This is a genomic window from Kitasatospora sp. NPDC051984 (assembly GCF_044593455.1).
In the GTDB taxonomy this organism is placed as follows: domain Bacteria; phylum Actinomycetota; class Actinomycetes; order Streptomycetales; family Streptomycetaceae; genus Kitasatospora.
Genome location: NZ_JBIUCB010000003.1, coordinates 504,123 through 559,441, shown reverse-complemented (window position 1 = coordinate 559,441; position 55,319 = coordinate 504,123). Strand labels below are relative to the sequence as shown.

At 73.5% G+C, this 55,319-nt stretch carries 54 protein-coding genes, 1 tRNA gene and 1 riboswitch (1 of these 56 only partly in view); of the genes, 34 read left to right on the top strand and 21 right to left on the bottom strand.

Going from position 1 to position 55,319, the window contains the following annotated elements; all coding sequences use genetic code 11:
* Window positions 1-32: 32 nt before the first annotated feature.
* Both ACIHEI_RS09220 and ACIHEI_RS09215 read right to left on the bottom strand, forming a co-directional pair.
* A complete protein-coding gene (locus tag ACIHEI_RS09220) occupies window positions 33-521 on the bottom strand; it encodes a universal stress protein (RefSeq protein ID WP_396606181.1) in 489 nt (162 codons plus the stop codon).
* A gap of 132 nt (window positions 522-653) precedes the next feature.
* A complete protein-coding gene (locus ACIHEI_RS09215) occupies window positions 654-2,735 on the bottom strand; it encodes an asparagine synthase-related protein (RefSeq protein ID WP_396606180.1) in 2,082 nt (693 codons plus the stop codon).
* Window positions 2,736-3,390: 655 nt separating this feature from the next.
* On the opposite strand from ACIHEI_RS09215, the gene ACIHEI_RS09210 reads away from it, so the two are divergent.
* The 5 genes from ACIHEI_RS09210 to ACIHEI_RS09190 all read left to right on the top strand — a co-directional run bounded on the left by ACIHEI_RS09210 (window position 3,391) and on the right by ACIHEI_RS09190 (window position 8,672).
* Window positions 3,391-4,806, top strand: a complete 1,416-nt coding sequence (locus tag ACIHEI_RS09210; protein ID WP_387640655.1) for an MFS transporter — start codon at window positions 3,391-3,393, stop codon at window positions 4,804-4,806.
* Window positions 4,807-4,817: 11 nt separating this feature from the next.
* A complete protein-coding gene (gene lhgO / locus ACIHEI_RS09205) occupies window positions 4,818-6,014 on the top strand; it encodes an L-2-hydroxyglutarate oxidase (protein WP_396606179.1) in 1,197 nt (398 codons plus the stop codon).
* Window positions 6,015-6,271: 257 nt separating this feature from the next.
* Window positions 6,272-7,102, top strand: a complete 831-nt coding sequence (gene trmB, locus ACIHEI_RS09200; protein ID WP_396606178.1) for a tRNA (guanosine(46)-N7)-methyltransferase TrmB — start codon at window positions 6,272-6,274, stop codon at window positions 7,100-7,102.
* Between the two features lie 197 nt (window positions 7,103-7,299).
* Window positions 7,300-8,529 carry a PrsW family intramembrane metalloprotease gene (locus ACIHEI_RS09195; protein WP_392955244.1) on the top strand — a complete coding sequence of 410 codons (1,230 nt, stop codon included), beginning with the start codon at window positions 7,300-7,302 and terminating at the stop codon, window positions 8,527-8,529.
* A 69-nt stretch (window positions 8,530-8,598) separates the two neighbouring features.
* A tRNA-Met gene (locus ACIHEI_RS09190) sits at window positions 8,599-8,672 on the top strand.
* Window positions 8,673-9,141: 469 nt separating this feature from the next.
* Here the strand turns inward: ACIHEI_RS09190 and ACIHEI_RS09185 are convergent.
* Window positions 9,142-10,341, bottom strand: a complete 1,200-nt coding sequence (locus ACIHEI_RS09185) for an MFS transporter (protein ID WP_396606177.1) — start codon at window positions 10,339-10,341, stop codon at window positions 9,142-9,144.
* Window positions 10,342-10,407: 66 nt separating this feature from the next.
* On the opposite strand from ACIHEI_RS09185, the gene ACIHEI_RS09180 reads away from it, so the two are divergent.
* Window positions 10,408-10,794, top strand: coding sequence for a MerR family transcriptional regulator (locus ACIHEI_RS09180; RefSeq protein ID WP_396606176.1), 387 nt, complete (start codon window positions 10,408-10,410; stop codon window positions 10,792-10,794).
* A gap of 7 nt (window positions 10,795-10,801) precedes the next feature.
* Here ACIHEI_RS09180 and ACIHEI_RS09175 read toward each other — a convergent pair whose 3' ends face one another.
* From ACIHEI_RS09175 to ACIHEI_RS09165, 3 genes are all read right to left on the bottom strand, one after another.
* Window positions 10,802-11,542 carry a class I SAM-dependent methyltransferase gene (locus tag ACIHEI_RS09175; RefSeq protein ID WP_396606175.1) on the bottom strand — a complete coding sequence of 247 codons (741 nt, stop codon included), beginning with the start codon at window positions 11,540-11,542 and terminating at the stop codon, window positions 10,802-10,804.
* 107 nt (window positions 11,543-11,649) lie between these two features.
* Window positions 11,650-12,342: a sensor domain-containing protein gene (locus ACIHEI_RS09170; protein ID WP_396606174.1), complete on the bottom strand. Its 693-nt coding sequence runs from the start codon at window positions 12,340-12,342 to the stop codon at window positions 11,650-11,652.
* 117 nt (window positions 12,343-12,459) lie between these two features.
* Complete coding sequence (locus tag ACIHEI_RS09165) at window positions 12,460-13,038, bottom strand: GNAT family N-acetyltransferase (RefSeq protein ID WP_387866899.1); 579 nt, start codon at window positions 13,036-13,038, stop codon at window positions 12,460-12,462.
* A gap of 50 nt (window positions 13,039-13,088) precedes the next feature.
* On the opposite strand from ACIHEI_RS09165, the gene ACIHEI_RS09160 reads away from it, so the two are divergent.
* Window positions 13,089-13,901, top strand: coding sequence for a hypothetical protein (locus tag ACIHEI_RS09160; protein WP_396606173.1), 813 nt, complete (start codon window positions 13,089-13,091; stop codon window positions 13,899-13,901).
* Window positions 13,902-14,016: 115 nt separating this feature from the next.
* Complete coding sequence (locus ACIHEI_RS09155) at window positions 14,017-14,523, top strand: DUF3995 domain-containing protein (protein WP_396606172.1); 507 nt, start codon at window positions 14,017-14,019, stop codon at window positions 14,521-14,523.
* 9 nt (window positions 14,524-14,532) lie between these two features.
* Here the strand turns inward: ACIHEI_RS09155 and ACIHEI_RS09150 are convergent, their stop codons facing one another.
* Window positions 14,533-15,300, bottom strand: coding sequence for a M23 family metallopeptidase (locus ACIHEI_RS09150; protein WP_387640620.1), 768 nt, complete (start codon window positions 15,298-15,300; stop codon window positions 14,533-14,535).
* Window positions 15,301-15,310: 10 nt separating this feature from the next.
* Window positions 15,311-15,475: riboswitch (cyclic di-AMP (ydaO/yuaA leader) on the bottom strand.
* Window positions 15,476-15,691: 216 nt separating this feature from the next.
* Between ACIHEI_RS09150 and ACIHEI_RS09145 the strand changes: the two genes are divergently transcribed.
* The 14 genes from ACIHEI_RS09145 (at window position 15,692) to ACIHEI_RS09080 (ending at window position 26,516) form a co-directional block, all read left to right on the top strand.
* Window positions 15,692-15,982 carry a YiaA/YiaB family inner membrane protein gene (locus ACIHEI_RS09145; RefSeq protein ID WP_387640617.1) on the top strand — a complete coding sequence of 97 codons (291 nt, stop codon included), beginning with the start codon at window positions 15,692-15,694 and terminating at the stop codon, window positions 15,980-15,982.
* 121 nt (window positions 15,983-16,103) lie between these two features.
* Window positions 16,104-16,934 carry an alpha/beta fold hydrolase gene (locus ACIHEI_RS09140; RefSeq protein ID WP_387640614.1) on the top strand — a complete coding sequence of 277 codons (831 nt, stop codon included), beginning with the start codon at window positions 16,104-16,106 and terminating at the stop codon, window positions 16,932-16,934.
* Window positions 16,934-17,512 (top strand): TetR-like C-terminal domain-containing protein, encoded by a 579-nt coding sequence (locus tag ACIHEI_RS09135; RefSeq protein WP_396606171.1) that lies wholly within the window; start codon window positions 16,934-16,936, stop codon window positions 17,510-17,512. Before ACIHEI_RS09140 ends, ACIHEI_RS09135 begins: the two co-directional genes overlap by 1 nt.
* 31 nt (window positions 17,513-17,543) lie before the next feature.
* A complete protein-coding gene (locus ACIHEI_RS09130) occupies window positions 17,544-17,726 on the top strand; it encodes a hypothetical protein (RefSeq protein WP_387640609.1) in 183 nt (60 codons plus the stop codon).
* Between the two features lie 166 nt (window positions 17,727-17,892).
* The gene (locus ACIHEI_RS09125) at window positions 17,893-18,117 is read left to right on the top strand and encodes a hypothetical protein (protein ID WP_387640606.1); all 225 of its coding nucleotides are present in this window, start codon (window positions 17,893-17,895) and stop codon (window positions 18,115-18,117) included.
* 188 nt (window positions 18,118-18,305) lie between these two features.
* A complete protein-coding gene (locus ACIHEI_RS09120) occupies window positions 18,306-19,565 on the top strand; it encodes an ATP-binding protein (protein WP_396606170.1) in 1,260 nt (419 codons plus the stop codon).
* Window positions 19,549-19,959: a roadblock/LC7 domain-containing protein gene (locus ACIHEI_RS09115; RefSeq protein WP_387640602.1), complete on the top strand. Its 411-nt coding sequence runs from the start codon at window positions 19,549-19,551 to the stop codon at window positions 19,957-19,959. The genes ACIHEI_RS09120 and ACIHEI_RS09115 overlap by 17 nt, the downstream gene beginning before the upstream one ends.
* A gap of 23 nt (window positions 19,960-19,982) precedes the next feature.
* On the top strand, window positions 19,983-20,300 hold the full coding sequence (locus tag ACIHEI_RS09110) for a DUF742 domain-containing protein (RefSeq protein ID WP_392955225.1): 318 nt from the start codon (window positions 19,983-19,985) through the stop codon (window positions 20,298-20,300).
* Complete coding sequence (locus ACIHEI_RS09105; RefSeq protein ID WP_387640596.1) at window positions 20,278-20,874, top strand: ATP/GTP-binding protein; 597 nt, start codon at window positions 20,278-20,280, stop codon at window positions 20,872-20,874. Before ACIHEI_RS09110 ends, ACIHEI_RS09105 begins: the two co-directional genes overlap by 23 nt.
* Window positions 20,875-22,135: 1,261 nt before the next feature.
* Window positions 22,136-23,347 carry a cytochrome P450 gene (locus ACIHEI_RS09100; protein ID WP_396606169.1) on the top strand — a complete coding sequence of 404 codons (1,212 nt, stop codon included), beginning with the start codon at window positions 22,136-22,138 and terminating at the stop codon, window positions 23,345-23,347.
* 71 nt (window positions 23,348-23,418) lie between these two features.
* Window positions 23,419-23,688 carry a hypothetical protein gene (locus ACIHEI_RS09095; RefSeq protein WP_396606168.1) on the top strand — a complete coding sequence of 90 codons (270 nt, stop codon included), beginning with the start codon at window positions 23,419-23,421 and terminating at the stop codon, window positions 23,686-23,688.
* A 186-nt stretch (window positions 23,689-23,874) separates the two neighbouring features.
* Window positions 23,875-25,587 (top strand): pyruvate dehydrogenase, encoded by a 1,713-nt coding sequence (locus tag ACIHEI_RS09090; RefSeq protein WP_396606199.1) that lies wholly within the window; start codon window positions 23,875-23,877, stop codon window positions 25,585-25,587.
* 117 nt (window positions 25,588-25,704) lie between these two features.
* A complete protein-coding gene (locus ACIHEI_RS09085; RefSeq protein WP_387866912.1) occupies window positions 25,705-26,310 on the top strand; it encodes a helix-turn-helix domain-containing protein in 606 nt (201 codons plus the stop codon).
* 41 nt (window positions 26,311-26,351) lie between these two features.
* On the top strand, window positions 26,352-26,516 hold the full coding sequence (locus ACIHEI_RS09080; protein ID WP_157815763.1) for a DUF6126 family protein: 165 nt from the start codon (window positions 26,352-26,354) through the stop codon (window positions 26,514-26,516).
* A gap of 8 nt (window positions 26,517-26,524) precedes the next feature.
* On the opposite strand, the gene ACIHEI_RS09075 is transcribed toward ACIHEI_RS09080, so the two are convergent.
* Window positions 26,525-27,949: a PLP-dependent aminotransferase family protein gene (locus ACIHEI_RS09075; RefSeq protein WP_396606167.1), complete on the bottom strand. Its 1,425-nt coding sequence runs from the start codon at window positions 27,947-27,949 to the stop codon at window positions 26,525-26,527.
* Window positions 27,950-27,999: 50 nt separating this feature from the next.
* On the opposite strand from ACIHEI_RS09075, the gene ACIHEI_RS09070 reads away from it, so the two are divergent.
* The 7 genes from ACIHEI_RS09070 to ACIHEI_RS09040 all read left to right on the top strand — a co-directional run bounded on the left by ACIHEI_RS09070 (window position 28,000) and on the right by ACIHEI_RS09040 (window position 35,724).
* On the top strand, window positions 28,000-28,470 hold the full coding sequence (locus ACIHEI_RS09070) for a carboxymuconolactone decarboxylase family protein (RefSeq protein WP_396606166.1): 471 nt from the start codon (window positions 28,000-28,002) through the stop codon (window positions 28,468-28,470).
* 228 nt (window positions 28,471-28,698) lie between these two features.
* Window positions 28,699-29,166 carry an SRPBCC domain-containing protein gene (locus ACIHEI_RS09065; protein ID WP_387640579.1) on the top strand — a complete coding sequence of 156 codons (468 nt, stop codon included), beginning with the start codon at window positions 28,699-28,701 and terminating at the stop codon, window positions 29,164-29,166.
* A gap of 63 nt (window positions 29,167-29,229) precedes the next feature.
* On the top strand, window positions 29,230-29,976 hold the full coding sequence (locus ACIHEI_RS09060; protein WP_387866914.1) for an HAD family hydrolase: 747 nt from the start codon (window positions 29,230-29,232) through the stop codon (window positions 29,974-29,976).
* On the top strand, window positions 29,973-32,372 hold the full coding sequence (locus ACIHEI_RS09055) for a glycoside hydrolase family 65 protein (RefSeq protein WP_396606165.1): 2,400 nt from the start codon (window positions 29,973-29,975) through the stop codon (window positions 32,370-32,372). The genes ACIHEI_RS09060 and ACIHEI_RS09055 overlap by 4 nt, the downstream gene beginning before the upstream one ends.
* Window positions 32,373-32,484: 112 nt before the next feature.
* The gene (locus ACIHEI_RS09050) at window positions 32,485-33,651 is read left to right on the top strand and encodes a S8 family serine peptidase (protein ID WP_396606164.1); all 1,167 of its coding nucleotides are present in this window, start codon (window positions 32,485-32,487) and stop codon (window positions 33,649-33,651) included.
* Window positions 33,652-33,943: 292 nt separating this feature from the next.
* Window positions 33,944-34,483 (top strand): SigE family RNA polymerase sigma factor, encoded by a 540-nt coding sequence (locus ACIHEI_RS09045; protein WP_387640569.1) that lies wholly within the window; start codon window positions 33,944-33,946, stop codon window positions 34,481-34,483.
* Window positions 34,484-34,512: 29 nt separating this feature from the next.
* A complete protein-coding gene (locus ACIHEI_RS09040; protein WP_396606163.1) occupies window positions 34,513-35,724 on the top strand; it encodes an LCP family protein in 1,212 nt (403 codons plus the stop codon).
* Window positions 35,725-35,731: 7 nt separating this feature from the next.
* Here ACIHEI_RS09040 and ACIHEI_RS09035 read toward each other — a convergent pair whose 3' ends face one another.
* A complete protein-coding gene (locus ACIHEI_RS09035) occupies window positions 35,732-36,616 on the bottom strand; it encodes a phosphotransferase enzyme family protein (protein WP_396606162.1) in 885 nt (294 codons plus the stop codon).
* A gap of 343 nt (window positions 36,617-36,959) precedes the next feature.
* On the opposite strand from ACIHEI_RS09035, the gene ACIHEI_RS09030 reads away from it, so the two are divergent.
* The 5 genes from ACIHEI_RS09030 to ACIHEI_RS09010 all read left to right on the top strand — a co-directional run bounded on the left by ACIHEI_RS09030 (window position 36,960) and on the right by ACIHEI_RS09010 (window position 42,544).
* The gene (locus tag ACIHEI_RS09030) at window positions 36,960-38,615 is read left to right on the top strand and encodes a carbohydrate binding domain-containing protein (RefSeq protein ID WP_396606161.1); all 1,656 of its coding nucleotides are present in this window, start codon (window positions 36,960-36,962) and stop codon (window positions 38,613-38,615) included.
* Between the two features lie 304 nt (window positions 38,616-38,919).
* Window positions 38,920-39,114: a hypothetical protein gene (locus tag ACIHEI_RS09025; RefSeq protein ID WP_396606160.1), complete on the top strand. Its 195-nt coding sequence runs from the start codon at window positions 38,920-38,922 to the stop codon at window positions 39,112-39,114.
* Window positions 39,115-39,279: 165 nt separating this feature from the next.
* Window positions 39,280-39,474 (top strand): hypothetical protein, encoded by a 195-nt coding sequence (locus ACIHEI_RS09020; protein WP_387866926.1) that lies wholly within the window; start codon window positions 39,280-39,282, stop codon window positions 39,472-39,474.
* Window positions 39,475-39,531: 57 nt separating this feature from the next.
* Window positions 39,532-41,388 (top strand): BTAD domain-containing putative transcriptional regulator, encoded by a 1,857-nt coding sequence (locus tag ACIHEI_RS09015; RefSeq protein WP_387867048.1) that lies wholly within the window; start codon window positions 39,532-39,534, stop codon window positions 41,386-41,388.
* A 160-nt stretch (window positions 41,389-41,548) separates the two neighbouring features.
* Window positions 41,549-42,544, top strand: a complete 996-nt coding sequence (locus ACIHEI_RS09010) for a LuxR C-terminal-related transcriptional regulator (protein WP_396606159.1) — start codon at window positions 41,549-41,551, stop codon at window positions 42,542-42,544.
* 81 nt (window positions 42,545-42,625) lie between these two features.
* On the opposite strand, the gene ACIHEI_RS09005 is transcribed toward ACIHEI_RS09010, so the two are convergent.
* The 12 genes from ACIHEI_RS09005 to sbnB all read right to left on the bottom strand — a co-directional run.
* Entirely contained in the window at window positions 42,626-44,314 is a 1,689-nt protein-coding gene (locus tag ACIHEI_RS09005; protein ID WP_396606158.1) for a DHA2 family efflux MFS transporter permease subunit, read from the bottom strand.
* Window positions 44,315-44,357: 43 nt separating this feature from the next.
* Window positions 44,358-45,530, bottom strand: coding sequence for a hypothetical protein (locus ACIHEI_RS09000; protein ID WP_396606157.1), 1,173 nt, complete (start codon window positions 45,528-45,530; stop codon window positions 44,358-44,360).
* Entirely contained in the window at window positions 45,527-46,822 is a 1,296-nt protein-coding gene (locus ACIHEI_RS08995) for a hypothetical protein (protein ID WP_396606156.1), read from the bottom strand. The genes ACIHEI_RS09000 and ACIHEI_RS08995 overlap by 4 nt, the downstream gene beginning before the upstream one ends.
* Complete coding sequence (locus tag ACIHEI_RS08990) at window positions 46,819-47,076, bottom strand: hypothetical protein (protein ID WP_396606155.1); 258 nt, start codon at window positions 47,074-47,076, stop codon at window positions 46,819-46,821. Before ACIHEI_RS08990 ends, ACIHEI_RS08995 begins: the two co-directional genes overlap by 4 nt.
* Window positions 47,073-48,056 carry a hypothetical protein gene (locus ACIHEI_RS08985; RefSeq protein WP_387866933.1) on the bottom strand — a complete coding sequence of 328 codons (984 nt, stop codon included), beginning with the start codon at window positions 48,054-48,056 and terminating at the stop codon, window positions 47,073-47,075. Before ACIHEI_RS08985 ends, ACIHEI_RS08990 begins: the two co-directional genes overlap by 4 nt.
* A gap of 8 nt (window positions 48,057-48,064) precedes the next feature.
* Window positions 48,065-50,386, bottom strand: a complete 2,322-nt coding sequence (locus ACIHEI_RS08980; protein WP_396606154.1) for a beta-ketoacyl synthase N-terminal-like domain-containing protein — start codon at window positions 50,384-50,386, stop codon at window positions 48,065-48,067.
* The gene (locus ACIHEI_RS08975) at window positions 50,386-51,423 is read right to left on the bottom strand and encodes an aminomethyl transferase family protein (protein ID WP_387640542.1); all 1,038 of its coding nucleotides are present in this window, start codon (window positions 51,421-51,423) and stop codon (window positions 50,386-50,388) included. Before ACIHEI_RS08975 ends, ACIHEI_RS08980 begins: the two co-directional genes overlap by 1 nt.
* 36 nt (window positions 51,424-51,459) lie before the next feature.
* Window positions 51,460-53,490 carry a GNAT family N-acetyltransferase gene (locus ACIHEI_RS08970; RefSeq protein ID WP_396606153.1) on the bottom strand — a complete coding sequence of 677 codons (2,031 nt, stop codon included), beginning with the start codon at window positions 53,488-53,490 and terminating at the stop codon, window positions 51,460-51,462.
* A gap of 33 nt (window positions 53,491-53,523) precedes the next feature.
* On the bottom strand, window positions 53,524-54,042 hold the full coding sequence (fabZ, locus tag ACIHEI_RS08965) for a 3-hydroxyacyl-ACP dehydratase FabZ (RefSeq protein ID WP_387640537.1): 519 nt from the start codon (window positions 54,040-54,042) through the stop codon (window positions 53,524-53,526).
* Between the two features lie 2 nt (window positions 54,043-54,044).
* On the bottom strand, window positions 54,045-54,335 hold the full coding sequence (locus tag ACIHEI_RS08960; protein ID WP_035864774.1) for an acyl carrier protein: 291 nt from the start codon (window positions 54,333-54,335) through the stop codon (window positions 54,045-54,047).
* Between the two features lie 61 nt (window positions 54,336-54,396).
* A complete protein-coding gene (gene fabG, locus ACIHEI_RS08955; RefSeq protein ID WP_387640534.1) occupies window positions 54,397-55,149 on the bottom strand; it encodes a 3-oxoacyl-ACP reductase FabG in 753 nt (250 codons plus the stop codon).
* A protein-coding gene (sbnB, locus tag ACIHEI_RS08950) for a 2,3-diaminopropionate biosynthesis protein SbnB (protein ID WP_396606152.1) crosses the window boundary here: on the bottom strand, window positions 55,146-55,319 show its 3' portion. It continues 855 nt past the right edge of the window; the window shows 174 of its 1,029 coding nt (coding positions 856-1,029); its start codon lies beyond the right edge, outside the window; it ends in the stop codon at window positions 55,146-55,148. The genes fabG and sbnB overlap by 4 nt, the downstream gene beginning before the upstream one ends.

The window sequence follows — 55,319 nt, the reverse complement described above, 5'->3', positions numbered from 1 at the left end:
ATGAACGCTCAACCACCGGCGGTCATTCCTGGTCAGGCGTCCTCGGCGGGCGCCGGGACCACCAGCACGGGGCAGCCGGCGTGGTGCACGGCGGCGGTGCTGACCGAACCGAGCAGCAGCCGGGAGAAGCCGCCGTTGCCGCGGGTGCCGAGCACCAGGGTGTGCCGCCCGTCCGCGGCCCGGAGCAGCACGTCCACCACGTTGCCGAGCAGCACGTGCAGGGTGAGCGGCCCGGCGTACGGGCGGGGGCGGGCGGCCTGGACGGTGTCGACGGCGCGGCGCAGGCCGTCCGACATGCTCGCGGTGAGGCGCTGGACGCTCTCCTGGACCAGGTCGGCCATGCCCGGCGCCCAGCCGGTGGGCGAGGGGTTGACCACGGCGAGCACGTGCAGCGGCAGGTGGTGCGCCTCGGCCTCGGTCATCGCCCGGTCGAGCGCCCAGAGCGAGGCGTCGGAGCCGTCGCAGGCGTTGAGGATCGCGGCGCCGGGCGGCGGGGCCTCGGTGCTGACGGGGAGGGTCATGGCCCCGAAGCTATCCGGCGGACCGGCGCGGGCCGGGCAGGCACGCTCAGCGCTCCAGGGCGGTGCGGCGCGGGCCGGGCAGGCCGGTCCAGGCGGAGCCGGGGCGGTGCGGCGCGGGCCGGGCAGGCACGCTCAGCGCTCCAGGGCGGTGCGGCGCGGGCCGGGCAGGCCGGTCCAGGCGGAGCCGGGGCGGCGGGCGGCGAGGCGGCGCAGCCAGAGTTCGACGGCGATCAGCTCGCCGAGCGCGGCGAGGGTGGCGGGCGGGGCGTCCTGCGCGGGGTCGGTGGCGGTGGCGAGGGTCTTGCGGACGGCGGGGGTGTCGATCAGTCCGGCCTCGCCGAGCAGCGGGCGGTCGAGCAGTTCGGCGAGCGCGGGGGCGGCGGTCCGGATGCCGTTCCGGGCGGCGGTGTGCGGGTCGGGTCCGGTGGTGCGGCCCCAGTCGGCGGGCAGGTCGGTGCGGCCGGCGCCGGCCAGCACGGCGGCCAGCAGGGCGGGCCGGGCGCCGGGTTGCAGCCGGATCTCGTCGGGGAGCAGGCGGGCGGCGCGGACCACCTGGTTGTCGAGGAACGGCGCGTGCAGGCGCTGGCCGTGCTGTTCGGTGGCGTGCACCAGGGTGCGGTAGTGGGCGGCCTGCCGGTGCAGGGCGAGCCGGGCGCGGCGGGCGCCGGGCGGTTCGGTGGGGGCGCCGTCGCGGGCGGCGGTGCGCAGGTGCTGGGCGAGCGCGGCGAGGGGTTCGTCGGCCAGCAGGTGGGCGGCCGGGCCGGTCCGGTGCCAGGTCAGTTCGGCGGCCATCGCGCGGCCCATGGTGCCTGCCTCGCCCGGTTCGTGCCGGAGTCGCAGGCGCAGTGCGAGGTCGTCGAGGGCGTCGGCGTAGCGGGTGCGGGCGAGGCGGCGGGCGGCGCGCAGCACGGTGACGGGGGTGTGCAGGGTGGCGGTGAGGGTGCCGGCGGTGGCGCGGTCGGCGCCGGCCAGGGCGGCGATCGGGGGGAGCAGGTGGAGCGGGCGGCCGGCCCGGATCAGGTCGGCGAGTCGGGCGGGGTGGCCGTCGAGGACCTGCCGGGCGCCGTGGCCGGTGAGGTGGTCGGCGCCGCCGGCCCGGTGCGCGGCGGTGTGCCGGGCGGCGACCAGCAGTGCGGGGCCGGGTTCGTCGGTGAGCGGGCCGCCGGGCCCGTCCAGTCCGGCGTACGGGAGGACGGGCGGGACGACGAGGTGGCGCAGTCGGGGTGCGTGCACGGCGAGCGCGAGGCCGTCGGCGTCGCCGAGGGTGACGGCCGGGAGCGTCTCGGGTTCGGGCCGTTCGCCGGCGCCGCCGCGGGCCCAGGAGCCCCGGACGGCGCCGGTGCGGGCGGCGGGCCGTTCGAGCGCGGCGCCGGGGTGCGGGCAGGTGGTCAGCGGGACGGCGGCGGCGAGCAGCGCGACGGTGGCGGACGCGGTGCCGTAGGACAGGTCGACGCCGAGCCGGGGCCGGTCGCCGGGGGCGGTGGCGCGGACCCGGCAGCGGACGGCTTCCAGCAGGGCGCGGGTGAGTTCGCGGACGGCGGGCGCCTCGGCCCGGGCCTCGGCGGGCTCGTCGGGGTGCGCGGTGTGGTGGGCGCGGCCGCCGCGGATGCCGAGGGCGTGGCCGGGCGGCACCCGGCGGACGCCCCGGAAGGGGGTGCGGTCGCCGAGCGCCTCGGGTGTCTCGGGGGTGGCGAGGCGGGCGGCCAGGTGGCCGGCGTCCAGGGGTGCGCCCACCAAGTCGGCCAGCGGCAGTGCGGCGGTGGCGTAGGCGGTGCCGCCGGCGAACGGGGTGTGGAAGACCGGCTGGACGCCGGCCAGGTCGGTGAGCAGCACGGTGGAGCGGGTGCCGGCCCGCAGCACGACGGTGTAGCTGCCGGGCCAGTGGGTGAGGTGGCGCAGCGCGCCGCCGCGGGCGGCGGCCAGGCCGTCGGCGAGTTCGCGGTCGGTGGCGCCGCAGCGGCCGGCGACGGCGAGGCGCAGGGTGGCGGGGGTGTCCTGGTCGGCGCGGTCGGTGGGGTCGCGCGGGTCGAGTCCGCCGCGGACCGTGGCGGGGGCGCCGGGGCGGAGCACGGCGAGGCGCAGTTCGTCGGGGCGCCAGTCGCCGACGGCCCAGAGCGGGTCGGGGCCGCTCCAGAGCAGGGTGCCGGCGATCGGCCGGACCGCGGCGAGCGCCGGGTCGGCGGTCGGGCCGCTCCAGCCGGTGAGCCACCGCATCGCGCCTCCGTGGTGCCTCGGCGCGCGGCGAACATCCGATGATGTGTGGGGAATTGGCGCACCGTCAGGAGTAATCGTGCCACTGGCGCGACGAAATCGGGCCAGGCTTGCGCGGCGGGGCGCACGGACCGGGCCACCCCCTCCGGGGCCCGGGCCGTGCGGGTCCTCGAACTCCCGCCCGGGGAACGGCCGGTGGCCGGACAGCACGGCGCGAAAGTGGTCCGTGGACGCTGCGAAAGCGGCCGAGTTTGGCCGAAAGGCATCGCACGAGCCGGGAGGGCATCCGCATGCCCTCCCGGACGCGCCGCTGCCCGCGGGGATTGAGGCAGCGTTTCCCCCGGCCCGCCGGGTCCTCGACGGCGGGCCGATCCACAGGCACCAGCGAATCGCCCACCTGCCGATGCGGCCAGGGAGCACGGATGGCGCACACGGGCACGGGACGGGAGCACGGTTGTGCGGCAGGTACCGGCCCCTCGCTCCGGGGGCGTCAGGTCGGCGAGCGTGGCATCAGCGCGTTCCCGCCAACCGGAATGCGACCTCTTAACCGTGGGAACGCGGGCGACTACGCTAGGTGCAAGCAGTCCGGTGGCGTGCTGCTGCCGTCGCGACTCGCCGCCATCCGCGCACGACGTCGCCAGGGGGTGCCACCGCCACCATGACCGTCAGCTCACGAGGGCCGAACGACCGGCTCGGCGCCCTCCTCGCGCTCGCCCAGATCAGCAACGCCGGGCTCGCCCGCCGGGTCAACGACCTCGGCGCGCAGCGCGGCCTGACCCTGCGCTACGACAAGACCTCGGTGGCCCGCTGGGTGACCAAGGGAATGGTGCCGCAGCGCCCGGTGCCGCACCTGATCGCCACTGCGCTCGGCAACAAGCTCGGCCGCCCGGTGCCGCTGGAGGAGATCGGCCTCGCCGACTCGCACCCCACGCCCGAACTCGGCCTGGAATTCCCGCGCGAAGTCCCCGAGGCGGTCCGCTCCGCCACCGAGCTCTGGCGCGTCGACCTGGACCTGCGGCGCGGCCCCGGCGGCGGCCGGTGGAGCGACAGCCTGGCCGGCACCTTCTCGGTCGCCGCGTACGCCACCCCCGTCTCCCGCTGGCTGATCACGCCCGCCGACGGTTCGGTGGCCCGGGAGTCCGCCCCCGACCTGTCCGGCTACCGGGCCGGGCACGCGGACGCCACCAAACTCCGCGAGGCCGCCCAGGAGGCCCGCCGCTGGGACTCCAAGTACGGCGGCGGCGACTGGCGTTCCTCGATGGTCCCGGAGTGCCTGCGGGTGGAGGCCGCCCCACTGCTGCTCGCCTCGTACAGCGACGCGGTGGGCCGGGCGCTGTTCGGCGCCACCGCCGAACTGACCAGGCTGGCCGGGTGGATGGCCTTCGACACCGGCCAGCACGAGGCCGCCCAGCGCTACTACATCCAGGCGCTGCGCCTGGCCCGGGCCGCCGGCGACGTGCCGCTCGGCGGGTACGTGCTGGCCTCGATGAGCCTGCAGGCGTCCTACCGTTCCTTCCCCGACGAGGCCGTCGACCTCGCCCAGGCCGCCCTGGAACGCAACCGGGGCCTGGCCACGGCGCGCACCATGAGCTTCTTCCACCTGGTCGAGGCCCGCGCCCACGCCAAAGCCGGCAACGCCCCCGCCTGCAGCACCGCGCTGTCCGCCGCCGAAGCCGCCCTGGACCGGGCCCGCCCCGGCGACCACGACCCGACCTGGATCGACTTCTACGCCTACGACCGCCTCGCCGCCGACGCCGCCGAGTGCTTCCGCGACCTCGGAGTGCCGTCCAAGGTCCGGCACTTCACCCGCGAGGCGCTGGCCCGCCCGACCGAGGGCTTCGTCCGCTCGCACGGCCTGCGGCTGATCGTCTCCGCGATGGCCGAGGCCGAGGCCGGCGACCTGGACGCCGCCGTCGCCGCCGGCGAACGCGCCGTCGAGGTCGCCGGGCGGATCTCCTCGCACCGCAGCCGCGAGTACGTCGTCGAGCTGCTGCGGCGCCTGGAGCCCTACCAGAACGAGCAGCGGGTCAAGGAGCTCACCGAACGCGCCCGTCTGGTCCTCACCAGCGGCTGAAGGGCACGGGTTTGAAGCACGACGTCCAGGTCCTGGTGGTCGGCGGCGGCATCGTCGGCCTGTCCACCGCGTACGCGCTCACCCGGGCCGGCACCTCCGTCATGGTGCTGGAGAAGGAGAGCGCCCTCGCCACCCACCAGACCGGACGCAACAGCGGCGTCATCCACAGCGGCGTCTACTACCGGCCCGGCTCGCTGAAGGCCCGCTACGCCACCGAAGGCGCCCGCGAGATGGTCGAGTTCTGCCGCGAGCAGGGCGTCGCCCACGAAGTCACCGGCAAACTCGTCGTCGCCACCGACCCGTCCGAACTCCCCCGCCTCGCCGCCCTCGCCGAACGCGGCCGGGCCAACGGCATCCCGCTGCGAGAACTCGACCCGGCCGGCATCCGCGAACACGAACCCGAGGTCACCGGCATCGCCGGCCTGCACCTCGCCACCACCGGCATCTGCGACTTCACCGCCGTGGCCCGCCGGTACGCCGCCCTCGCCGGCGAACGCGGCGCCGAACTGCGGCTCGCCACCCCCGTCCTGGACATCGCCCGGCGCGCCGACGGGGTCACCGTCACCACGCCCACCGGCGAAATCCGCTGCGCGGTGCTGGTCAACTGCGCCGGACTGCACAGCGACCGGATCGCCCGGCTGGCCGGCGACGACCCCGGCCTGCGGATCGTCCCGTTCCGCGGCGAGTACTACGAACTCACGCCCGCCCGCCGGTCGTTGGTCCGCGGCCTGGTCTACCCCGTCCCCGACCCGGCGTTCCCGTTCCTCGGCGTCCACCTCACCCGAGGCATCCACGGCGACGTCCACGTCGGCCCGAACGCCGTCCCCGCGCTGGCCCGGGAAGGCTACGACTGGCACACCATCAGCCTCCGCGACCTGGCCGGGACGGTCCGCTTCCCCGGCGCCTGGACGATCGCCCGCCGGCACTGGCGCTACGAACTCGGCGAACTCCACCGCTCCCTCTCCAAACGCGCCTTCACCACCGCCGTCCGCCGCCTCCTCCCCACCATCACCGAATCCGACCTCCGCCCCGCCCCCGCCGGCGTCCGCGCCCAGGCCGTCGCCCGCGACGGCACCCTCCTCGACGACTTCGCCTTCGCCGGCACCGGCCGCCTCGTCCACGTCCTCAACGCACCCTCGCCGGCGGCGACGGCGTCACTGGCGATCGGGCGGGAGGTGGCCCGCCGGGCCATGGCCGCACTGGGGTGAGAGAAGCAGGCGGGTGAACGCGAGCTGGCGGGCGCGAAACCAGGGGCGCTGGGAATGCGCGACAAGCGCAAACCCGTCCGTAAGGTCGCGAACACGTGCAAGTGATGGTCCTGCGTCGCGATCTTGAGGTTGGGCGCCTTCCGCTGCGCGCAGTTCCGCCCCCTCGGCTTCGCCTGGGGGTACCCCCAGCGCCCCCGGGTTCGCACCCGCACGTGCCCGATCACCCGATTTTCGAGCTCCCGTAGACTCGTGTGATTGTGACTTCCTCCGCCCCCAGCCCCCAGTTGCCCGCGTCGGCCCGGCTGTCCGCCGCCCCGGCGGCGTACCCCGCGCCGATGTACCCGCACAAGGCCACCGAGGCCCAGCACCGTGAGCAGCGGATCCGCAGTTTCCAGCCGCGTCGTGGTCGGATGACCAAGGCGCAGGCGGGTGCGCTGGACCGTGGCTGGGAGCGTTTCGGCCACGCCATCGACGGCACCCCGATGGACCTGCCGGCGATGTTCGACGGCCGTCCGGTGACGCTGGAGATCGGCTTCGGGATGGGCGACACCACGGCCGCGATGGCGGCGGCCGACCCCACGTCCGGGATCCTCGCGGCGGACGTCCACACCCCGGGCCACGGCAACCTGCTGCAGTTCCTGGAGCGCGACGGTTCGGAGAACGTCCGCCTCGCGGCGGGCGACGCGGTCATCCTGCTGCGCGACATGCTGCCGGACGCGTCGCTGGCGGGCCTGCGGGTGTACTTCCCGGACCCGTGGCCGAAGCCGAAGCACCACAAGCGCCGACTGATCCAGGAGTCGTTCCTGGAGCTGGTGCTGCCCCGCCTCGCCCCGGGCGCGCTGGTGCACTGCGCGACCGACTGGGAGCCGTACGCCGAGCAGATGCTGGCCGTACTGGAGGCCTCGCCGGAGCTGGAGAACCTGCACCCGGAGGGCGACGGTTCGCCGTGGCTGGAGCCGGACGAGCACCCCGCGGGCACCGTCCCGGGCTACGCGCCGCGCCCCGACTGGCGTCCGGTGACCAAGTTCGAACGGGCCGGCCTGGCCAAGGGCCACGCGGTGCACGACATCCTGTTCCGCCGCCGCTGATTCGCTGCGCCGCACGCCGAATCGTCCCTGCGCGGGACAGCGACGGGCGGCGCGCGCGTTCTCGCGGGGGACGTTCCGGGTAGAACAACGCCGAAGCGGCGTCCGCCGCTTCGCCTTGCTGACGGTCTGTCACCCCGGCCGTACGGATTGTGCTCCCCACTCCCGCCGGAGTGGAGGATTCGCCTACGCTTCTGCAGGTGAGCAGTCCGCCCGGCGGCAAGGCCTCCCCCAGCCTGCCTGTAGGGGTCGCCGCCATGGCCGCCGATCTGCCGCCTTCCCGGGACGGCGCTCGGGCGTTCCCGGAGTCGGGGGCGCACCGGGTGCGGGTGTACCTGTCGGCGGTGGGGCGGATCCCGGGGCAGCGTGGTGGCCGGGTGATCCGGGTCGCGCCGTCGGTGGTGCGCCGGTTGTGGCCGATGCGGCGGCCGGCCGCGTCCTCGGCGGTGGCGGCGCTGGCGCTGGCCGGGTCCGGGGTGCTGATCCTGCATCTGGTGCAGCGTCAGACGGGGACGGCCGGGTTGCTGGTGGGTCTCGGGCTGGCGTTGCTGCCGTTGCCGTTCGTACTGGGGGCGCTGGCGTGGCTGAACCAGACCGCGCGGGTGCCGATCCGGCACACCCTGTTCTGCCTGGCCTGGGGGGCCTGCGCGGCGACCACGGTGGCGATCATGGCGAACGGCTGGGCGAGCGACTTCCTGATCGCCCACCGGGGCGCGCGCGGGGAGACCTGGGGCGCGGAGTTCGCGACGCCGCTGATCGAAGAGGTGGCGAAGAGCTCGGCGCTGCTGATGCTGCTGCTGCCGTTGCGGCGGCGGCACCACTGCGAACCGGGCCGCCCGTGCGGACGGCTGCGACGCCTGCTGCGGCACCGGCACGACGACCCCGAGCGGGCGGTGGCACTGTTCCGGCCCGCGCCGGCCTGGCGACTGCGGGCCCGCTCGCACCCGCGCACCCTGGCGGCGGGGGCGGTCCTGGGCGGGGTCACGGCGTCCGGCTTCGCGTTCACCGAGAACGCGCTCTACCTGGGGCGGGCGTTCACTGCGGACCGGCAGGCCCGGCTGGACGCGATCGGCCTGGGCCGCCCACCGAGCCTGCGGGACTTCGACGGGACGGTGCACACCTTCGTCCTGCGGGCCCTGCTGTCACCGTTCGCGCATCCGCTGTTCACCGCGCTGGCCGGCATAGGCCTCGCGGTGACGCTGACCACCGGCCGCCGCTGGGCGGCCCGGCTCGGCGCCCCTGCGGGCCTGCTGCTGGCGATGGGCCTGCACGGGGTGTGGAACGCGGCGGCCGGACTGGGCACCGACGGCTTCCTGCTGGTGTACGGCCTGGTGATGGTGCCGTGCTTCGCGGCGCTGGTCTGCTTCGCGGTGTGGGCGCAGACCCGCCGCACCCGCCAGCCGGCCGGTCCCGGCCGACCAGCGCGGTGACCTGCGCGGGTGCCTGCGGAGAACGGATTTCCTTTTCTCGCAGGAGTCACGTAGAGTCGTGTTCACCGACGCGGGGTGGAGCAGCTCGGTAGCTCGCTGGGCTCATAACCCAGAGGTCGCAGGTTCAAATCCTGTCCCCGCTACTCAGTAGCAAACGAAGGCCCGGAGGCATCGCCTCCGGGCCTTCGTCGTGCCTGCCGTGAATTGCCCGGCAAATTAATCCGTTGCCCGCCCCGACAGTGGTGCCTACGCTGGCGGCACACTGAAAGGAGGTGATCCTGAGTTGAGTTCCTTCAGGATGCGTGAGGTGGCTGCTCGCTAGAGCCGCCCCTGCCTGCGCAGCGGTGAGGCCCCACTGGCCTCCGGCTCAGGCTAATTCCCAGCAGTCACCCGGCCCGTGGGCTCACCGGTACATCCCCGGTGCCTCGACCGCCGCCCCCGCCCAGCGGGGCCCGGCCCGAGGAGCAGCCCACGGGCCGTCTGCGTTCTCCGGGCCGGCCGCTGTGGCAACCACGGTGAGTACAAGGCCGACATGGCCCACGGTTCACCGTCCACGGCACAGCCGGTCACCGTGGCGACGACCCGCCTGCGTTCCCCGGCCGTTCGGGTCTCTCATGGGCGCTTCGCCGGGAAGCCGTGGCGGCGGGCCAGGGTGGTGACGGCGAGGACGGGGAGGAGGAGGGCGAGGGCGAACCAGGGGAAGGCGTTGGGGCCGGAGAGGGTGAGGAGGAGGCCGCCGACGGCGCCGCCGAGGCCCATGGCGGTGTTCCAGGTGGCGACCAGGAGGGTTTGGGCGCGGTCGCCGCCCGCGTCGGCGGCGGCGGTCTGGAAGAGCGGGGGGACGGCGCCCCAGCCGAGGCCCCAGAGGGCGGCGGCGAGCAGGACGAGGGGGGCGGCGGGTGTGGGCAGCAGCAGGAGTCCGAGGGCGGCGAGGACGGCGGCGGTGGCGGCGAGGGTGAGGTGGCGCAGTCGGCGGTCGACGAGGGCGCCGGTGATGGCGAGTCCGGCGACCGAGGTGATGCCGAGGACCAGCAGGACCAGGTCGCGGCGGTCGGCCATGCCGTAGTGGTCGAGGAGTGCGGCGATGTAGGTGTAGAGCACGTTGTGGGCGAGGACGAACGCGGCGACCACGAACAGCACGGGCCGGACGCCGGGCAGGCGCAGCGCCGCGAGGAGGGGTTCGGCCCGTCCGGTGCGCCGGCCGGGGGCGTCGGGGACGGCGGCGGCAAGCCAGAGCAGCAGGGCGGCGGCCAGTACGGCGACGAGTCCGAAGGTGGGGCGCCAGCCGATCAGTCGGCCGGACCAGGTGCCGAGCGGGATGCCGAGGGAGAGTGCGAGCGGGACGCCGATGCCGGTGACGGCGATCGCCCGTCCGTGCAGGTGCGGTGGGCTCAGGCGGCGGGCGTAGCCGACGAGTTCGGACCAGATCGCGGCGACGGCGACGCCGGCGGCGATCCGGGCGGCCATGGTGAGGGGGTAGGACGGGGAGAGCGCGGTGACGGCGTTGGCGATCAGCAGGACGGCGACGGCGGCGAGTACCAGGCGTTTGCGGGACCAGCGGGCGGTGGCCCGGGCGAGCGGGATCGCGGAGAGTCCGGTGGCGAGGGCGTAGCCGGTGAGCGACTGGCCCATCGCGGATTCGCCGACCCGCAGGTCGTGGGCCATTTCGGGGAGGACGCCGGCGGGCAGCGCCTCGGTGACGATGCCCAGGAAGGCGGCGGTGGCGAGGGCCAGCAGCGGGGACCAGCGCAGGCCTTGGCGCGGGGTCAAAGTGGTTGTGCCGATGGGCAGTTCGGTGTGGGTCGCGGTCATGCCGCTATCCTCGAACCCTCACATCGGTGTGAAGGTCAAGTCCTTTCCGGCGGACGGGAGACGCGGATGCGGATCGGCGAACTGGCGGGCCGGGCGGGGGCCTCGCCCCGGCTGCTGCGCTACTACGAGGAGCAGGGCCTGTTGAAGCCGGAGCGTTCGGCGAACGGCTACCGGGAGTACGACGAGGCGCTGGTGGAACGCGTCCGGCAGATCCGTTCGCTGCTGGACTCGGGGCTGTCCACCCGCACCATCCGGGACGTGCTGCCCTGCCTGACCAGCGGCCAGTACCACGTCCGGGGCGCCACCCCGGAGACGCTGGCGGCGCTGGAGCACGAGCACCGGCAGCTCACCGAGCGGGTGGAGTGCCTGTCCCGCAGCCGGGACGCGGTGGGCGCCTACCTGCGGGCGGTGCGCTCGCTGCGGGACGCGCCCGCCCCGGCCGACTCCTGCTGAGGGGCGGTCACCGGGCCGGGGTCAGGGCCAGGATGCGGTGGGGCGGGGTGGTGGTCAGGACGCGGCTGGCGATCCGGTGGTGGCGGAGGGCGGCGCGGAGCTCGGTGAGGTGCGGGCTGAGGCTGCCGGTGTGGTCGTAGAGCGGGAAGATCCGGACTTCGCCGTCGGGGGCGGTGACCCGGGCGAGTTCGCGCAGGGCGCGGAACTGGTCGGCGGGGGTGAACAGCGCCGGGTAGGCGAACAGCAGGTAGGAGCTGAGGGTGAGGGCGAAGCTGCCGTCGGCGAACGGGAGTCGGGGCAGCGCCGCGGCCACGTAGTGCCCGGGGTGGGCGGCGGCGTCGGCGGCGAACAGGCGGCGGGCCCGCTCCCAGCTGCGCAGGTACTTGTCGGGGCGGCGCCGGCCGTGCCGGCCGCGGGGAAGGTGGTGGGCCGGGTCGCGGCGGATGGCGCCGGCCATGGTGTCGTGGCCGACGGCGGCCAGTTCGGCGAGCCGGCGGGTGCCGAGCGCGTAGCCGGGGTCGACGGCGACCACCTCGCAGCCCAGCGTCCGGGCCTCGGCGGCGAACGCGGCGGCGCCGCCTGGGCAGTCCAGCAGCGGGCCGGGCAGGCGGCTCAGGTCGGCGCGGGTGAGGCCGAGGTAGGCGCAGTACTCGTCGAGCGGCCGGGAGGTGATCAGCACGGTCCCGGCGGCCGGCGCGCGGCGGTGCCCGGGGCGGTCTACGGGGCGGGCGCTGCTGACCGGGCACATCGGCGGTCCTCCGTCCCTCCGGACGTTCGACGGACCCGGGGTGCGGCCCGGGCCCGCAGTCATCCGACCACGGGCCCGGGGGGTGGTGCATGTTCAGCGGCGCACGGTCAGCGGTCGGCCAGCAGGCCGCGGGCGGCGAGCCGGTTGGCGCCGTTGAGGGCGCGGACCAGCTGCGGGGTGATCAGGACGAACAGCAGGCCGAGCAGGCTGACGGCGCCGATCTGGTACGGCGAGACGAGCTCGTAGGTGTGCTGGACGCCGTTCGAATCCGTCCAGTCGGCGACCCGGTAGCCGTTCCAGTCGGTGTAGTGGGGCCACACCCACTGGTAGGCGGGGAACAGCAGCAGCGCCCAGCCGACGACGAAGAAGACCAGCGAGACCGTGAAGCTGAAGACCGCCCAGGGGAACATGACGAACTGGTACAGCGCGCCCCGCCAGCCCGCCCCGTCGCCGAGCCGGGCGGTGATCAGGCCCCAGACGCCCTCCCGCTGGACCTTCACCGGGGCCGGGGCGGGCAGGTCGAGGCCGAGCAGAGTGCGTATCCGGTGGCGTTCGAGGGCGCCGAAGCCGCGGCCGGTGATGGTCACCAGGGCGAGCACGGGCAGGCCGAGCGCGGTGACGGCGAGCCCGATACCGGAGCTGAACAGCGCGATGACGAGGGAGAAGCCGAGTACGGCGATCGGGAGGCCGCTGAGCGCGAAGCCGAGCTCCCGGAAGGCGGCCCGGGAGAACGGGGCGCGCCAGAACCCGGGCCGGGTGGAGTGGTCGCCGGTGGAGGCACGGTACGCAGCGGTGGACATCCGCGGTCCTTCGGGTGGTCGGGGCGGTGCCGCCGGTCGGCGGCGTGGGCACTACTCCAAGGTGCCGTACCGGGCCGGGGTTCCGGAATGAGGTCTGCTTCCCGATCGATGGTGGGGTTAACCCCCGGGTCGCAGGGCGGGGGCGGCGAGTTGGACGGCCCGCCACTCGGGGGCGAGCAGCGAGTACTGGAGTGCGTCGTGCCAGCTGCCGTCCCAGTGCGACTCGGCGCGGATCCGGCCCTCGTACCGGAAGCCGGCCCTGGTCAGCACCCGGGCGGCGGCCGGGTTGTCGGGGTCGGTGCGGGCGAACAGCCGGTGCAGGCCGAGGGTGTCGAAGCCGAGCGCGCACAGCAGCGCGGTGACCTCCCCCGCGTAGCCGCGGCCCCAGGTGTCGTGACGCAGTACGCAGCCGAGCTGGGCGGCGTGTTCGCCGTCGCGGGTGAGGGCGCCCTGGCCAATCGGTTCGCCCGCCGGGTCGTCGACGGCCAGCCGGTAGTGCTGCCGCGGCTCGGCCTCGGCCTCGTCGAGGTAGAGCTCGATCTGGTCGGCGCATTCCTCGAAGTCGGCCGCGTCGAACGGGAGATGCCGGATCACCCGGGGGTCGCCGTGGAGGGCGTGCAGCGCGGCGACTTCCTCCGGGGTGTGGTGGTACTCCCGCAGCGTGAGCCGGGGGCCGGTCAACCGGACGGTCTGCATGGGACTCGACCCTACCGGTCGGCCCCGCGCGGACCGGTTAACGTACCGGGGTGGACGACGAAGACCTGCACCTGCTCCCCCGTACCCGTGCCGCCGACCTGCTGGACTGGGCGGCCGAGGAGGGTTTGGAGGCGGTACCCGAACCGGCGGTGCGGACCGTACTGACCCTGCTGGAGCTGGGCGGCGCCCGGCTGCACGACGGTTTCCCGGAGCTGTCCTCGCCGGTGCTGGAGCACCTGCTGTACGAGCAGCTGCACCTGTACGTCCAGCCGGACGGCGACGCCTGGGCGTACCCGGCGGCGGTGCGGCTGCTGATCGAACGTCAGCGGGCGGCGCGGCGGCTGAACGCCAAGCGGCTGGAGAAGCTGCGCGAGGAGGCCGACTGGCAGGGCCAGGTGCTGGTGGACTCGCTGCTGCGCCGGTCCGACCTGCTGACCTGGCCGCGCCTGTACACGCTGCTGCTGCGCGCGGACGGCGTGCCGGTGGACGACCTCGACCAAGTGCGGGGCTGGCTGGAGGACTTCCGGGCGCTGGACGTCGAGGAGCGCTTCGCCGCGTACGAGCGGGTGCCGGGGGTGGATCCGGACGGTGGCTGGGGCCCGGAGCGGGCGCTGCTGGTCGGGGTGTCCACGGACGGGGCGCGCCGGCTGCTGGAGCACGGGCTGATGCAGCGCAGCTACCGCAACCTGGCCGAGCTGAACGCCCGGGGCCTGCCGATGCCGGACGAGCTCTCCGGGGAGTTCGAGGACTTCGAGGAGGCGGTGGCGCAGGCCGCGATCGACCTGTGCGGCGAGTGGACGGTGCCCGGGCTGGCCCGGCTGCTGCTGGAGGAGTACCCGGAGCTGGCCCCCGAGGTGTACTGAGGGTTTCGGCCCGCCGGGTCCACCGATCGGAGGACCCCGGAATCGTCCTGATGATCCATCGGTCCTGGCCGTCCGGACGATCCGCGGGGCGGGGCCGCCGGGCCAGGGTGGAGCCATGGACATCGTGACTCCGGCCGGCGCCACCTCCGTCGGCCTGCGCCCGTCGTTCCGTCGGATCGCCGCGCAGGCCGCCGCGCTCTGGTCGGCCGTCTTCGCCCTGGTGCACCTGTACTGGCTGCTGGGCGGCCGGGCCGGTCTGCCGGGCGGGCTGTCGGTGCTGGACAACACGCCGCTGCTGGTGATCGACATCATCGCGATACCGCTGTGCGCGGTGGCCGCGGCGCTGGCCCTGGCGCTGATACGGCCCTGGGGCGAGCGGCTGCCGGCCCGCGGGCTGCTGTGGGCAGCCCGGGGCACGGCGGTGCTGCTGATCGTGCACGCCGCGCCCTCCGTGCCGGACTGGCTGGCGCTGGCGGCGGGTCACCGCTCGGTGGCGGAGCTGGACGCGATGGCCCGCTTCGCGACCGTGCTGTACGAGCCGTTCTTCCTAGCCGGCGGGCTGCTGTTCGGCTGCGCGGTGTTCGGCCGTCGGCTCCTGCCCGAGCGCGGCGGCCGTCGATGAGCGGAAGAACTACGGCTGCAGGCCGCGCTGCTGGAGCCAGGGCAGCGGGTCGATCGGGGCGCCGCCGCCGGGGCGGACCTCCAGGTGGAGGTGCGGGCCGGTGACGTTGCCGGTGGCGCCGACCGCGCCGAGCACGGTGCCGGGGGCGACCTGGCCGGAGGCGGTGGCGATCCGGGAGAGGTGGCAGTACCAGAGTTCGGTGCCGTCGGGCAGGGTCTGGATGACCCGGTAGCCGTAGGGGCCGGACCAGCCCGCCGAGGTGACGGTGCCTCCGGCGACGGCGGCGACGGGGGTGCCGGTGCGGGCGGCGAAGTCCAGGCCGGTGTGCAGGTGCGCCCAGTGCGCGCCGGACTGGGCGAAGTGCGCGGTCAGCTGGTAGCCGGCCACCGGCAGGGTGTGCGCGGCCTGCTCGGCCTCGGCCTGCTGGGCGGCCCGCTTGGCCTCGGCCTCCTGCGCGGCGGCCAGCCGGGCGGATTCGTCGGCGGCGGTGCGCTGGCCGTCGGCCTGCTGCTGGATGCGGGCGGCGAGGGCGAGCCCGGGGTCGCCTGCGAGGAGGCCGTCGGAGGCTTCGTCCGCGGCTGTGACGGGCACCGGGGCGGCGGCCTGCGCGGGGGCGGCGCCGAGTGCGGTGGCGCCGAGCGCGGCGGTCATCGCGGTGACGCCCAGCAGGGGCGCGCCGGCGCGGGACTGACGGGGCAGCCGGTGCCGGGCGGCTTCCGGCTCGACCGGGTGGTCGAGCAACTGGGTGCCGGTGCTCTCGGTGTAGGTCGACGCCACGGGGGCGTGCTCCTTCCTTCCCTGCCGCCGACCGGGTTAGCTGACGGGTTCGGAGGTGGAAGGTCTCCTACGGTCGGGCCCAGGGCCGTCCCGATTCACCCCGGTGGAAACGTGGTTCCCCGGCTCCTGGGACGCCCCGAAGGGTGTGCCCAAGTGGATTAGGCGTGGCGCACGGTGCCGCATGGTTACGGCGTTGCCGACCGCGCTGCGTTATCAAACGTTAATCCTATGGACCCCATGATTCCAAGCCGCTACCACGAGACAGCGAAGATTTCCTGACGCCCTATGGGTGATTTGTGACGGTTCACCAGAGCCAACCTGACGGATTGTGACCGAGCGGTTGAGTATCCGTACTCACGCCACGCCTCCGGGCCGGCGCGACCCTGATGCCATGACCGCAACCGTGCCGCACCGGACCACCGCCGCCTACTTCGCCCAGGCCGCCGTCTCCTTCGGACTGGCCACCGCCGCGCTCTCGCTCGGGATCGCCTACCTGCCGGTGAGCGCCTGGATGCGCGCCTTCCTCGCCGTCGGGCTGCTGTACGAGATCACTTCCGCGTTCACGCTGGCCAAGGTGATCCGGGACCGCCAGGACGAGGGCGCGATCACCAGCCGGGTGGACCAGGCCCGGCTGGACAAGCTGCTCGCCGAGCACGACCCGTTCAAGGTGGAGGGGATCTGACCGATCCGGCCGGCCTCCACGGCTTGACGGCTAAGGCTATTAGCCTTAGCTTTATGGCTATCGGCAGTCGGCCGGGCCTCCAGCGCCCGGCGCACCGCAACGCCCGCCCAGGAGGCCCGCGATGAACAGCACCCTCGGCACCACCCGGTACGTCGACGTCCCCGGCGGCCGGATCGCCTACGACGACACCCCCGGCACCGGCGTCCCGGTCGTCCTGCTGCCCGGCATGCTCGACAAGCGCGCCACCTACCGGCACCTCGCACCGCTGCTGACCGCCGCCGGGCACCGGGTGATCACCATGGACCTGCGCGGCCTCGGCGAGTCCTCCACCGGGTTCACCGACTACTCCCCCGCCGCGATCGCCGACGACCTGGTCGCCCTGCTCGACCACCTCGACCTGCGCGGCGCCGTCCTGGCCGGCAACTCCTACACCGGCGCCACCGTGGTCCGCGCGGCCGAGCTCGCCCCCGGGCGGACCGCCGGGGTGGTGCTGATCGACGCCTTCATCGAGAACCTCCCGCTGAACGCCTTCCAGAAGGCCCTGTTCGGCCTGGCCGCCCCGCTGGTCACCGCGTTCCCCGGCCTGTGGAGCTCGATGCAGAAGTTCTACTACCCGACCGCGCGGCCCGCCGACTTCGACGCCTACCGGGCCGGCCTCGCCGAGATGCTGCGCGAGCCCGCCCGGAAGGCCGCGCTGCGCGGCTACCTCACGGGAGACTCCGCGCCGGTCGGCTGGTGCGAGGCCGTCGACGTGCCCGCGCTGGTGCTGATGGGCAGCAAGGACCCCGATTTCCCGAACCCCGAGCTGATCGCCGACCGGCAGGCCGCCGCGCTGCGCGGCCGTAAGGTGATGATCGAGAACGGCGGCCACTACCCGATGGCCGGCTACCCCCAGGCCGTCGCCGACGCCCTGCTCCCTTTCCTGAACGAGCTGAACGAGGTCGCCCGCTGATGGCCCGCGCCGGACTCTCCCCCACCGCGGTGGTGGACCACGCCCTCGACCTGATCGACGCCCAGGGCGCCGAGACGCTCACCCTGGCCGCCGTCGCCGCCAAGGCGGGGGTCGCCACCCCGTCGCTGTACAAGCACGTCCCCGGGGGCCTGGCCGAGCTGCGGCGCCTGGTCGCCGTCCGCACCCTCGACGACCTGACCGACCACCTGGCCGCCGCCGTCCTCGGCCACTCCCGCGACGAGGCGGTCGCCGCCCTGCTCGCCGCGTACGCCGGGTACGCCACCCGGTTCCCCCGTCGCTACGCCGCGCTGCCGCAGGCGCCCGAGCCCGACCCGGAGCTCATGGCGGCGGGCGAGCGGCTGGTGAACGTGCTGTTCGCCGTCCTGCGCGGGTACGGCCTGGAGGGCTCCGAGGCGGTGCACGCCGCGCGCACCCTGCGGGCCATGGCCCACGGGTACGCCTCGTTGACCACGGCGGGGGCGTTCCAGCTCGCCGAGGGGCCGGACGTGACGCTGGAGCGGCTGACCGACGTGCTGGTCGACGGCCTCGGCCACTGGCCGGGCGGACGCGGCGCGTGACCTGACGGGGGCCTGGCGCGTTCTACCCGATATGAAGAAGCGCAGCCTGCTCGCCTTTGCCTCGCTCGCCGTCGGCGTGGTCGCCTCGCTCACCGCGCCCAGCGCGCACGCCGGCCCCGAGCACACGGGCGGCACCACCCCGCACACCGACACCCTCTCCGCCCCGGACCGGCCGATCGCCGAGGAGGTCCAGGAGGACGGTTCACCGGCCTGACGGCGCCTCCCGCCTGCGCGTGGGCCCCCGCGCGCCCCTCCACACCATTTCGCAACCGGTTCCCCACGGATCCGACACCACTGGTGCGTAACACTGTCCTTCGGTCGGGAAGTCATACCGCGTGAAGACCTTCACGGGTGACCGACAAGCACGGAGGACAGCACACATGCCGCAGGTGACTCAGCGCATCGAGCACGGCACGGGACTGATCCCCGCCCCCCGCGCCACCTCTGACGGGTCGGCGGCCGGGACGCGGTCCGACGCGCTGCCGCAGCCGGAGGGCTGGGGCGCGACGCTCGCCCGCTGCTTCGCGGTGGCCCGGTCGCTGCGCTCGCTGCGGCCGGTGACGGCGAAGGACCCGCAGCCGTACGGCGAGGTCGACGGCCAGTAGCAGCGGCTCGCGCCGAATGTGACGGAGCGTGAGCCCGGGCCCGGCCGTCCGGCGTTGCCGCCGGTCCACCGGGACGCCACCTGACGGACGTCCGACGCTGTCGGTTCTGTCCGACATTGACGCGCTCTGAACAGCAATGCTTCGATCAGTTCATACGCCAGTAGGAAGTCCACCCTAGAATTCGGCGGGTGACGACCACTCAATGGTGCTTGGCAGCAGCCGCATTGCTCGCCCTTCTCGCTCTCGCGGCCTCCGCTCGGTCCCGCGCCGTCACCCGAAACCTGCGCGGCCGGCTGGCCGCCACCGAGGACGAACTCGCCGCCACCCGCGACCGGCTGGCCGCCGAACTGGCGGACCGTCAGGCGGGTGTCGAGACGGCGCTGCGCGAGCAGGAGATGAACGCGGCCACCCGCCGCGCCTTCCTCAGCGTGGCCCGCCGCATCCTGGTGATGGCACACGACCAGCAGGCCGGCCTGGACGAGATGGAGCGCACCCACGACGACCCGGTGCTGCTCGAAGGCCTGCTGCGCGCCGACCACGCGGCCGCCCAGCAGGCCCGGCTCGCCCAGACCCTGGCAGTACTGTGCGGCTCCCGCGCGGGTCGCCACTGGCCGGAGCCGGTCTCGCTGGAGGACGTGGTGCGCGGCGCCCAGTCGCGCATCCTGCCGTTCCAGCGGGTGGTGGTGCACAGCCGGGTCGACACCGCCGTGCTCGGTGCCGCCGCGGAGGCGCTGATCCACGCGGTGGCCGAACTGCTGGACAACGCGACCCGCTACTCGCCGCCCAGCTCCCAGGTCTACGTCACGCTGATGCCGGTCCACAACGGCGCGGTGATCGAGATCGACGACTGCGGCGTCGGCATGACCGAGGTGACGGTGGCCAAGGCGGGCGCGGCACTGTCCGGCGGCGGCTCGCTGGAGGTGTCGCGGATCGGCGAGGTCCCGCAGCTGGGCCTGGCCGCGGTCGGCCGGCTCGCCGAGCAGTACGGCTTCCGGGTCACCATCAACTCCGCGCCCTCGCCGTACGGCGGTGTGCGGGTGGTGGTGCTGCTGCCGTCCGCGCTGCTCACCGATCCGCTGTCGGTGCCCGCGAGCAGCATCCCGCGCACCGAACCGGCGGCGGCCGCGCTGCCGACCCGTCGCCCGGCCGTCGCCGCGGACGACGACCGGCCGTCCGTTCCCACGCAGGGCGGCACCCTGCCGCGGCGGGTCAACCGCCGTGGCAGCGCCCCGCAGCAGCAGACCGGGTCCCGGGCCGAGGAGCAGCCCGCGCCGCCGCCGCGCTGTGCGCGCGAGGCGCAGACATTCATGTCGATGTTCCAGGCCGGGACCGCCAGCGGCCGTTCCGCCGCACAGCAGGACCGGCGGCCCGAGCAGGACCGCCACGACGAATTCCCCGCCCCCCAACTTCCCCAGCGCTCGGGAGACTCCCATGACCACAACCCCTGATCTCGGCTGGCTGCTGACCGACATCGTCGCCGTCCCAGAGGTCCAGCACGCCGTCGTGGTGTCCAACGACGGCCTGGAGATGGGCCGCAGCCCGAAGATCGGCCGGGACGACGCCGAGCGGCTGGCCGCCGCCTGCTCCGGACTGCAGTCGCTGTCCCGGGGCGTGGCGCAGGGCTTCGGCGACGGGCCGACCCGGCAGATCATCATCGAGTTCGGCGGTGGTTACCTGTTCGTGGTCGCCGCCGGCGCCGGGACCCACCTCGCGGTGCTGGCCTCCGAGTCGGTGGACGCCGGCCTGGTGGCCTACCAGATGCAGACGCTGGTCGAGCGGATCGGCAGCCACCTGACCGCCGCACCGCGGCAGGAGCACGCCACCGCCGGGGACCTGCGGTGAGGCGGGGGCCGGTTCGGCCTTACGTGATCACCGGTGGCCGCAGCCGGGCCAGCCGCAACGTGCTGGAGTTCGAGAGCCTGGTGCGGACCCTGCCGGGGGCCGCGGTCGACCGTACGGCCTTGAACCGCGAACAGCAGGCGATCCTCGGGCTCTGCCGGGAACTGCTGTCGATAGCCGAGGTGGCCGCCCACCTCGGCCTGCCGGTCAGTGTCCTGAAGGTGCTGGTCGGCGATCTCTTGGACCTCGGGGCCGTGCAGGTCCTGCCGCCGGTGCGGCAGGCCGAACAGGTCCCGCTCTCACTGCTCGAGGAGGTGCTGGTTGGCCTCCGTCAGCTCCGTTGAGCCGACCTATCTGCCGTCCACTGTCCAGGGGGCGGTCAAGATCCTGGTCACCGGCCCGTTCGGGGTCGGCAAGACCACCCTGGTCGCCGCGCTGAGCGAGATCGCTCCGCTGCGCACCGAGGAGACCATGACCGCGGCCGGCGCCGGGGTGGACGACCTGACCGGGCGTCCGCACAAGACCACCACCACGGTGGCGCTGGACTTCGGCCGGATCACCCTGAACAAGCACCTGGCGCTGTACCTGTTCGGTACGCCCGGCCAGCAGCGGTTCTGGCCGCTGTGGGAGGACCTGTCGCGCGGCGCGCTGGGCGCGATCGCGCTGGTGGACTCCCGCCGGATCGAGGAGTCCTTCGACGTCCTCGGCCTGCTGGAGGAGCACCGCATCCCGTTCGCGGTGGCGGTCAACGTCTTCCCCGACACCCCGGCCTACCCGGACGAGGAACTGCGCGCCGCCCTCGACCTGCTGCCCGACGTCCCGATCCTGGCCTGCGACGTCCGCGACCCGGACGCCGCGCACAAGCTGCTGATCGACTTCGTGGACCACCTGCGGGCCGCCGCCGAGGAGCTGCCGTGACCGTCCCCGACCACCGGGCGGCCACCGGCTGCCCGTACACCCGCGCCCAGGGCTCCCCGCTGTACGGGTCGGCGGTCGCCGAGAACCCGCACAGCCTGTACGCCCGGCTGCGCGCCCAGCACGGCCCGGTCGCACCCATCGAACTGGAGCCCGGCGTCGAGGCCTGGCTGGTCCTCGGCTACCCGGAACTGCTCGAACTGACCCGCAACGAGCAGCTGTTCTCCAAGGACTCGCGGCGCTGGCGGGTCCAGCAGGAGGGCCGGCTGCGGGCCGACTCGCACCTGATCCCGATGACCATGTGGCGGCCCACCCTGCAGAGCATGGACGGCGCCGCCCACCACCGGCTGTCCTCCGCGATCGCCGACACGCTGGCGAAGATCGACCACCAGCAGCTGCGGCAGACCACCGAGGAGGCCGCGCTCGCGCTGATCGAGAGCTGGGGCCCGGACGGCACCGCCGACCTGGTCACCCAGTTCACCCGGCGGCTGCCACTGCTGGTGTTCACCCGGCTGCTCGGCCTGCCCCCCGAGGACGGTCCGCGCCTGGTCGGGCTGATCACCGACCTGGTCGACAGCAGCAAGGACTCGCAGCGCGCCGCCGCCGAGTTCTTCGGCCTGCTGATGGACCTGGCGGTCAGCCGTCGCGCGCGGCCCGGCGCCGACCTGGTGTCCTGGCTGATCGCCCACCCCGCCGCGCTCAGCGACGAGGAGATGGCGCACAACCTGATGGTCATGCTGGTGGCCGGCAACGAGTCGTCCATCAACTGGATCGGCAACACGGTGCGGCTGCTGCTCACCGACCGCCGCTTCCGCACCACCCTGACCGGCGGCCGGGCGACCGTCGCGGACGCCCTCGACGAGGTGCTGTGGCGCGACCCGCCGGTGCAGAACTTCCCCGGCCGGTGGGCGGTTTCGGACACCGTGCTGGGCGGCCAGTACATCAGCGCCGGCGACATGCTGGTGCTCGGCCTGGCCGGCGCCAACGACGACCCGTCCGCGCACGGCCCCGACGGCATCGCCGGCAACCGGGCCCACCTCGCCTGGGGCGCCGGACGGCACGTCTGCCCCGCGCAGGACCCGGCCCGGCTGATCGTCGAGACCGCCATCGAAACCCTCCTGCACTGCCTCCCCGACCTGCAACTCGCCATCCCCGCACACGAGCTGACATGGCGACCGTCGCCGTGGTCGCGTGCCCTGGTCAGCCTGCCGGTGCTGTACAGCGCCTTCGTCCCGCCCCGCCCCGCTTCGCCCGAGAGGACCGCATGGACACCGCAGACCAGCTCCAGCCCGTCAAACTCGACCCCGTCGGGGCCGACCAGCACGCCGAGAACGAACGGCTCCGCGCCAACGGACCGGCGACCCTGGTGGAGCTACCTGGTGGAGTGGTGGTCTGGGCGATAACCCACCACGACACCCTTCAGGAACTTCTCGCCGACCCACGGGTCGGCAAGAACGCCAAGCACTGGAACCTGTACCAGGAGGGCCGGCTCCCCGAGGGCTGGCCGCTGATGACCTTCATCACCGTGCCCGGCATGACCACCTCGGACGGCGCCGACCACCGCCGCCTGCGCGGCCTGGTCTCCCAGGCCCTCACCCCGCGCCGGATCGCCGAACTGGCCCCCGCCATCGAACAGCGCGTCCACCGCCTGCTCGACAACATCGCCACCCTGGACGGCGACTTCGACCTGCGCACCAACTTCGCCTACCCCCTGCCCATGCAGGTCGTCGGCGAGCTGCTCGGCCTCGCCGAGGACCAGCAGGACCGGCTGCACGAACTCTCCGACACCCTGGTCAGCTCCTCCTCCGTCCCCGGCGCCGGCGCGGCCGCCGCCCGCGCCCTGGCCGGACTGCTCGCCCAGGTCGCCGCCGGGAAGCGGGCCGAGCCCGCAGCCGACCTGACCACCGCGCTGATCGCCGCCCGCGAGGAGCAGGACCGGCTCAGCGAGGAAGAGCTCATCGGCATCCTGATGCAGCTGGTGGTGGCCGGCCACGAAACCACCCTGAACCTGATCTGCAACGCGGTCCGCGCCCTGCTCGCCCACCCCGAGCAGCTCGCCCTCGTGCTGGACGGCACGGTGGACTGGTCCGCGGTGGTCGAGGAGACCCTCCGCTACGACGGCCCCGTCGGCCAGTTCCCGATGCGCTACGCGCTGGAGGACATCCCCGTCGGCAACGTCCTCATCCGCCGCGGCGAGGCCATGCTCTCCTCGTACGCCGCCGCCGGACGCGACGGCAACCACTACGAGGACGCCGACCGCTTCGACCTCACCCGCACCAACAACCGCCACCTGGCACTCGGGCACGGGCCGCACTTCTGCATCGGCTCCGCGCTGGCCCGCCTGGAGGCCGAGACGGCGCTGCGTGAGCTGTTCGCCCGCTACCCCGCCCTGCGGCTGGCCGACGGTGCGGACCCGCGACCGATCGCCTCCTTCGTCAGCAACAGCGTCAGCAGCCTGCTGGTGCGCACCTCCTGACGCACGCCTTCGGGGCCGCCCCCGCCGGGTCGACACGTGACCGGGCGGGGGCGGCCCTCGTTGCACCTGCCATGAAGAAGCTCACCGCGCTCGCCGCCCTCTCCCTCTCCGGGCTCGCCCTCGGCACCGCACCGGCCCACGCCACCACCCCCACCCCCCTCATCCAGACCGGCAGCCTCAGCCAGGCCCACGGCGTGGACACCGGCTACCACGGCGAGATGCCGTCCAGCACGGAGCTGTGCCACCGCGACCTCGCGAACTACCCCCTGGTCGGCGAGGTCGTGGAACGGGCCACGGGCGTCTGCGAGGCGGTGGGCACAACGCTCGACGGCACCAAGTAGGGAGAAAGAGTTCACACCGGCAAGGTCGCGATCACGTGCAAGTCATTGCCCTGCGTCGCGATCTTGCGGTCGGGTCCTTCCGCTTCGCGCAGTTCCTCGCGCCCCTGGGTGCCCCCCTCGATATGGTGCGGAATGTCCGTATTTCCCGTGGCGCGAGGTGATCCCGTGGGCAGCGTGGCCGAGCAGATGGTGGAAGTGCTCCAGCAGGCGGGGGTCGAGCGGGTCTACGGGGTGGTGGGGGACAGTCTGAATCCGGTGGTGGATGCGATCCGGCGGGCCGAGGGGATTTCCTGGGTGCACGTCAGGAACGAGGAGGCGGGGGCGTTCGCGGCGGCGGCGGAGGCCGAGCTGACGGGGCGGTTGGCGGTGTGTGCGGGGAGTTGCGGGCCGGGCAATACGCATCTGATCCAGGGGTTGTACGACGCGCATCGCAGTGGGGTTCCGGTGTTGGCGCTGGCCTCGCACATTCCGTCGGCGCAGATCGGGACGGGGTTCTTCCAGGAGACGCATCCGGAGCGGGTGTTCACGGATTGCAGTGGTTGGTGCGAGCTGTTGTCGAGCCCGGCGCAGTTGCCTCGGCTGTTGCGGGTGGGGATTCAGCACGCGTTGGGGGCCCGTGGCGTCGCGGTGCTGGCGTTCCCGGGCGATGTGGCCGCGTTGCCCGCGCCGGCGCCGACCGGGCGGAGTACGTTCCTGACCGAGCAGGCGGTGGCGGCGCCGCCGTGGTCGCAGGTGCAGGCGCTCGCGGAGGCGTTGAACGCGGCGCGGACGGTGGCGGTGTTCGCGGGCGCGGGGGTGCGGGGTGCGCACGAGGAGTTGATGAAGCTCGCGGGGACGCTGCAGGCGCCGATCGGGCATTCGTTGCGCGGCAAGGAGTGGGTGCAGTTCGACAACCCGTACGACGTCGGGATGAGCGGGCTGCTCGGTTACGGGGCGTGCCACGAGGCGTTGCACGAGGCCGAGTTGGTGCTGCTGCTGGGCACCGATTTCCCGTACGACTCGTTCCTGCCGCAGGCCCGTACCGTACAGGTGGATCACGACGCGACGCGGTTGGGCCGGCGTACCGCGTTGGAGTTGGCGGTGCACGGGGATGTGGCGGCGACGTTGCGGGCGGTGCTGCCGCTGCTGGAGCGGAAGACGGACCGGTCGTTCCTGGACGGGCTGCTGACCAGGCACTGCCGGGCGCTGGAGACGGTGGTCGGGGCGTACACCAAGGGCATCGAGAAGCACCGGCCGATCCATCCGGAGTTCGTGGCGTCGGTGCTGGACGAGGTGGCCGCGGAGGATGCGGTGTTCACCGTGGACACCGGCATGTGCAATGTCTGGGCGGCCCGTTATCTGACGCCGAACGGGCGGCGGCGGGTGATCGGTTCGTTCCTGCACGGTTCGATGGCGAACGCGCTGCCGCACGCGATCGGGGCCCAACTGGCGTTCCCCGGGCGGCAGGTGGTCTCGATGTCGGGCGACGGCGGGCTCGGGATGCTGCTGGGCGAGCTGTTGACGGTGGCCAAGCACCGGTTGCCGGTGAAGACGGTGGTGTTCAACAACGGGGCGCTCGGCATGATCAAGCTGGAGATGCTGGTCTCCGGCTATCCGGAGTGGGAGATCGACAACGGTGAGGTGGACTACGCCGCGATCGCCCGGGCCTGCGGGATCCCGGCGAAGCGGGTGACCGATCCGGTGAAGGTCCGCGAGGTGCTGGCCGACGCCCTGGAGCGGCCCGGTCCGGCCCTGGTGGACGTGGTGACCGACCCGAACGCGCTGTCCATCCCGCCGCACATCACCGCCGCCCAGCTCAAGGGTTTCGCGCTGGCCGCCGGGCGGACGGTGCTGACCGGCGGTGTCGGCAGGATGATCGATCTGGCCCGGTCCAACCTGCGGAACGTGCCCCGTCCCTGACCTGCGAATGCCGTCCGAATAAGGGCGAGGAAACTGGGAAAGCAAGGGAGGGGACGGCCCGTTTGCCTGTGGGGCAAGTTTGTTGCCCGTGAGGCACAAAGGGTGTGGACTGGAGCCATGACAGACAGTCCACTGGGCGACGACCAGGAGGTCGCGGGCCTCGGCGCGCGGCTCCGGGAGCAGCGGGTCACCAGCCGGCTCACGCTGGAGGCCGCGGCGGCCCGGGTCGGTCTGTCGCCAGCTTACTTGTCACGCCTGGAGACCGGGCGGCGTCAGCCTTCGCTGCCGGTGCTGCTCGGCCTCGCCAGGGCGTACGCGACCAGTGTGTCCGGGCTGCTCGGCGAGCAGGTGGCCGAGCCGGATCCGGTGATCCGCGGCGGCGTGGTCGAACCGGGCCGGGCCGGCGGCTGGGGGTACCGGCGCGCCGGTGCGCCGGGCCGTGCCATGCAGGCACTGCGGGTGCACGTCCCGCCGAGCTCGCAGGACGCCGTGGTGCGGGTGCACCCCGGCGAGGAGTGGCTCTACGTCACCAAGGGCCGGATGCGGCTCACCCTGGGCGACCGGGTGCACCTGCTCGGCGAGGGCGACTCCGCCCACTTCGACTCGCTGACCCCGCACTGCATCGCGGCCGACTCCGACACCGGTCTCGACCTGATCTTCGTCCACACCCTGCTGCAGAGCCCCGCCGGCGACCTGTGCCTCGGCGACGCCCCCCGCCTGTAGCCCCCGCACCCCCCGTCCGCCACCACCGTCAGGAGACCGCCATGGCCGACACCAAGCCCGCCGTCCCGCAGTACAAGGAGACCGTCGACGCGGGCTACCGCGCCTCGAACCGGGTGTGGATCCGGGTCTGGATCTACATCGTCTCGGGCCACGGTTTCGTGGGCTTCCTCTTCCTGCTGTTCTACGTCGGCCGCCACGGCAAGTAACCGGCCCGTCAGGGGCCCAGTACGGTGCACAGCGCGTCCAGGGCGGCCTCGAAGGCGTGGTCGGGCGGCGTGCCGTAACCGACCACCAGCGCCGGGGGCCACTCCGGCGGCCGGTCCGCGCCCTCGGCCCGGCTCCACCCCAGGGTGTGCACCCGCACCCCCGCCCGCAGCGCGCGGGCCTGGAGTTCGTCCTCGCCCGGGGAATCCCCGGGCAGTTCCAGGACGGCGTGCAGGCCCGCGCTTATCCCCGTCACCCGCACCCGCGGGGCCCGCTCGGCGAGCACCTCGACCAGCCGGTCGCGGCGGCGACGCAGCAGTTGGCGGCTGCGCCGGACATGCCGGTCGTAGCCGCCGGATTCGATCAGTTCCGCCAGCGTCAGCTGCTCCAGGGCGCCGCTCTGGCCGTCCGCCAGCTGCTTGTGCCGCCCCACCGGCTCCACCAGCGCGGCCGGCAGCGCCAGCCAGGCCAGCCGCACGCCCGGCGCCAGCGACTTGGACGCGGTGCCCGCGTACACCACCCGCTCCGGGTCCAGCGCCTGCATCGCCCCGATCGCGTGCCGGTCGTAGCGGAACTCGCCGTCGTAGTCGTCCTCGAGCAGATAACCGCCGACCTGCCGCGCCCAGTCCACCGCCTCCGCCCGCCGGGCCGCCCGCAACGGCATCCCGATCGGGAACTGGTGCGCGGGCGTCAGCAGCGCCAATCCGGCGTCGGTGCACGCCAGTTCGGCCGTCACCGCGCCGCCCGCGTCCAGCCGCAGCGGACGCATCGGCAGCCCCTGTGCGGCGAGCACCGCGTGCTGCGGCGGCAGCCCGTACGCCTCCACCGCGACCGCCCCGAGACCCTGCTCGCGCAGCGCCGCGCAGACCAGGCCGAGACCCTGCTGCACGCCCGAACAGATCAGCAGCCGCTCCGGATCGGTCCGCACCCCCCGGGCCCTCGCCAGGTAGCCGGCCAGCGCCCGGCGCAGCTCGATCCGGCCCCGCGGGTCGCCGTACCCGAACGCGTCGTGCGGGGCGGTCGCCAGCGCCCGACGGGCCGCCGCGAGCCACGCGCCGCGCGGGAACCGGCTCAGGTCGGGCGAGCCCGGCTTCAGGTCGTACCGCAGCGCGACGGGCTGCCGCAGGCCCGGCGGCGGTGCGGCCGGCGCGCGCTGCGGGCCGCGCTCCGCGACCACCGTGCCCGACCCCTGGCGGGACATCAGCCAGCCCTCCGCGACGAGTTGGGTGTACGCCTCGGCGACGGTGTTGCGGGCGATCCCGAGGTCGGCCGCGAGCGCCCGGGAGGACGGCAGCCGGGTGCCGGACGCGAGCCGGCCGTCCCGCACGGCCGTGCGCAACGCGTCCTCCAGGGCGGCCCGCAGACCGAGACCGCGAGTGCGCCCGGCAGTCAGGTCGAGATGCAGATCGCCGCCGAAAGTGGCCCAGGAACTCATCCCCCCAATGAACCACACCACCGGGCCAACCCCCGCCTAGCGTGGGGTTCATGACCGACCAGACCACCGTCCCCGCCCCCGCCCAGCGCCTCGCCCTCGCCCGCGTCGCCCCCGAGTTCCACCGCAACCTGATCGCCCTCGACCGCCTCGCCCGGGCCGGCCTCGGCGACCCCGTCATCGCCCACCTGGTCGACCTGCGCGCCTCCCAGATCAACGGCTGCGCGTTCTGCCTCGACATCCACTCCCAGGACGCCCGCGAGAACGGCGAAGCCGAACACCGCCTGCACACGCTGTCCGCGTGGCGCGAGACGCCGTTCTTCACCCCCCGCGAGCGCGCTGCGCTGGCCCTCACCGAGGCCATCACCCTGGTCGCCACCACGCACGTCCCCGACGAGGTCTTCGACGAGGCCGCGAAGCACTTCTCCGAGACCGAACTCGCCCACTTGATCGGCGTGATCACCACCATCAACGCGCTCAACCGCGTGGGCGTCAGCACGAGGATGTCGCCCACAGCCAGGTGAACCCAGGGGCGCTGGGAACTGCGCGACAAGCGCAAACCACGTCCGTTAGGTCGCGATCAAGTGCAAGTCATCGTCCTGCACCGCGATCTTGCGGTCGGGTGCGTTCCCCTTCGCGCAGTTCCGCCCCCTCGCTTCGCTGGGGGTACCCCCAGCGCCCCTGGTTTCGCGTCCGTCTGCGTTTCGCGCTCGCGTGCGTTTCGCGCGATGGTGGTGGTTGAGGTGAGTGCGATGGCCGAGATCGCCTTGCAGGTCGACGTCGCGGCGTCCCGGGAGCGGTTGCTGGCGGCGTTGGACACCCGGGTGGGTTTGACGTCGTGGTGGAGCACCGGGATCGAGCGGGACGGGGAGGATCTGCTGGTCACGGTGCCGGATGCGCCGGAGCCGCTTCGGCTCCGGCGTGAGCGTGCGGACCTGGACCGGGTGGGGTGGCGCAGTGTGGGGATGTATCCGCCGACGTGGCAGGGCACGACGGTGACGTGGGACCTGTTCGATCATCCCGACGGGTCGCGGCACACGCTGTTGCTGCTGCGCCATCTCGGGTGGGGGCCGGACACGGTGGCGTCGGTCCCGGCGGCGGCGGGCGGGTGGGCGGAGGCGATCGTCCGGTTGAAGGACTACGCGCAGAGCGGGCGTCCGCAGCCGCTCTTCGTGCCGGACGGCCACTCGCATCCGGGGGTGCACGCGGCTGCGGACTGACCACGACGCGCCGTTCCGGGTGATGACCTGCATGGAGTGGCGGCGGCGGGTGAGACTGGCAGCATGTTGGGACTTCCGGACCGAATCAACGCTTTCCTGTTCGACCTGGACGGGGTGCTGACCCAGACCGCGAAGGTGCACGCGGCCGCGTGGAAGCACATGTTCGACGGGTTTCTGCGGTCGGAGGCGGAGCGCACCGGCGCCCCGTTCGTCCCGTTCGATCCGGTCGGCGAGTACGACCGGTACGTGGACGGCCGGCCCAGGTTGGACGGCACCCGGCAGTTCCTGGCGTCGCGCGGGATCGAGCTGCCGGAGGGCACCCCGGAGGATCCGCCGGGGGCGCGGACGGTCAACGGGTTGTCGGCGGCGAAGAACGAGACCGTTCTGCGGATGATCCGCGAGCAGGGCGTGCAGCCGTACCAGGGTTCGGTGGCGTACCTGCACCGGCTGCGGGAGTCGGGGCTGCCGCGGGCGGTGGTCTCGTCCAGTGCGAACTGCCGGGATGTGCTGAAGGCCGCCGGGATCGACGGCCTTTTCGACGTGGTGGTGGACGGGATCACCGCGGCCCGCGACCACCTGGCGGGCAAGCCCGCGCCGGACACCTTCCTGGCCGCCGCGAAGCAGCTGGGGGTGGAACCGGAGCACGCGGCGGTGTTCGAGGACGCGCTGGCGGGCGTCGCGGCGGGCCGGGCCGGCGGTTTCGGCACGGTGGTGGGGGTGAACCGCACCGGGCAGGCGGAGGCGCTGCGCGAGCACGGCGCGGACGTGGTGGTGGATGACCTGTCGGAGCTGCTCGGGGAGCGTGGATGAGCCCGTCCGAGGCGTTCACGGTCGATCCGTGGGGGATCAGCGAGCACGGTCTGGACCTGCCCGGGCAGGCCCGCGCGGAGTCGGTGTTCGCGCTGTCCAACGGCCACATCGGGCTGCGCGGCAACCTGGACGAGGGCGAGCCGCACGGCCTGCCCGGCACCTACCTGAACGGCGTGTTCGAGCTGCGTCCGCTGCCGTACGCGGAGAGCGGCTACGGCTTCCCGGAGTCCGGGCAGAGCGTCATCAACGTCACCAACGGCAAGCTGATCCGGCTGCTGGTCGACGACGAGCCGTTCGACCTGCGGTACGGCGAACTGCGCAGCCACCGGCGCAGCCTGGACTTCCGGGACGGCATCCTGCGCCGGGAGGCCGAGTGGACCTCGCCGGCCGGGCGGACGGTGCGAGTCAGCTCCCGCCGGCTGGTGTCGCTGACGCAGCGGGCGGTGTGCGCGATCGACTACTCGGTGGAGGCCGTGGACGGCCCGGTACGGATCGTGCTGCAGTCCGAGCTGGTCGCCAACGAGCAGATGCCGGGCAGCGGGGACGGCGACCCGCGGGCGGCGGCCGTGCTGGAGGCCCCGCTGACGGCCGAACTGCGGCACGCCGACGGGACGAAGGGCGTGCTGGTACACCGCACCCGGTTCTCCGGGCTGCGGGTCGCCGCCGGGATCGACCACGTGATCGACGGGCCGGAGCGGATCGACACCGCCGCCGAGTCCTCGGAGGACCAGACCCGGATCACCATCACCACGGTGCTGAACGCCGGCCAGAAGCTGCGTCTGGTGAAGTTCGTGGCGTACGGCTGGTCGGCGACCCGTTCGCTGCCCGCCGTCCGCGACCAGGTGGAGGCGGCGCTGACCGCCGCCCGGTACACCGGCTGGGACGGCCTGGTGGACGAGCAGAAGGAGTTCCTGGGCCGGTTCTGGGGCGACAACGACGTCGAGATCGAGGGCGACGTCGAACTCCAGCAGGCCGTCCGGTTCGCGCTGTTCCACGTATTGCAGGCGGGTGCCCGCAGCGAGGAACGGGCCATCCCCGCAAAGGGGTTGACCGGCCCCGGGTACGACGGGCACTCGTTCTGGGACACCGAGACCTTCGTGCTGCCGGTGCTCACCTACTGCCTGCCGGAGGCCGTCAAGCAGGCGCTGCGCTGGCGGCACACCACGCTGCCGATGGCCCGTGAGCGAGCCGCCCAACTGGGCCTGGCGGGTGCGGTGTTCCCGTGGCGGACGATCCGCGGTGAGGAGTGCTCCGGGTACTGGCCGGCCGGCACCGCCGCGTTCCACATCGGCGCCGACATCGCGGCCGCGGTGGTCCGCTACATCCGGGCCACCGGCGACACCGAGTTCGAACGCACCCACGGCCTGGAACTGCTGGTGGAGACCGCCCGGATGTGGCGTTCGCTGGGCCACCACGACGCCAAGGGCAACTTCCGGATCGAGGGCGTCACCGGCCCCGACGAGTACAGCGCGGTCGCCGACAACAACGTCTTCACCAACGTGATGGCGCAGGCGAACCTGTGGAACGCCGCCGACGCCGCGCTGAAGTACCTGCACGAGGCGTCGGCGTTCGGCGTGGACACCGAGGAGGCCGCCGCCTGGCGCGACGCCGCCGACAAGATGTTCATCCCGTACGACGAGCAGATCGGCGTTCACCCGCAGGCCGACGGCTTCACCGACCACCAGATGTGGGACTTCGAGGCCACCCCGCCCGAGAAGTACCCGCTGCTGCTGCACTACCCGTACTTCGACCTGTACCGGAAGCAGGTCGTCAAACAGGCCGACCTGGTGCTCGCCATGCAGACCCGCGGCGACCTCTTCACCCCCGAGCAGAAGGCCCGGAACTTCGCCTACTACGAGCGCCTGACCGTCCGCGACTCCTCGCTGTCCGCCTGCACCCAGGCCGTCATCGCCGCCGAGGTCGGCCAGCTCGACCTGGCGTACGACTACACCGCCGAAGCCGCCCTGATGGACCTGCACGACCTCGGCGGCAACACCCGCGACGGCCTGCACATGGCCTCGCTGGCCGGCGCCTGCATCGCCCTGGTGGCCGGCTTCGGCGGCCTGCGCGACCACAGCGAACACCTGTCGTTCCGCCCCCGGCTGCCCGCCGGACTGCAACGGCTGTGCTTCTCCATGAGCGTCCGCGAACACCTGCTGCGGGTCGACATCACCCACGCCACCACCACCTACACCCTCCGCCGCGGCAGCGTGCTGGCCGTCCTGCACGACGAGGAACCGCTGCACGTCGAAGCCGGCAAGCCCGTCAGCCGCCCCACCAAGAAGATCGGCACCCCCGCCGAGCGGCCCACCCAGCCGCCTGGCCGCGAACCGGCCCGCCGGCACAGCCAGGCCGGCGTCCAGGTCGGCGCCGTCGACCATCTACCGGCCGAGTGATGCACGCATAAATCGTTGACGCGGCGTCAACACTCCCTGTACGAACCGTGACCGGTCGTGCAGGGAGCTTCACGCGCGCCACCGGTCCGCAGTCCCGACCGGAGGCAAGTCCGTGCGCACCTTCGCCCTCACCGCCGCCGTCCTGCTCACCACCCTCACCGCCGCCACCCCCACGCACGCCGACACCACCCACCGCGGCACCCGCTGGGTGCACAACTGCGCCCGCCCCGCCCACACCGACACCGCCGCCTGCCAGGCCCTGCGGGTCGTCAGCGCCGCCACCGAGCGGGAGGGCTACGGCCCCGCCGACCTGCTCGCCGCGTACGGGCTGCCCGCCGACGGCGGCGAAGGCGCCACCGTCGCGATCATCGACGCCTACGACAACCCCAACGCCGAGGCCGACCTCGGCGTCTACCGCGCCCACTACGGGCTGCCCGCCTGCACCACCGACGGCGGCTGCTTCCGCAAGACCGACCAGCGCGGCGGCACCCGGATCCCGCGCGCGGACGGCGCGTGGGCCGGCGAGACGGCGCTCGACCTCGCCATGGTCTCCGCGATCGCCCCGCGCGCCCACCTGCTCCTCGTGGAGGCCGACAGCGCCGGCATCGCCGACCTCGGCGCCGCCGTCAACACCGCCGTCGCGATGGGCGCCAAGGTCGTCTCGATCAGCTGGGGCGCACCCGAGAACGGCAACGCCGCCTCCTACGACACCCGGTACTTCGACCACCCCGGCGTGGCCATCGCCGTCGCCGCCGGGGACGGCGGCTACGGCGTGATCTTCCCGGCCTCCTCGCCGCACGTCACGGCCGTCGGGGGCACCTCGCTCCGCAACGACAGTTCGCCGCGCGGCTGGGCGGAGGACGTCTGGTCCACGAGCTCCACCGAAGGGACCGGCAGCGGGTGCTCGACCAAGCTCACCAAGCCCAAGTGGCAGACGGACACCGGCTGCACCCGGCGCACGGTCGCCGACGTCGCGGCCGTCGCCGACCCCGAGACCGGCGTCGCCGTCTACCAGACCTACGGCGGCAGCGGCTGGTACACCTACGGCGGGACCTCCGCGGCGGCGCCGATCATCGCCGCGACGTACGCGCTGGCGGGCGCGCCGGCGGTCGGGAGCCGGCCGGCGAGCTTCCCGTACGCGCACTCGGACGCGCTCAACGACGTGGTCAGCGGTTCGACGGCCTCGTGCCGGCCGGCGTACCTGTGCACGGCGGGGCCGGGGTATGACGGGCCGACGGGGCTGGGGACGCCGAACGGGGTCGGGGCGTTCCAGGGCTAGCAATCAGGGGCGCGTGGGGGTACCTCCCGGCCCGCCAGGGCTGGGGGAGAACTGCGCGAAGCGCAAGGCATGTCCGTTAGGTCGCGAGCACGTGCAAGTCATTGTCCTGCGTCGCGATCTCGCGGTCGGATCCTTCCGCTTCGCGCAGTTCCCCGCGCCCCCGGTTTCGCTCCCGCACAGTCGGCGTCGCGGGAGCCGTCCGCTATCGGACAGGAATCTTCTCGCGAGCCGGATGAAACATCCTGGCCATGCCGGGCCGTCATAGGGCGGATCCGGTGGAGGGAGAGGAAACGTGGCCACAGCTCGACGGCGGGCGGCCCTGGAGGAGGAGTTCGTCGCGTTCGCGGCGGCCCGGTCCGGGCAGCTCTACCGCTCGGCGTACTTCCTCACCGGCGGGGACGCGCATCTGTCCGAGGATCTGGTGCAGGAGACGCTCGGTCAGATGTACACCCAGTGGCACCGGCTGTACCGGCCGAGCTGGGCGGGGCGGATCGACAATCCGGCCGGGTACGCGCAGACCGTGCTGGTGCGGGCGTATCTGACGCACCAGCGGCGGCGCAGCAGCAGTGAGCGGCCGAGTCAGGTGCTGCCGGAGCTGGTGGAGCACGGGCCGGACTCGGCGTTGCGGCTGGCACTGGTCGATGCGCTCGGTCAACTGCCGCCGCGGGACCGGGCGGTGGTGGTGCTGCGGTACTGGGAGGACCGCAGTGTGGAGGAGACCGCGGCGATGGTGAAGGACAGTTCGGCTGCCGTGCGCACCCGGTGTTCGAGGGCGCTGGTCAAGTTGCGGGGGCTGTTGGGCGCGGATCTGGCGGAGCTGGTGGCGCGGTGAGCGGGGATTTCGGTCGAGGGAGTGGTGAAGTGACGGACGGGAACGGGGAGTTCGAGGTGCGTTTGGGGGCGGCGTTCGGGCAGGCGGGCGGGGGGCCCGGTCCGGAGGTGACGGCGAGACTGGTGGACGGTGGGCTGGCGGTGGGGCGGCGGCTCAAGCGGGCCCGGCGGCGGCGGGCGGTGCTGCTGGGGGGTGCGCTGGCAGCGGCCGTGGTGGTCGGGGCGGGGGCGCTGACGGTGCCGCACGGTGTGCCGGGGGTGCGGTCGAACGCCATCGAGCTTGCCAATTCGGCGACGCCGCCGCCTGCGGCGCCGCCGGAGCAGGGCGTGACGATCCTGCTGGTGGGCCTGGGGTCCGGCCTCGGCGCGCTGGGCGGGCCGGTGGACACCGGCCCGGACAGCCCCGACACGTTGATCCTGGTGCACGTCCCGAAGGACGGCGGCGAGGTCCGGCAACTGTCGGTACCACGGGACCTGTTGGTGCCGGACGGACACGACGGGAACGCCGTCATCAGCAACCTGTACCCGAAGGCGGAACTCGCCGAGATGAACCGGCTGCGCGGGCAGGGCCTGGCCGCGGACGAGCTGCGGCGCCGTGGCCGGGAGGCCGGGCGGGCCGCGTTGATCACGGCCGTGGAGCAGGTCGCGGAGATGCCGGTGGACCACTTCGCCGAGATCTCGATGGACGGCTTCGACCGGGTGGTGCATGCCCTCGGCGGAGTGCCGGTCTGTCTGAACGAGGCGGTGAAGGACTCCTGGAGCGGGATCCGACTGCCGGCCGGGAAGCAGGAGTTGGGCCCGGCACAGGCGTTGTCGTTCGTCCGGCAGCGGCACGGCATCGGTGACGGCTCGGACGTGCAGCGGACCACCCGGGCCCAGGCGTTCCTGGCCGGGGTACTGACGAAGCTGCGCACCGGCGGGGTACTGACGGATCCGGCGAAGCTGTCGGCGCTGTACGACGCGTTCTCCGACCAGTTGGTGACCGACAAGGGGTGGAGCCCGGTGGACTTCGTCCGCCAGGTGCCGGCGCTGGCGGCCGGACGGGGCACCGCCACGACGCTGCCGATCGCGTTCGAGGGGAATCACGTGCGCACGGTGGACGGGGCGGCCAAGCAGATCCTGCTGGGCAGCGGGCCGGTGCCGTCGGTCTCGCCGAGCATCTCCAGGGAGACCGGGGAGGTGTATTCGGGGAACTCCGGGCAAGCACCGGTGAAGCTGGACGGGGTGCCCTGCGTGGACTGACGGCCGGTCAGTCGATGGCCGTCCACCGCCAGGGCCGGGGCCCGTGTTCGCCGCGCAGGCAGGCCAGTCGGTAGTGGGCCTGGGCGCGGTGACGGGCGGGGTCGGTGGCGGCCTGCTGCAAGGCGTAGAGGGCGACGCGCAGTTCGCGGATGGCGCGGAGGACCGGGTAGCCGGGCCACTCGGTGACGTCCGCGCCGTACGCGGTGCAGAAGGCCGCGTAGCCGGGGGCGTCGAGGCTGCCGAAGGAGTCGTGGGCGACGGCGGTGGAGGTGAGGTCCCAGGCGGGTGGGCCGAGGGCGGTGCGTTCGAAGTCCAGCAGGTGGGCGGCGGTGGCGGTGACCGCGAGGTTGCCGCTCCAGGCGTCGCCGTGGACGACGGTCAACCGGTGGGCGGGGTGGTCGAGTTCGGCCCAGGCGGTGCGCAGGTCGGCGAGCCGGGCGTGCAGCCAGGCGCGCTGCGGGGTGTCGAGGGTGGTGGCGCCGTCGATCCGGGCGGGGAGTCGGACGAACGGGTCGATGGCCTCCAACCCGGCTTCGGGGGGCGGCAGTTGGTGGAGCCGGCGGAGCGCGGCCGCGAGTTCGGGGGCGGTGGAGTGGCGGTGCGGGGGCAGTTCGTGCCAGAAGGTGACGGGGCGGCCGCGGACCACGAGCGGTTCGGGCGGGTCGGCGAGCGGGCGGATGGCCGGGACGCGGTGGGCGTGCAGCCAGCGCGCCACCGTCAACTCGCGCGCGGCGACGGCGGTTTGGCCGGGCCGGCCGATCCGGACGACGACCCCGCCGGGCAGTCGCCACAGGGTGTTCTCGCCGGCCCGGATGAGTTCCGCGCCGGCGCTCGGGCGACCGGCGGCGGCGCAGGCCTCGGCCAGCAGGGCGGCGGGGTTTCGGCAGTCCACGTCCAGGGCTCGTTCCACTCGACGTCCGGGGCCGCGACCGGCATGACGCGGCGCTCCGGAGCACCGGAAGGGCGCACGGGTTCAGTGTTCACCCTGCTTACGCGGTAAGGGAATTCGGGGCCGCGGCGCTCCCGGGACCGGCCGCCCCTCGCCGATGGTCCAGACCACCCTTGCCTTTGGTCCAGACCTATTGACGAGCTCTGCCGGCACTTTTACGATCCGGTCGGCACAGCCCCACATGTCCCCCACCTCACCCAGAGCCGGGCGTCACGCCCCCACGCGCACGGTCCCCACCAGGCGCTCGGCGGGAAGGGAGCACCACATGTTCCGTCGGAGCTCACGCATGTCACGCCCGCAACGGGCGGGCGTGGAACGCGCAGCGCAGGTGATCCGGCCGGACGCCGGACCGAGCATGCTGAAGCGCTCGCTCGCCGGGATCTGCGTCACCGCCGTGGTCGGCACCGGCCTCGCCGTCGCCGGCACCGTCACGGCCGCCGCCGACACCACCAACCTGGTGGTCAACTCCGGCTTCGAGAACGGCCTTTCCGGCTGGACCTGCTCCGGCGCCGGCACCGTCGGCAGCCCTGTCCACTCCGGCAGCTCCGCGCTCCAGGCCACTCCCGGCGGCCAGGACACCGCGCAGTGCAGTCAGACCATCAGCGTGCAGCCCAACTCGCAGTACACGCTGAGCGCGTACGTGCAGGGCAGCTACGTCTACCTCGGCGCCACCGGCACCGGGCTGACCGGCTCCCCGTCCACCTGGACGGCCAGCAACGCCTCGTACGGGCAGCTCAGCGTCTCCTTCAGCACCGGCGCGAACACCACGTCGGTGACCGTCTTCGTGCACGGCTGGTACGGGCAGCCCGCGTACTACGCGGACGACGTCACGCTCTCCGGTCCCGGCGGCAGCAGCCCCTCGCCGAGCGGAAGCCCGTCCGGCAGCGCCTCGTCGAGCCCGTCGTCCAGCCCGTCCGGCAGCCCGTCGTCGAGCCCGTCCGGCAGTGCGTCCAGCAGCCCGTCGTCGAGCCCGAGTTCGGGTGACGCGACCTGTCCGACCAAGCCGCGGCCGGCCGGCAAGGTGCTGCAGGGGTACTGGGAGAACTGGGACGGCGCGTCCAACGGCGTGCACCCCGGGATGGGGTGGACGCCGATCACGGACAGCCGGATGGCCGCGCACGGGTACAACGTCATCAACGCCGCGTTCCCGGTGATCCTCTCGGACGGCACCGTGCTGTGGCAGGACGGCATGGACACCGGCGTCAAGGTCTCCACGCCCGCCGAGATGTGCCAGGCCAAGGCGGCCGGCGCGACCATCCTGATGTCGATCGGCGGCGCCGCCGCGGGCATCGACCTGAGCTCCAGCGCCGTCGCGGACCGGTTCGTGGCGACCGTCGTGCCGATCCTGAAGAAGTACAACTTCGACGGCATCGACATCGACATCGAGACCGGCCTGTCCGGCAGCGGCAGCATCGGCACGCTGTCCCCCTCGCAGTCCAACCTGATCCGCATCATCGACGGCGTGCTGGCCCAGATGCCGGCCGGTTTCGGCCTGACGATGGCCCCTGAGACCGCGTACGTCACCGGCGGCAGCGTCACCTACGGCTCGATCTGGGGCGCCTACCTGCCGGTCATCAAGAAGTATGTGGACAACGGCCGGCTGTGGTGGCTGAACATGCAGTACTACAACGGCTCGATGTACGGCTGCTCCGGCGACTCCTACTCGGCCGGGACCGTCCAGGGCTTCACCGCGCAGACCACCTGCCTGAACAACGGCATCACCATCCAGGGCACCACCATCAAGGTCCCGTACGACAAGCAGGTCCCGGGCCTGCCGGCCCAGCCGGGCGCGGGCGGCGGGTACATGGCGCCGAGCCTGGTCAGCCAGTCCTGGGGCGCCTTCAACGGCCAGCTGAAGGGTCTGATGGACTGGTCGATCAACTGGGACGGCTCGAAGGGCTGGAGCTTCGGCGACAACGTCAAGGCGCTCCAGGGCCGCTGACGTTCCACTCGCAAGCTTGTCCACAGACCTGTGGACAACGACTTGACGCGACCCCGGGAGCGCCGGCCGCTCCCGGGGCGCTGTCGCCCTTCGGCCCGAAATGGCCCGATGCCGGGCCTGGTCGGTTTATGTCATGACCTAAATCGACCAGGCCGGAATCGACCGGGCCCCTAGTGAGGGGGTCGAAGATAAGAGTATGTATCTGGTCCACGCGCGACTACGCTCGCCGGTCGGTCGAGGCGCTCCTCCCGACCTGGCGGAATTGATTCGTTCTCACGCGGAAGTCCCGGACGCGCTGGAGCACGTGAGCGTCCATCTGACCGGATCCGACGAGGTCACCGTGGGTGTGTTCAGCCTGGCATCCACCCTGCTGGAGGCGGAGGACCGGGCGGCCGGGCTGGTGCGACGGGCGGTGCGGAAGGAGTCCGCGCTGGTCGGCTTCGCTGTCCTCTCGGTGGGCACCGCACTGGCTCCCGGGCCCTGGTGGGACTTCGACTAGCCGCCGCGTGGACGGCTTAGGACAGTGCATGTTCCGTCCAGGCACGACCCGTTCCCACCGGGGCGGGGGCGGAGCACAGTAGCGGTGTCGGCAGAGCGCGGACGCCGGCAGAAAACCCGGGAAAGCAATCCCGAAGAAATCCCACCACTTACGAGGAGAATTCCAGTGCCGGTCGCCCGCGTCTCCAAGTTCCTCGCTTTCTCGCTCGCCGCAATTGCCGCCCTGGCCTTTTCCGCGACAACGGTGGAACACTCCGGAAATCTCGCCGACGGCACCGGCGCCGGTCAGGTCGCGCAGACCGCGACGGCCACCCCGGGCCCGGGCGCCTCCCCGAACGGCGACGTCACCTGGGGCGGCTGAGCCCCCGCACGACACCGACGAGCACACATCCGACCGACACTCACGGGGGTGAAGACGATGGAATACCTGGTCCTGGGCGCGCTGGAGACGCGTCAGGGCGGCGTCCTGGTGGACGTCCGGGGCATGCGGCAGCAGAGACTCCTGGCGCTGTTGCTCCTGAACGCCGGCCGGGTGGTGCCGATGGACTTCCTGGTGGACGAGCTGTGGGAGGACCCGCCGCCGTCGGCCAGACCGCAGGTGCACAACGCGATCCGCGACCTGAGACGGGTGCTGGCCGCCGGCGAGCACCGGCTGGTGACGGTCGACGTCGGGTACCGGCTGGCCGTGCCCGAGGACGCGGTGGACGCGCACCGCTTCACCCGCAAGGTCCGCGAGGCCCGGGCCGCCGAACGCGACGGGCAGGTCCTGGAGGCGATCCGGCTGCTGCAGTCCGCGGTGGACCTGTGGCGCGGCGACGCCTTCGCCGGCATCCACTGCCCCGCGGTGACCAGCGCCGCCGTGAAGCTGAACGAGCAGCGGCTGACCGCACTCGAAGACCTGATGGCGCTGCGCCTGAAGGTCGGCGAAACCTCCTCACTGGTCGGCGAGTTGACGGCGCTGCTGGCCGAGTACCCGCTGCGCGACTCGCTGCGGCGGAGCCTGATGACGGCACTGTGCCGCAGCGGCCGGCAGGCGCACGCGCTCGCCGTGTACGACGAGGGCCGCCGTTTCCTGGCGGACGAACTCGGCCTGGAGCCGAGCCCCCAACTGCGGGCGCTGCAGGCGGAGATCCTCGCGGACGCGCCCGGCGTGCACGACACCCCCGGCCAGGTCGGCGAACCGGTCACGGCGCGGCCGCCGGCCGGCAGCGACCCGGCGCCCGGCCAGCGGCCGAACTGCCTGCCGCACGACCTCTCCGACTTCACCGGCCGGACCGGTGAACTCGTCCTGCTCCAGGAGGCGGTGTCCCAGCGGACGGCCGGAGCTCCGCTGATGCTGTCCATCGACGGCATGGGCGGTGTCGGCAAGACCACCCTCGCGGTGCGCCTGGCGCACCGGGTGACCAGCGACTTCCCCGACGGCCAGTTCTTCGCCGCGCTGGACGGCTTCGACGAGTCCAAGCCGCCGGTACCGCCCGCCCAGGCGCTGGCCTCGCTGCTGCGCGCCGACGGCGTGCGTCCCGAGCGGATCCCGGCCTCGCTGGAGGAGCGCTCCGCGCTGTGGCGCTCCCGGCTGGCCGGCCGGCGCTGCCTGCTGGTGCTGGACGACGCGGCGGCGACCGCCCAGGTGCGCCCGCTGCTGCCCGGCGCCGGCGAGACCCTGGTGCTGGTGACCAGCCGGCGCAAACTGAGCGCGCTGGACGGCTCGGTGGCGCTGCCGCTGGACGTGCTGCCGCCGGGTGACGCGGTGGAGCTGATCGCCCGGATCGCCGGGGAGCGCCGGGTGGCGCGGGAGCCGGTCCGGGCGGCGGAGGCGGCGGCACTGTGCGGCTACCTGCCGCTGGCGGTGCGGATCGCCGCGACCCGCCTGCGGGACCGTCCGGCGTGGTCGGTGGCCGACCTGGTGGAGCGGCTGGCCGACCCGGAGCGGCGGGCGCGCTGCCTGCGCACCGGGGACCGCGACCTGATGGCGCTGCTGCGCGCGTCCTACCAGTACCTGGACCGGGCCCAGCAGCGGTTCAGCTGCTTGATGAGCCGTCAGCCCGCCGGGTCGTTCGACGTGGACCGGGCGGCGGCGGTGACCGGGCTGAGTGCGGACGAGGTGGAGTGCTGCCTGGACGCGCTGTTCGAGAACAACCTGATCCGGCAGGAGGGGGCGGCGCTGTTCTCGTTCCACAGCCTGGTCCGGGACTGCTCGCGGCTGCTGCCCGAGCCGTCGGACGGGGCCGGTGCCCCGGCCGCCCCGGCGGACCGTCAGCTGCTGGTGACAGCCTGAGGACGGGCGGATTCACGAACGTTTCACGGGCCGTGTCCGGGCCGTTGTTGTCCGGACACGTTTCCGGAATGTGCGGGTCAGGGTGTGGTTGCCCGGTGTCAGTAAGCTCAGGAAATCATGTAGACCTACTTACTGGCGCTGATCGAACGGGGACCGATCCATGCTGGACGTTCTGGGGCTCGACGCGGAGGCCGAGTCCATCTACCGCCGGATGCTCGCCGACCCGCAGGCCGGGGTCATGGCGCTGGCCACAGCCCTGTGCCTCACCGAGGACAGGGTGCGCACCGGACTCGACCGGCTCAGCGAACTGGCCCTGATCCAGCCGTCCGCCCGCGAGGGAATCGGGTTCCGGGCGGTCGGCCCGGAGACCGCGATGGAGGTGCTGCTGGCCCGCCAGCAGGCCGAGCTGGCGGCCCAACAGTTGCGGATAGAGGCATCGCGGGCCGCGGCGGCCCAACTGATCGCGGAGTGCTCGGCGTTCCGGCCGACCGCCACCGACGCGGCGTCCGAGCAGCTGGACGGCCCGGAGACGATCCGCGAGCGGCTGGCCGAACTGGCCGGATCGGTGCGCTGCGAGGTGGCGACCTTCGCCCCCGGCGGCGCCCACACCGAGGAGGACCTGCGGGCCAGCCGGCAGCCGAACGCGGCGCTGCTGGAGCGCGGGGTGCAGATGCGCACCGTCTACCTGGACAGCGTCCGCAACCACCGGCCCACCCTGGACCACGTCACCTGGCTGAACCTGCAGGGCGGCCAGGTCCGGACGGTGCCCGAACTCCCCATCCGCATGATCATCTTCGACCGCCAGCAGGCGGTCCTGCCGATCGACACCGACAACGCCCGGGCCGGCGCGGTGGTACTGCGCGGCGCCGGCACGGTGGCCGCGCTGTGCGCGCTGTTCGAGGGCGTGTGGGCCAGTGCGATCCCGGTCGGCGACGCGCCCAAGTGCGACGAGAACGAGATGCCGCCGCACGAGCTGGCGGTGCTGAAGATGCTCGCCCAGGGCCACACCGACGAGGCGATAGCCAAGCGGATGGGCGTCTCCCCGCGCACCGCCCGCCGGTTCGCCGCCAACCTGATGGACCGTCTGGACGCCCGCAGCCGCTTCGAGGCCGGGGTGCGCGCCGTCCAGGACGGCTGGCTCCCCGCCACGCGCTAGGCCTGTCCGGCCGAGACTGCCGGACAGGCCTGGTGGGCGTCGCGCTGGCGGTTCGTCACGCCGTCGCGGCTTGGCGGTTCGTCACGCCGCCGCGGCTTGGCGCTTCTTCTCCCGGCGGTCCGCGAGGAGGAGCGCCAGTGCGGGCAGCAGCGTCACCCCGTACACCCCGAGCAGCCAGCCGAAGGAGTGCGCGAACGCGGCCGGCACCATGCCGTGGTGGCTGCGGGCGGAGTCGGTGAGCACCACGGTGACCACCGCGATGGCCAGCGCGCCGCCGATCCGCTGGGTCAGGTTGAGCTGCGCGGAGGCGTCCGGGATGGACTCCTGACGGATCGACTGGAACGCCCGCGTCATGGTCGGCACGATGGTCAGGCCGGTGCCCAGGCCGCGGACCACCAGGCTGCCGCAGATCAGCCAGTACGGGGTGGTGCCGGTCAGGCCGGTCATCGGGACGGTGGCGATCATCGTCAGGCAGATGCCGATCAGCACCGTCGCGCCGCCGCCGATCTTCCGCAGCAGCACCCGCGACAGCCAGGCGGCGGTCACCACGCCCAGGCCGCCGACGGACATCAGCAGGCCGGTGGTCACCGCGGACTCGCCGCGGGCGTCCTCGAAGTACAGCGGGATCAGCATCATCGGCGAGTACAGGACGAAGCCCAGGCAGAAGATGTTCACCACCGCGGTCGCGTACACCGGGATGCGGAACAGCCGCAGGTCGAGCAGCGGGAACTTCGCCTTCAGCTCACGCACCACGAACACCGCCGCACCGACCACCGCCAGGCCCAGCGGCACCAGCAGCGAGGCGCTCACCTCGGCGCCGCGCTCGGCGTACGCGTGGATGGCCAGCACCAGGGAGACGGTCGCGGTCGCCGAGGAGACCAGGCCCAGCAGGTCCAGCGGCTTGGCGCTGCCGGCCGGCGGGGCGTCCTTGCGGACCCAGCGCAGGGTGGCGGCCAGCAGGATCGCGCAGAACGGGATGTTCACCACGTACACCGCGGACCAGCCGCCCCAGGCGACCAGCAGACCGCCGATGGTCGGGCCGAGCAGCGGACTGATCAGCATCACCGAACCGTTCAGGCCCTGGATCTTGGCCAGGTGCTCGCGCGGCACACCGCGGGTCAGCAGGATCGTCGACGCCGGGGTCAGGATGCCCGCCGCCGCACCGGACAGGCCGCGGGCCGCGATCAGCTGGTCCAGCGACTGGGCGGCGGCGCAGCCCAGCGAACCCAGCGCGAACAGCGCCGTCGCCGCGGCGAACACCCGCTTGGTGCCGAACCGGGTGGCCAGCCAGCCGGTGGCGGGCATCGTCGCCGCCAGCGCCAGCAGGTAGGCCGTCACCACCCACTGCACCTGGTTGATGCCGCCGAACCGGGCGGTGGTCTCCTGCATGGAGACGTTGACGATGGTGGTGTCCAGCAGCGCGATGAACCCGCCGGCGATGGCGGCGGCCATGGTGATCAGCGCGGCCTTGGACGGGGCGTCCTGGGGCGGGGCGTCCTGGGGCGGGGCCACGTCGGCCTTCGGGGCCTCGGTCTGCGCGGTGGTGGCCGGCGTCTCGGGCTCGGCCGCGGCAACTGCGACGGTCTCCTCGACCACCGGCTTGGACTCGGCGGGCTTCGGGGTGGCGGCAGTGGTCGGCTTCGGGGTGGCGGCGGTGGGCTTCGCGGCGGCGGCGGGCTTCGCGGCGGGCTTGCGCGCCGGACCCGGCTTGCGGCGGGCCTTGCCCTTGACCGCGTTCACCGTGGTGCGGGCGGGCTGCTTGGTGGGCATCTTCGCAGGTCCTTCATCAGCGGGAGGGAGGAGGGGTGCCGGGTCAGTCGGTGGCGAGCAGGGCGCGTTCGACCTCGTCGAGGACGGCCTCGGCGGCCGGACGGGCGTCGGGCCGGTTGCGGCAGGACAGCGTGAGTTCGGTGCGGCCGTCGAGCTGGCAGGTGCTCAGGAACATCTCGGCGTACGGGACGAGCATCGGCAGCGTGTAGTACTCGGTGGGACGGAACTGCGCGGTGCGGTACAGCTCGGTGTCGATCCGGCCGTGGTCGGTGAGGATCGCGGTGCACGGGAAGCGGGTGCCGTCCAGTTCCTGGGCCTCCCGCAGCGAGTTCGCGAACGGGTTGCTGCGCAGGAAGTCCCGTTCCAGGGCGGCGACTTCGCGCTTGCGGAGCATGGCTGCGAGCAGCTGGCTGTGCAGCCGGTTCCAGCGGTCCTCGCGGTGCAGATCGAGCACCAGCTGGGAAGTCAGGTTGGCGGTGGAGCGTACCTCGCGGTCGTGCCGGCGCAGGTCCACCGGGATGATCAGGCGGCCGGAGTCGGCGGCCAGCAGACGGGACACCGCGGCACCGATCCGGGCGGTGGCGGCGGACGGCGTGGCCGCGACCGAGCGGCGCAGCCAGAGCGCCGTCCCGTCGGCCGGCCCCTGCCCGAGGATCGCCGGGTACCCCTCCACCCGGGCCGGGACGGGGGCGGCCGGGACGGGGGCGGCGGCGGTGCGGAAGTGGGTGTCGTCGACGGTGGAGTCCGCGCCGAGCAGGCTCTCGCCGCGCAGCGCGCGGAACAGGTCCTCGATCCAGTAGCGCAGGCCGCGGCCGTCGGTGACGATGTGGCTGGCCCGCACCACCAGGCGGGTGGTCACCGGCCCGTTGGCGAGGCCCAGTTCGCAGACCGGCCCCGCCACCACGTCCAGGTCGCGGTGGAAGAACGGGTGCTCGAACCCGGCGTCGGCGGGCAGTTCGGTGATCGGCGGGAGGGTGTCCTCGGCCCGCCAGTTGGGGCCCTTGCGACGAACCGCGAGACCGGGGTTGACGGCGGTGGACTGCCGTACCGCGTCGGCGAGTTGCTCCGGGTCGATGCGGCCCTCGCCCTCGATCACCATCTGGATCAGCTGCGGGGTGCCGGTGGCGTTGGCGTTCAGGTAGCCGCGCTCGATCTGGGAGATCCGCCGGGTGTAGGCCCGGGCCGGGGCGGCGGTGGCGGTGGCCGTGGCGGTCATGCGGCAGGCTCCAGAGTGAGGGCTTCGGTGCGGACGGCGGGGAGTGCGGACTTCGGCGCCGGACGGTCGACGGAACGGCGCTGCGGTGCGGCCGGGCGGCCTCGCCGCGAGCGGCTACGGGCGGCGGCGACGGGGCCGAAGTCGCGCTGCGCGCAGGCGGGTTCGAACTGCGCCGTGCGGGCTGCGGCGAACTCCGCTGCCGGGGCGAAGAGTTCGAGCTTCGACGCCTGACGGCCTCGCCGCGAGCGGCTGCGGGCGTCGGCGACGGGGCCGAAGTCGCGCTGCGCGCGGGCGGGTTCGAACTGCGCGGCATGGGCTACGGCGAACTCCATTGCCGGGGTGAAGAGTTCGAGCTTCGACGCCGGACGGCCTCGCCGCGAGCGGCTACGGGCGTCGGCGACGGGGCCGAAGTCACGCTGCGCGCAGGCGGGTTCGAACTGCGCGGCATGGGCTACGGCGAACTCCGCTGCCGAGGTGAAGAGTCCGAGCTTCGACACCGGTCCGCCTCGCCGCGAGCGGCTACGGGCGGCGGCAACGGTGCCGAAGCCGCGCTGCGCGCCACCAAGCCCGGGCCGCCGGGCGCAGGTCGCGGCGACGGTGCCGAAGTCACGCTGCGCGCGGGCGGGTTCGAACTGAGGGGCGTGGGCTGCGGCGAACTCCGTTGCCGGGGCGAAGAGTTCGAGCTTCGACGCCGGGCGGCCTCGCCGCGAGCGGCTGCGAGCGGCGGCGACGGTGCCGAAGCCGCGTTGCGCGCGGGCGGGTTCGAACTGCGCGGCGTGGGCTGCGGCGAACTCCGTTGCCGAGGTGGCGAGTTCGAGCTTCAGCGCCGGGCGGCCTCGCCGCGAGCGGCTACGGGCGGCGGCAACGGTGCCGAAGCCGCGCTGCGCGCCACCGAGTCCGGGCCGCCGGGCGCGGGTCGCGGCAACGGTGCCGAAGCCGCGCTGCGCGCCACCGAGTCCGGGCCGCCGGGTGCGGGTCGCGGCAACGGTGCCGAAGCCGCGCTGCGCGCCAGCGAGTTCGGGCCGCCGGGTGCGGGTCGCGGCGCCCGTGCCGAAGCCGCGCTGCGCGCCACCGAGTCCGGGCCGCCGGGTGCAGGTCGCGGCGACCGTGCCGAAGTCGTGCTGCGCGCCAGCGAGTTCGGGCCGCCGGGTGCGGGTCGCGGCGCCCGTGCCGAAGTCGCGCTGCGCGCCACCGAGTCCGGGCCGCCGGGTGCGGGTCGCGGCAACGGTGCCGAAGCCGCGTTGCGCGCCGCCGAGTTCGAGCCGCCGGGTGCGGGTCGCGGTGGCGGTCATGCGACGAGCTCCAGGGCCGGGGCGACGACGCCCTCGGCGGGTTCGGGCAGGCAGTCCCACTGGGCGCAGGTACGTGCCACGACCTGGCGCCGCGTGCTGCCGGGTTCGGCCGGCGTCGGGGCCGGGCCGGAGTCCGGCTGCGGGTCGACGGGTTCGGCCGAGCAGTCCCATCGCGGGCAGGTGCGGGCCACGACGGCTTCCGCTTCCCCGGGCTCCGCGGGCCGGGGGTGGGTCGTGGTGGCCGTGGCGGTCATGCGGCGGCCTCCGGGGTGAGTGCTTCGGTGCGGGTGGCGGGGGCGGTCGGGTTCGGCTGCCACCACCAGCGGACGGCGGCGGGGGCGTCGGTGGCGAGGGCGAGGTGCAGGCCGTGGCCGAGGTCGGCGGAGCGGATCAGGTGGCCGGTGTTGGTGGGCCGCCAGCCCGGTCGCCAGTCCGGGAGCCGGACGCCGGCGAAGGTCTCCTTGCGCAGGTGGGAGGCCTTGATCAGGGCCTCGCACTCGGCGAAGTCCCGCATGGTGGCGGGTTCGCCGTCGGGGCGGCCGAGCAGCGCGCCCAGCCACTGCATCGCGTACGGGCGGTCCCGGTGGTCCTGCAGGTCCACGCCGACGGTCTGGTCGGAGACCAGTGCCACCGTGGAGTAGGTGGCGCAGTGCGCGACCGAGGCGGTCAGGCCGAGGGCCGGGACGCTCCACCGCCGGTGTTCGTCGCGGGCCAGTTCGCGGGGCCGCAGCCGGACCCCGTACAGGCTGGCCACCGCCTCGGTGATCAGCCACCGGCCGGCGTCGTTCAGGCGGTTGCCCATCCGGTCGCGCGGCAGGTTGGGGTGGTGGGTGACGAGGCAGTCGATGGTCGCCTCGTCGTCCTGGCTGATCTGCGGGGCGGGCGCGCCGGCCGTGATCTCCGTCGCCGCCCGGGCCTGCGGGCGGTGTGCGGGGGTGGGTGCCGGGCCGCCGCCCGGCACCCGGCCGGAGTTCGGTGCCCCGCCGGGCTCCGAGTCCGGCGTCCTGAACCGGCCGTCCGTCGGCGCCAGGTCGGTCTCCGGGCGCTGTTCCTCGGTCAGCCAGTCCCCGGCGGCCCGGGTGGCCGGCACGGGGCCGGTGCCGGGGCCGGCCACCGGCCCCGCCGCGGCGAGTACCGGGCCCAGTCGGCCGGCCCAGCCGAGCGTCACCAGGTCCGTCTCCGGACGCTGTTCCTCGGTCAGCCAGTCCCCGGCGGCCCGCAGGGCCGTGCGCACGGTGCCCATCACGGCCTCGCGTCGAACACCGCGGCAGCGTAGGAGCCACCGTAGGCGAAGCTGGAGAGCAGCAGGCGTCCGGCGGGGGCGTCCCCGGCGAGGGCGGCGACCAGGCCGAGGGCGCCGGCCGAGCCGTAGGTCTCGCCGAGCAGCGCCTTGGGGGTGACCGTGGGGCGGTCGGAGAGGCCGGCCAGGGCCAGGGCGCGGGACTGGGCGACGTCGATCAGGCGGTAGCCGGAGGCGGCGGAGACCACGGTGTCGACCTGCTCGGGCGTGGAGTCGGCCTCGGCGAGGGCGCCGCGCAGGGCGCGGGCCCAGGCTTCGCCGTCGCGGCCGATCCGTCCGATGCCGGCCGGTTCGCCGGAGGCTCCGAAGCCCCGGACGTCGGCCAGGACGTTCGCGCCGCGGGCGGCGGCGGAGGCCTCGGACTCCAGCAGGATCGCGGCCGCACCCTCGGAGAGCACGGTGCCGGTGCCGCGGCCGGGCTCGATGTGCGCGGTCTTGGCGTATCCGGGCAGTCGGGCCTGGGTGGCCAGGGCCTGCTCGGGGAACTCGTCGGCGACCACGACCATGATCCGGTCGGCCATGCCGCGGGCGATCACCCGGGCGGCCAGCTGGAGCGCGAGGACGGAGGAGGTGCCGCCGTTGGCGATGGTGGCGGTGTAGCCGCGGTAGCGGTGCAGCATGCCGACGTGTCCGGCGGCGGCGTTGACGACGGTGTTGGCGAAGGTCGCCGGGTTGGCGCCGGTGATGCCCTTCTCGATGACGCCGCGGTGGAAGTCCAGCACCGAGGTGACGGGGCCGTAGCCGGTGGCGAACACGATGCCGGTGCCTTCGGCCTCGGCGCGGGACGGCTTGCCGTGCCGCTCGTACAGGTCACCGACGGCGCCGGCGGCGAGCACGCCCAGCGGGTCCATCCGGCGGGCCTTGCTGGGGTTGAGGCGCTTGGCGACGGCCTTGACGTCGATCCGGCCGATCGGGCGCTCGCCGATGCCGGCGACCTGCTCCAGGGTGTCGAAGCCGACCTTTCCGGCGGCGAGCGCGGCGGTCAGTTCCTCGGTGGAGGCGGACGAGCCGGCCAGTCCCGCGACGCCGGTGACCACGACGTGGTGCACGGGCTGCGTGCGCCGGGCCGAACGGGCGGGCCGGCCGGGCTTGTTGAGGACGACGGTGGCGTTGTTGCCGCCGAACGCGAAGGAGTTGGAGGCGACCACCTCGAGCGGGGCGGGCCGCCCGGTGTTCGGGACGATGTCCAGCCCGAACGGGGAGTCGACGCCGCGGGTGCTGAGCGTCGGCGGGATGACGCCCCGGTCGATCGCCATGGTGGAGACGATCGCCTCCACCGCGCCGGCCGCGCCCAGGGTGTGACCGAGCATCGACTTGGTGGAGCTGGCGGGCGGCACCTCGGCGCCGAAGAGCAGCTTCACGGCCTTGGGCTCGGACACGTCGTTGGCGGGGGTGCCGGTGCCGTGCAGGTTGACGTAGTCGACGTCCTCGGGCGCCAGGCCGGCGGTCCGCAGGGCCTGGGCCATCGCCGCGGCCGCGCCCTTGCCGCTCGGGTCGGGGGCGGTCTGGTGGTAGCCGTCGCAGGAGAGGCCGTAGCCGCCGAGTTCGGCGAGCGGGGCGGCGCCGCGTTCGGCGGCCCGCTCGGCGGACTCCAGCACCATGAAGCCGGCGCCCTCGCCGAGGGTGAGCCCGGTGGAGGCGGACATCGGCGCGCACGGCTCGGGGTCGAGCGCGCCGAGGGCGGAGAAGCCGTACGCGGAGAGCTGGGCCAGCGGGTCGACGCCGCCGCAGATGACGTAGTCGACCTCGCCCTTCCAGAGCAGTTCGGCCGCGTAGCCGAGGGCGACCGCGCTGGCGGCGCAGGCGTTGGAGAGCACCACGCGGGGGCCGCGCAGGTCGAACTCGGCGGCGATGTAGTCGCCCACGCAGGGGAGTTGGGAGGCGGCGGCCTGGACGGCGTCCAGCACGCCGTCCTTCACCAGGCCGCGGTGCACGGTCTCCAGGGTGGGCATCGCGCCGAGGCTGGAGCCGACCACCACGGCGACCCGGTCGCGGTCCACGGTGTCCAGGTCGAGGCCGGAGCTGCGCAGTGCCTCGCGGATCGCGGTGGCCGCCAGCGCGTAGCAGCGGTCCAGGTCGGCGGGCTGCTCGGCGGTGACCATGCCGGCCCAGTCGGTGAGCAGCTCGGTGGTGGGGAAGAGGGTGTTGGTGCGGATGCCGGAGACGCCCTGGGAGATCGACGCCCAGCTCTTCTCCACGTCATCGCCGGCGCCGGTGATCAGCCCGAGGCCCGTGAGGGCGATGCGTTCGGTGGTCTTGGTCATCAGTGGATCCGGGTGGTGAGCGAGCGGGCGATGACGCGGGGCTGGGTGACGGTGCGCACCGGGGTGTCGGCGCCGTCCTCGTTGGCGGCGGTGAGCTCCAGGCCGGGGACCCAGAACGGGGCGTCCAGCTTGGCGACGATCAGTTCCTCGTCGGCGTTGGCGGACGGCGCCTGCCAGATGACGGTGCCGATCTGCTGCCCGCCGGCGGTGACGGGGGTGCCGACGGTGAAGGCGGCGCCGGCCGGGGCGGCCAGGGCGGTGATCTTGGCGTTCTCGGCGGTGGGCTTGACCAGTTCCTCGGAGCCGAGGAACTCGCCGATGCGGTTCCAGTCGACCATCCAGGCCAGGTCGGCCTCGTGCACCGGCAGGCCGGCGAAGCCCGCGGCGTAGACGGCCATGCCGGCCTCGGCCTGCACGCGGGCCAGGCCCTCGTCGCCGACCTCGGCGCCGCCCTGGGCGAGCACCGCCTCGACGGCGGCGGCGTGGCCGGCCTCGGGGGCGTTGGACAGCAGCAGGTAGCCGTACTCGCCGGTGGTGCCGACCCGGGCGAGGTGGGCGAGCGCGGCGGGCTCGCCGGGGACGGCGGACTCGGTGACGCCGTGCAGGGTCAGGCCGGAGATGTCGAACTCGACGAACGCGGCGGCCGCGGCCCAGGCGGTCGGGCCCTCGAACGCGGTGGCGCCCCAGCCCTCGGGGGCGACCTCGACGGTGACGTCGGCGGGGGCCTCCAGGGCCTCCAGGTAGCCGGTCAGGGCCTCGGCGGAGACGGGGGTGCGGGGCAGCAGCCAGGAGTCGTCGCCGATCTCGAAGTGCAGCAGGATCGCGAACGGCGAGCCGTCCTGGTTCAGCGCCAGCGCCTCGCGGACGGTGTCCGGCTCGACGTACTCGCTGGACTTGGCGAGGAACAGGTCGAGGAACTCGTAGCGGTCGCCGCCGGAGATCCGGACCAGCGGGGCGGTGATCGGGTAGACGCCGATGGCGGTGCGGACGGTGGTGTAGTCGTCCTGCGCGGTGCGCACGGCAACGGTGGTGGTCATGGCTCTGGTGGTCCTTTCGAGGGTTTTCGACGGGTGTCAGATCGCGGGTGCGGGGTGGACGGACAGCTGCCAGGCGGCCTCGGTGGCGGCCGTCGCGCAGCCGATCAGCAGTCCGGACGAGGTGGTGCGCAGGACGATTTCCGGCGCTCCGGGCCCGCCGGCGGCGGGTGCGAGGTGCAGCCAGTGGCCGCTGGTGAGGCGGATCGCCGCGGCGGAGGCCCAGACCTGCCCGAAGGCGGTGGAGTCGAGCTCGTGGCGCTGTCCGGCGGAGTGCAGCACCACGGGGGTGCCGGCCGGGGTGTCCGGGGTGAGCCAGAGCACCGTCTCCTCGTCCGCGCCGGGGGCGTGGATGTCGATCCGGACCGGCTCGGCGGCCTGCTCGGGGGCGGTGACCTCCCAGCTGATCCGCTCCTGCGGGGCGGCCAGGCCGAGCGGGTGCTTCTGCTCCCACTCGCGGACGGTCGGGACGCCCCAGCCGAGGCCGGTGGCGAGGCTGTGCCGGTGGTGCTCCAGGGTGACCCAGGCGCCTGCGCTCCAGCGCGGGTTGCAGCCGAAGGCGCGGGTGCGGGGGGCGGGGCTGCGCAGCACCTTCTTGCCGTTCTCGGTCCAGGAGGTGATGCCGCCGGCGTTCGCCTTGACGGTCAACTTCCGTTCGCCGGTGGCGGGTTCGGCCGTTGCGGTGCTGCGGGGGGTGGTGTCGTGGTCGGCGCCGGTGCGGAGTTCGGTGCGCAGCCGGGCGGTGCCGTCGGCGTCGGGTTCCAGGTGGCGTTCGACCAGGGTGGTGTGGATCAGCCGGACCGGGCGGCCGGCCGGGAGGGTGATCCGGGTGCTGCCGTCGGTCCAGTCGAGGGTGGATCCGGCGGGCGCGGTCTGCGCGGCCGCGACCACCTCGGAGGTGTCGCGGACGCCGATGCCGGTGCCGATCAGGTGCTGGGCGGCGTCGGTGTCGGGGCCGGTCAGGGTGAAGTCGCCCTGGCGGAGTCCGACGGTCTGGAAGATCCGGCCGGGCCGGGTGGTGTACGTGAACTGCTGGTTCAGCACGCCATGGTGGAGCGTGAGGGTGCCGGTGACCTGGTTGCCGCCGGACCTCTCGCGGACCTGCACGCCGTGCTCGACGGGGTGGATCTCCAGGTCGCGGGCCTGGCCTTCGCGCCAGCCGGCCGAGCGGTCGGCCTCGGCGCTGGGCCAGGTGGAGACGAACACCGGCCCGTGGTGGCCCTCGGCGTGCACGGTGAGGGTGCCTTCGGCGGCGTCCAGCTCGGCGGTGAGGCCGCTGTCGCCGAAGCGGTGCGGCTCGGCCGGCTGCTGGATCCGGACCTCGTACGGCGGTTCGGCGATCTTCAGCGGCCGGGTGGCGCCCTCGGGGGTGGTGAGGGCCGCTTCCAGCATCAGGCCGCGGTCCACGTCGATGGTGGCGGTGAGCTTGAACTCGCCGAGGGCCAGAGCGTAGGCGACGGTGCGGATTCCGTCCACCGCCCTTACGTCGGACCGGAGTTCGTCGTCGCGGCCGCCGGCGACGTTGCCGAAGCTGCTGAGCTGGCCGAGCGCGGCCAGCGCCTCGGGGTCGAGGTCGTGGAAGACGCTGCGCAGGATCAGCGGGATGTAGTTGTGCAGCTCGACGTTGCCGTCCTCGCCGGGGACGGTCTCGCCGACCGACACGCAGCCGACCCGCCGGTAGAGCTTGAAGGCGACGGTGTTGGCCGGGTTGACGGTCAGTCGGAGCACCAGGCAGCCGCAGCGCATCATCCATTCGACGGCTTCGGTGAACAGCCGTCCGGTGATGACGCCGTTGCGGTAGGCCGGGGCGACGAAGAACATGTCGGCGATGAGTTCGCCGGCCCGGGCGGAGCGGCGTCCGGTGCTGTGGAACAGCCCGAAGGTGCCCACCACCCGGTCGTCGTCGGCGGCGATCAGGAACGTCGCGGTGTCGCGCTCGGCGAGTTCGCGTTCCAGTTCGTCGCCGGTGATTCCGCCCGCCACCGGGTTGGGGTTGTCGCGGTGACGGTTGTAGAGCTCGGCGATGTCATGCGCGTCGCCCTCCTGGTACGGGCGGATCGTGATGGACATTCCACACCTCCTTGTCTGCTCCCTGAGGGCAGGTCAGCCCTTGCGTTCGGTGGTGACGATCAACGAGCCGGCGGCGGCGAGTTCGGTGCCGACGGTGGCGCGGACGGAGACGGAGCGCAGGCCGCCGAGCTTCTGGCCGAGCTTGGCCTCCAGGGTGAGCTGGTCGCCGGGGACGACCAGCCGGGAGAACTTCATCGAGCTGATCGAGCCGAGGTAGCCGACGCTGGCCGACGGGTCTCCCTCGGCGGGGGCCGGAGACTCCAGCAGTTCGGCGACGTAGACCACGGCCACCAGCTGGGCCATCGCCTCGACGATCATCACGCCGGGCATGATCGAGTGGTCGGGGTAGTGGCCGGCGAAGAACGGCTCGTTCACCGAGACGCTCTTGATGCCGCGTCCGGAGACGCCGGGGACCACGTCGTAGGCGCGGTCGATCATCAGCATCGGCCAGCGGTGCGGGAGCATCCGCTTGATGTCGTCGGAGGAGTAGGCGAAGCCCTTGCTCGGCTTCTCCTTGGCGACCGGCCGGGTGGGTGCGACGGCGGTGGCCATGGTCAGACCTCGCGGGCTTCGATGAAGTCGACCAGGGCGTTGATGGAGCCGAAGGCCTCGAAGTCGTCGTCGCTGATCAGCACGTCGTACTCGTTGTTGATCATGACGACGATCTCGAGGGTGTCCAGCGAGTCCATCTCCAGGCCGCGGCCGAACAGCGGCTGGTTGTCGGAGACGACCTCGGCCTCGGCGTCCAGGCCCAGGCGGTCGATGATCATCGACTTGATCTTGAGGTTCTTCTCCAGGCGCTGCTCGGCCTGGGTCCGGACGTCCTCGAAGGTGGCGGTGGACATGGTGCTGCCTTTCCGTTGGGGAGGGTTGATGGAACGTCAGTTTGATTTCATGGAGGGCGGGTCAGCTGTAGAGCATCCCGCCGTCGACCGTGAGCACCTTGGCGGTGATGTACGAGGCCGCCGGGCTGGCCAGGAAGACCGCCGCCTGCGCGACCTCCTCCGGGGTGCCCATCCGGCCCAGCGGGATCGCCGCCGCGGCCTCCTTCAGCTGGGCCCGCGGCACCTTCTTCACCATGTCGGTGTCGATGAAGCCCGGCGCCACCACGTTGACCCGGATGCCCTTGGGGGCGCCCTCGTAGGCCAGGGTCTTCGCCATCGCGATCACCCCGCCCTTGGAGGCGGCGTAGTTGGCCTGGCCGACCCGGCCGGCGATGCCCGAGGTGGAGGCGATGAAGACGATCGACCCGCCGCTCGCGTACATCTGCTTGGTGGCCTCACGGGCCGTCAGGAACGCGCCCGTCAGGTTGGTGGAGATCACCTCCTGCCACTTGGCGGCGCTCATCGCCGCGAGGTGACCGTCGGCGGTGATGCCCGAGTTGAGGACCGCGACGTCCACGCCGCCCCAGGCGGTGCGGATCTCCTTGTACATCGCGGTGACCTGCGCCTCGTCGGACACGTCGGCCCGCACCAGCAGCGCCTTTCGGCCGAGGCCCTCGATCTTCTCCGCCAGCTGCTCGGCCTTGCCGGCGCTGGAGCGGTAGTTGAGCGCGACGTCGCAGCCGTGCTCGGCCAGGTGCAGCGCGATCGCCGCGCCGATGCCCCGGGAGGCCCCGGTGACGACGGCCCTGGTGCCTTCGGTGAACAGCTGACTCATGCCGTGCTCCCGGCGAGGTTGGAGGTGACCTTGTGGCTGCCCGGGTCGAAGCCGTCCACCTCGGTGCCCAGACCGTGCCGCTCGGCGTGGTTCAGCACCGCCTCGGCGACGGCCAGGTCCAGCACGCCGAGGCCGAACGGGGCGAACACCACGGTGCGGCCGGCGGGCAG

Bases quoted from the DNA above. Each gene is read 5' to 3' on its own strand.
- ACIHEI_RS09220 (WP_396606181.1), bottom strand. From the start codon at position 521: ATGACCCTCCCCGTCAGCACCGAGGCCCCGCCGCCCGGCGCCGCGATC.
- ACIHEI_RS09215 (WP_396606180.1), bottom strand. From the start codon at position 2,735: ATGCGGTGGCTCACCGGCTGGAGCGGCCCGACCGCCGACCCGGCGCTC.
- ACIHEI_RS09210 (WP_387640655.1), top strand. From the start codon at position 3,391: ATGACCGTCAGCTCACGAGGGCCGAACGACCGGCTCGGCGCCCTCCTC.
- ACIHEI_RS09185 (WP_396606177.1), bottom strand. From the start codon at position 10,341: ATGACCGCGACCCACACCGAACTGCCCATCGGCACAACCACTTTGACC.
- ACIHEI_RS09180 (WP_396606176.1), top strand. From the start codon at position 10,408: ATGCGGATCGGCGAACTGGCGGGCCGGGCGGGGGCCTCGCCCCGGCTG.
- ACIHEI_RS09175 (WP_396606175.1), bottom strand. From the start codon at position 11,542: ATGTGCCCGGTCAGCAGCGCCCGCCCCGTAGACCGCCCCGGGCACCGC.
- ACIHEI_RS09170 (WP_396606174.1), bottom strand. From the start codon at position 12,342: ATGTCCACCGCTGCGTACCGTGCCTCCACCGGCGACCACTCCACCCGG.
- ACIHEI_RS09165 (WP_387866899.1), bottom strand. From the start codon at position 13,038: ATGCAGACCGTCCGGTTGACCGGCCCCCGGCTCACGCTGCGGGAGTAC.
- ACIHEI_RS09155 (WP_396606172.1), top strand. From the start codon at position 14,017: ATGGACATCGTGACTCCGGCCGGCGCCACCTCCGTCGGCCTGCGCCCG.
- ACIHEI_RS09145 (WP_387640617.1), top strand. From the start codon at position 15,692: ATGACCGCAACCGTGCCGCACCGGACCACCGCCGCCTACTTCGCCCAG.
- ACIHEI_RS09140 (WP_387640614.1), top strand. From the start codon at position 16,104: ATGAACAGCACCCTCGGCACCACCCGGTACGTCGACGTCCCCGGCGGC.
- ACIHEI_RS09135 (WP_396606171.1), top strand. From the start codon at position 16,934: ATGGCCCGCGCCGGACTCTCCCCCACCGCGGTGGTGGACCACGCCCTC.
- ACIHEI_RS09130 (WP_387640609.1), top strand. From the start codon at position 17,544: ATGAAGAAGCGCAGCCTGCTCGCCTTTGCCTCGCTCGCCGTCGGCGTG.
- ACIHEI_RS09125 (WP_387640606.1), top strand. From the start codon at position 17,893: ATGCCGCAGGTGACTCAGCGCATCGAGCACGGCACGGGACTGATCCCC.
- ACIHEI_RS09115 (WP_387640602.1), top strand. From the start codon at position 19,549: ATGACCACAACCCCTGATCTCGGCTGGCTGCTGACCGACATCGTCGCC.
- ACIHEI_RS09100 (WP_396606169.1), top strand. From the start codon at position 22,136: ATGGACACCGCAGACCAGCTCCAGCCCGTCAAACTCGACCCCGTCGGG.
- ACIHEI_RS09095 (WP_396606168.1), top strand. From the start codon at position 23,419: ATGAAGAAGCTCACCGCGCTCGCCGCCCTCTCCCTCTCCGGGCTCGCC.
- ACIHEI_RS09090 (WP_396606199.1), top strand. From the start codon at position 23,875: ATGGTGGAAGTGCTCCAGCAGGCGGGGGTCGAGCGGGTCTACGGGGTG.
- ACIHEI_RS09085 (WP_387866912.1), top strand. From the start codon at position 25,705: ATGACAGACAGTCCACTGGGCGACGACCAGGAGGTCGCGGGCCTCGGC.
- ACIHEI_RS09080 (WP_157815763.1), top strand. From the start codon at position 26,352: ATGGCCGACACCAAGCCCGCCGTCCCGCAGTACAAGGAGACCGTCGAC.
- ACIHEI_RS09075 (WP_396606167.1), bottom strand. From the start codon at position 27,949: ATGAGTTCCTGGGCCACTTTCGGCGGCGATCTGCATCTCGACCTGACT.
- ACIHEI_RS09070 (WP_396606166.1), top strand. From the start codon at position 28,000: ATGACCGACCAGACCACCGTCCCCGCCCCCGCCCAGCGCCTCGCCCTC.
- ACIHEI_RS09065 (WP_387640579.1), top strand. From the start codon at position 28,699: ATGGCCGAGATCGCCTTGCAGGTCGACGTCGCGGCGTCCCGGGAGCGG.
- ACIHEI_RS09060 (WP_387866914.1), top strand. From the start codon at position 29,230: ATGTTGGGACTTCCGGACCGAATCAACGCTTTCCTGTTCGACCTGGAC.
- ACIHEI_RS09055 (WP_396606165.1), top strand. From the start codon at position 29,973: ATGAGCCCGTCCGAGGCGTTCACGGTCGATCCGTGGGGGATCAGCGAG.
- ACIHEI_RS09030 (WP_396606161.1), top strand. From the start codon at position 36,960: ATGTCACGCCCGCAACGGGCGGGCGTGGAACGCGCAGCGCAGGTGATC.
- ACIHEI_RS09015 (WP_387867048.1), top strand. From the start codon at position 39,532: ATGGAATACCTGGTCCTGGGCGCGCTGGAGACGCGTCAGGGCGGCGTC.
- ACIHEI_RS09010 (WP_396606159.1), top strand. From the start codon at position 41,549: ATGCTGGACGTTCTGGGGCTCGACGCGGAGGCCGAGTCCATCTACCGC.
- ACIHEI_RS09005 (WP_396606158.1), bottom strand. From the start codon at position 44,314: ATGCCCACCAAGCAGCCCGCCCGCACCACGGTGAACGCGGTCAAGGGC.
- ACIHEI_RS09000 (WP_396606157.1), bottom strand. From the start codon at position 45,530: ATGACCGCCACGGCCACCGCCACCGCCGCCCCGGCCCGGGCCTACACC.
- ACIHEI_RS08995 (WP_396606156.1), bottom strand. From the start codon at position 46,822: ATGACCGCCACCGCGACCCGCACCCGGCGGCTCGAACTCGGCGGCGCG.
- ACIHEI_RS08990 (WP_396606155.1), bottom strand. From the start codon at position 47,076: ATGACCGCCACGGCCACCACGACCCACCCCCGGCCCGCGGAGCCCGGG.
- ACIHEI_RS08980 (WP_396606154.1), bottom strand. From the start codon at position 50,386: ATGACCAAGACCACCGAACGCATCGCCCTCACGGGCCTCGGGCTGATC.
- ACIHEI_RS08975 (WP_387640542.1), bottom strand. From the start codon at position 51,423: ATGACCACCACCGTTGCCGTGCGCACCGCGCAGGACGACTACACCACC.
- ACIHEI_RS08970 (WP_396606153.1), bottom strand. From the start codon at position 53,490: ATGTCCATCACGATCCGCCCGTACCAGGAGGGCGACGCGCATGACATC.
- fabZ (WP_387640537.1), bottom strand. From the start codon at position 54,042: ATGGCCACCGCCGTCGCACCCACCCGGCCGGTCGCCAAGGAGAAGCCG.
- ACIHEI_RS08960 (WP_035864774.1), bottom strand. From the start codon at position 54,335: ATGTCCACCGCCACCTTCGAGGACGTCCGGACCCAGGCCGAGCAGCGC.
- fabG (WP_387640534.1), bottom strand. From the start codon at position 55,149: ATGAGTCAGCTGTTCACCGAAGGCACCAGGGCCGTCGTCACCGGGGCC.